The 57671-nt window shown below is 40.2% G+C and carries 45 protein-coding genes and 1 tRNA gene (2 of these 46 only partly in view); 16 read left to right on the forward strand and 30 right to left on the reverse strand.

The features are described from left to right. Positions 1 to 334 carry the 3' end of a TonB-dependent receptor gene (locus FCR2A7T_RS01330; protein WP_023569463.1) on the forward strand. 1871 nt of this gene lie to the left of the window's left edge, so only the last 334 of its 2205 coding nucleotides appear in the window; its start codon lies beyond the left edge, outside the window; it ends in the stop codon at positions 332 to 334. A 154-nt stretch (positions 335 to 488) separates the two neighbouring features. Further along, positions 489 to 2549, forward strand: a complete 2061-nt coding sequence (locus FCR2A7T_RS01335) for a prolyl oligopeptidase family serine peptidase (protein WP_394330441.1) — start codon at positions 489 to 491, stop codon at positions 2547 to 2549. Between the two features lie 72 nt (positions 2550 to 2621). Here FCR2A7T_RS01335 and FCR2A7T_RS01340 read toward each other — a convergent pair whose 3' ends face one another. From FCR2A7T_RS01340 to FCR2A7T_RS01385, 10 genes are all read right to left on the reverse strand, one after another. Then, positions 2622 to 3422 carry a TIGR00266 family protein gene (locus tag FCR2A7T_RS01340; RefSeq protein WP_023569465.1) on the reverse strand — a complete coding sequence of 267 codons (801 nt, stop codon included), beginning with the start codon at positions 3420 to 3422 and terminating at the stop codon, positions 2622 to 2624. Between the two features lie 117 nt (positions 3423 to 3539). Continuing rightward, complete coding sequence (locus tag FCR2A7T_RS01345; protein ID WP_023569466.1) at positions 3540 to 3860, reverse strand: hypothetical protein; 321 nt, start codon at positions 3858 to 3860, stop codon at positions 3540 to 3542. Between the two features lie 26 nt (positions 3861 to 3886). After that, on the reverse strand, positions 3887 to 6130 hold the full coding sequence (locus FCR2A7T_RS01350; protein ID WP_023569467.1) for a T9SS type A sorting domain-containing protein: 2244 nt from the start codon (positions 6128 to 6130) through the stop codon (positions 3887 to 3889). Positions 6131 to 6230: 100 nt separating this feature from the next. Further along, positions 6231 to 6983, reverse strand: a complete 753-nt coding sequence (locus FCR2A7T_RS01355; RefSeq protein ID WP_023569469.1) for a LytR/AlgR family response regulator transcription factor — start codon at positions 6981 to 6983, stop codon at positions 6231 to 6233. Positions 6984 to 7070: 87 nt separating this feature from the next. After that, entirely contained in the window at positions 7071 to 10043 is a 2973-nt protein-coding gene (locus FCR2A7T_RS01360) for a sensor histidine kinase (RefSeq protein ID WP_023569470.1), read from the reverse strand. Positions 10044 to 10159: 116 nt separating this feature from the next. Next, positions 10160 to 10975: an SDR family NAD(P)-dependent oxidoreductase gene (locus FCR2A7T_RS01365; RefSeq protein ID WP_023569471.1), complete on the reverse strand. Its 816-nt coding sequence runs from the start codon at positions 10973 to 10975 to the stop codon at positions 10160 to 10162. 1 nt (position 10976) lies between these two features. Next, a complete protein-coding gene (gene mtgA / locus FCR2A7T_RS01370) occupies positions 10977 to 11735 on the reverse strand; it encodes a monofunctional biosynthetic peptidoglycan transglycosylase (RefSeq protein ID WP_023569472.1) in 759 nt (252 codons plus the stop codon). Then, the gene (locus FCR2A7T_RS01375; RefSeq protein WP_023569473.1) at positions 11736 to 12848 is read right to left on the reverse strand and encodes an NAD(P)/FAD-dependent oxidoreductase; all 1113 of its coding nucleotides are present in this window, start codon (positions 12846 to 12848) and stop codon (positions 11736 to 11738) included. 5 nt (positions 12849 to 12853) lie between these two features. Then, positions 12854 to 13540: a DedA family protein gene (locus FCR2A7T_RS01380; RefSeq protein WP_023569474.1), complete on the reverse strand. Its 687-nt coding sequence runs from the start codon at positions 13538 to 13540 to the stop codon at positions 12854 to 12856. 19 nt (positions 13541 to 13559) lie between these two features. Then, positions 13560 to 14795 (reverse strand): dicarboxylate/amino acid:cation symporter, encoded by a 1236-nt coding sequence (locus tag FCR2A7T_RS01385; protein WP_023569475.1) that lies wholly within the window; start codon positions 14793 to 14795, stop codon positions 13560 to 13562. A 340-nt stretch (positions 14796 to 15135) separates the two neighbouring features. On the opposite strand from FCR2A7T_RS01385, the gene FCR2A7T_RS01390 reads away from it, so the two are divergent. From FCR2A7T_RS01390 to FCR2A7T_RS01400, 3 genes are all read left to right on the forward strand, one after another. After that, positions 15136 to 19074 (forward strand): reprolysin-like metallopeptidase, encoded by a 3939-nt coding sequence (locus tag FCR2A7T_RS01390; RefSeq protein WP_023569476.1) that lies wholly within the window; start codon positions 15136 to 15138, stop codon positions 19072 to 19074. Positions 19075 to 19201: 127 nt separating this feature from the next. After that, positions 19202 to 21103: a S9 family peptidase gene (locus FCR2A7T_RS01395; RefSeq protein WP_023569477.1), complete on the forward strand. Its 1902-nt coding sequence runs from the start codon at positions 19202 to 19204 to the stop codon at positions 21101 to 21103. 183 nt (positions 21104 to 21286) lie between these two features. Next, positions 21287 to 22441: a C1 family peptidase gene (locus FCR2A7T_RS01400; RefSeq protein WP_051369488.1), complete on the forward strand. Its 1155-nt coding sequence runs from the start codon at positions 21287 to 21289 to the stop codon at positions 22439 to 22441. Between the two features lie 162 nt (positions 22442 to 22603). Here FCR2A7T_RS01400 and accC read toward each other — a convergent pair whose 3' ends face one another. From accC to pdxA, 6 genes are all read right to left on the reverse strand, one after another. Next, positions 22604 to 23950, reverse strand: coding sequence for an acetyl-CoA carboxylase biotin carboxylase subunit (gene accC / locus FCR2A7T_RS01405; protein WP_023569479.1), 1347 nt, complete (start codon positions 23948 to 23950; stop codon positions 22604 to 22606). 117 nt (positions 23951 to 24067) lie between these two features. Then, positions 24068 to 24550 carry an acetyl-CoA carboxylase biotin carboxyl carrier protein gene (gene accB / locus FCR2A7T_RS01410; protein WP_023569480.1) on the reverse strand — a complete coding sequence of 161 codons (483 nt, stop codon included), beginning with the start codon at positions 24548 to 24550 and terminating at the stop codon, positions 24068 to 24070. Positions 24551 to 24576: 26 nt separating this feature from the next. Then, entirely contained in the window at positions 24577 to 25575 is a 999-nt protein-coding gene (locus FCR2A7T_RS01415) for a beta-ketoacyl-ACP synthase III (protein WP_023569481.1), read from the reverse strand. 163 nt (positions 25576 to 25738) lie between these two features. Further along, positions 25739 to 25933 carry a 50S ribosomal protein L32 gene (rpmF, locus tag FCR2A7T_RS14935; RefSeq protein WP_081709356.1) on the reverse strand — a complete coding sequence of 65 codons (195 nt, stop codon included), beginning with the start codon at positions 25931 to 25933 and terminating at the stop codon, positions 25739 to 25741. Between the two features lie 9 nt (positions 25934 to 25942). Continuing rightward, positions 25943 to 26476, reverse strand: coding sequence for a YceD family protein (locus FCR2A7T_RS01420; protein WP_023569482.1), 534 nt, complete (start codon positions 26474 to 26476; stop codon positions 25943 to 25945). 70 nt (positions 26477 to 26546) lie between these two features. After that, entirely contained in the window at positions 26547 to 27596 is a 1050-nt protein-coding gene (gene pdxA / locus FCR2A7T_RS01425) for a 4-hydroxythreonine-4-phosphate dehydrogenase PdxA (protein ID WP_023569483.1), read from the reverse strand. A gap of 57 nt (positions 27597 to 27653) precedes the next feature. On the opposite strand from pdxA, the gene FCR2A7T_RS01430 reads away from it, so the two are divergent. Beyond that, a complete protein-coding gene (locus FCR2A7T_RS01430) occupies positions 27654 to 28244 on the forward strand; it encodes a riboflavin synthase (RefSeq protein ID WP_023569484.1) in 591 nt (196 codons plus the stop codon). Between the two features lie 27 nt (positions 28245 to 28271). Here the strand turns inward: FCR2A7T_RS01430 and FCR2A7T_RS01435 are convergent, their stop codons facing one another. The 3 genes from FCR2A7T_RS01435 to mce form a co-directional block, all read right to left on the reverse strand. Then, the gene (locus FCR2A7T_RS01435) at positions 28272 to 28481 is read right to left on the reverse strand and encodes a hypothetical protein (protein ID WP_131473132.1); all 210 of its coding nucleotides are present in this window, start codon (positions 28479 to 28481) and stop codon (positions 28272 to 28274) included. A gap of 274 nt (positions 28482 to 28755) precedes the next feature. After that, positions 28756 to 28829: transfer RNA gene (locus FCR2A7T_RS01440), tRNA-Ile, on the reverse strand. A 46-nt stretch (positions 28830 to 28875) separates the two neighbouring features. Continuing rightward, the gene (gene mce / locus FCR2A7T_RS01445) at positions 28876 to 29280 is read right to left on the reverse strand and encodes a methylmalonyl-CoA epimerase (RefSeq protein ID WP_023569486.1); all 405 of its coding nucleotides are present in this window, start codon (positions 29278 to 29280) and stop codon (positions 28876 to 28878) included. Between the two features lie 247 nt (positions 29281 to 29527). Between mce and rbfA the strand changes: the two genes are divergently transcribed. The 3 genes from rbfA (at position 29528) to FCR2A7T_RS01460 (ending at position 32702) form a co-directional block, all read left to right on the forward strand. Beyond that, the gene (rbfA, locus tag FCR2A7T_RS01450) at positions 29528 to 29920 is read left to right on the forward strand and encodes a 30S ribosome-binding factor RbfA (RefSeq protein WP_023569487.1); all 393 of its coding nucleotides are present in this window, start codon (positions 29528 to 29530) and stop codon (positions 29918 to 29920) included. Between the two features lies 1 nt (position 29921). Further along, positions 29922 to 31121 carry an ABC transporter permease gene (locus tag FCR2A7T_RS01455; protein WP_023569488.1) on the forward strand — a complete coding sequence of 400 codons (1200 nt, stop codon included), beginning with the start codon at positions 29922 to 29924 and terminating at the stop codon, positions 31119 to 31121. A 153-nt stretch (positions 31122 to 31274) separates the two neighbouring features. Then, positions 31275 to 32702 carry an MATE family efflux transporter gene (locus FCR2A7T_RS01460; RefSeq protein ID WP_023569489.1) on the forward strand — a complete coding sequence of 476 codons (1428 nt, stop codon included), beginning with the start codon at positions 31275 to 31277 and terminating at the stop codon, positions 32700 to 32702. A gap of 138 nt (positions 32703 to 32840) precedes the next feature. On the opposite strand, the gene dusB is transcribed toward FCR2A7T_RS01460, so the two are convergent. Next, a complete protein-coding gene (dusB, locus tag FCR2A7T_RS01465) occupies positions 32841 to 33833 on the reverse strand; it encodes a tRNA dihydrouridine synthase DusB (RefSeq protein ID WP_023569490.1) in 993 nt (330 codons plus the stop codon). 267 nt (positions 33834 to 34100) lie between these two features. On the opposite strand from dusB, the gene lepA reads away from it, so the two are divergent. The 3 genes from lepA (at position 34101) to thiL (ending at position 41365) form a co-directional block, all read left to right on the forward strand. After that, positions 34101 to 35897 (forward strand): translation elongation factor 4, encoded by a 1797-nt coding sequence (gene lepA, locus FCR2A7T_RS01470; protein WP_023569491.1) that lies wholly within the window; start codon positions 34101 to 34103, stop codon positions 35895 to 35897. 151 nt (positions 35898 to 36048) lie between these two features. Continuing rightward, complete coding sequence (locus FCR2A7T_RS01475; protein ID WP_035116824.1) at positions 36049 to 40224, forward strand: T9SS type B sorting domain-containing protein; 4176 nt, start codon at positions 36049 to 36051, stop codon at positions 40222 to 40224. Positions 40225 to 40312: 88 nt separating this feature from the next. Next, positions 40313 to 41365, forward strand: coding sequence for a thiamine-phosphate kinase (thiL, locus tag FCR2A7T_RS01480; protein ID WP_023569493.1), 1053 nt, complete (start codon positions 40313 to 40315; stop codon positions 41363 to 41365). A 334-nt stretch (positions 41366 to 41699) separates the two neighbouring features. On the opposite strand, the gene FCR2A7T_RS01490 is transcribed toward thiL, so the two are convergent. The 3 genes from FCR2A7T_RS01490 to FCR2A7T_RS01500 form a co-directional block, all read right to left on the reverse strand. Further along, positions 41700 to 42389, reverse strand: coding sequence for a hypothetical protein (locus tag FCR2A7T_RS01490; RefSeq protein WP_023569495.1), 690 nt, complete (start codon positions 42387 to 42389; stop codon positions 41700 to 41702). Between the two features lie 210 nt (positions 42390 to 42599). Beyond that, a complete protein-coding gene (locus FCR2A7T_RS01495; RefSeq protein WP_023569496.1) occupies positions 42600 to 44141 on the reverse strand; it encodes a glycine--tRNA ligase in 1542 nt (513 codons plus the stop codon). Positions 44142 to 44207: 66 nt separating this feature from the next. Continuing rightward, positions 44208 to 44879: a hypothetical protein gene (locus FCR2A7T_RS01500; protein WP_023569497.1), complete on the reverse strand. Its 672-nt coding sequence runs from the start codon at positions 44877 to 44879 to the stop codon at positions 44208 to 44210. Positions 44880 to 44947: 68 nt separating this feature from the next. Between FCR2A7T_RS01500 and FCR2A7T_RS01505 the strand changes: the two genes are divergently transcribed. Then, positions 44948 to 45631, forward strand: a complete 684-nt coding sequence (locus FCR2A7T_RS01505; RefSeq protein WP_023569498.1) for a ComF family protein — start codon at positions 44948 to 44950, stop codon at positions 45629 to 45631. Positions 45632 to 45698: 67 nt separating this feature from the next. Continuing rightward, entirely contained in the window at positions 45699 to 47300 is a 1602-nt protein-coding gene (locus tag FCR2A7T_RS01510) for an Ig-like domain-containing protein (RefSeq protein WP_023569499.1), read from the forward strand. On the opposite strand, the gene FCR2A7T_RS01515 is transcribed toward FCR2A7T_RS01510, so the two are convergent. The 5 genes from FCR2A7T_RS01515 to FCR2A7T_RS01535 all read right to left on the reverse strand — a co-directional run bounded on the left by FCR2A7T_RS01515 (position 47284) and on the right by FCR2A7T_RS01535 (position 52821). Then, complete coding sequence (locus tag FCR2A7T_RS01515; RefSeq protein WP_023569500.1) at positions 47284 to 48051, reverse strand: nitrilase family protein; 768 nt, start codon at positions 48049 to 48051, stop codon at positions 47284 to 47286. The two genes, FCR2A7T_RS01510 and FCR2A7T_RS01515, sit on opposite strands and share 17 nt — an antisense overlap. 85 nt (positions 48052 to 48136) lie before the next feature. After that, positions 48137 to 48898 (reverse strand): succinate dehydrogenase/fumarate reductase iron-sulfur subunit, encoded by a 762-nt coding sequence (locus tag FCR2A7T_RS01520; RefSeq protein ID WP_023569501.1) that lies wholly within the window; start codon positions 48896 to 48898, stop codon positions 48137 to 48139. Positions 48899 to 48905: 7 nt separating this feature from the next. Next, positions 48906 to 50915 carry a fumarate reductase/succinate dehydrogenase flavoprotein subunit gene (locus FCR2A7T_RS01525; protein ID WP_023569502.1) on the reverse strand — a complete coding sequence of 670 codons (2010 nt, stop codon included), beginning with the start codon at positions 50913 to 50915 and terminating at the stop codon, positions 48906 to 48908. Positions 50916 to 50930: 15 nt separating this feature from the next. Then, positions 50931 to 51788: a succinate dehydrogenase cytochrome b subunit gene (locus tag FCR2A7T_RS01530; RefSeq protein ID WP_023569503.1), complete on the reverse strand. Its 858-nt coding sequence runs from the start codon at positions 51786 to 51788 to the stop codon at positions 50931 to 50933. Between the two features lie 154 nt (positions 51789 to 51942). Continuing rightward, positions 51943 to 52821 carry a hypothetical protein gene (locus tag FCR2A7T_RS01535; protein WP_023569504.1) on the reverse strand — a complete coding sequence of 293 codons (879 nt, stop codon included), beginning with the start codon at positions 52819 to 52821 and terminating at the stop codon, positions 51943 to 51945. A gap of 179 nt (positions 52822 to 53000) precedes the next feature. On the opposite strand from FCR2A7T_RS01535, the gene FCR2A7T_RS01540 reads away from it, so the two are divergent. Further along, complete coding sequence (locus FCR2A7T_RS01540) at positions 53001 to 54293, forward strand: aminopeptidase P family protein (RefSeq protein WP_023569505.1); 1293 nt, start codon at positions 53001 to 53003, stop codon at positions 54291 to 54293. 102 nt (positions 54294 to 54395) lie between these two features. Further along, positions 54396 to 55178 (forward strand): alpha/beta fold hydrolase, encoded by a 783-nt coding sequence (locus tag FCR2A7T_RS01545; RefSeq protein WP_023569506.1) that lies wholly within the window; start codon positions 54396 to 54398, stop codon positions 55176 to 55178. Here FCR2A7T_RS01545 and FCR2A7T_RS01550 read toward each other — a convergent pair. Continuing rightward, entirely contained in the window at positions 55175 to 55843 is a 669-nt protein-coding gene (locus FCR2A7T_RS01550) for an ATP-binding cassette domain-containing protein (protein WP_023569507.1), read from the reverse strand. The genes FCR2A7T_RS01545 and FCR2A7T_RS01550 overlap by 4 nt on opposite strands. 370 nt (positions 55844 to 56213) lie before the next feature. Beyond that, positions 56214 to 57671, reverse strand: the 3' portion of a protein-coding gene (locus tag FCR2A7T_RS01560; protein WP_023569508.1) for a PD-(D/E)XK nuclease family protein. It continues 1305 nt past the right edge of the window; only the last 1458 of its 2763 coding nucleotides appear in the window; its start codon lies beyond the right edge, outside the window; it ends in the stop codon at positions 56214 to 56216.

The following is a 57671-nucleotide window of genomic DNA, read 5'->3' on the forward strand; positions in this document are numbered from 1 at the left end:
TTTACCGCTGATTCCGGCCAACAAATTTTCAAATACGATTCGTACGGAATTCGATATCCGACAATGGTTTAAAAAAGGATATGCTTTGGTGAATTTGGACCATATTCTGAAGCAGAACAACAACAGTGTTTTCGAAACCAAATCAAACGATTACACCTTGTTGAATTTAGGCTTTGGCGGAAACATCAACATTGGAAAAACCAAATTCGATTTGTCGTTAAACGCCAATAATCTTTTGAATAAAACCTACATCCCGCATTTGTCCCGATTAAAAGTGGATGGTATTCCGAATATCGGGCGCAACATTATTTTGGGTCTGAATTTCAATTTTTAACACCGAAAAGCTATCCTAACCGATAGCTTTTTTTAACATTTTAAAATTTCAGAATACTTATATTTGAGAAATCAAAAAACAACACATGAGAAAAATCGTAACCTCAACTGCTGTAATCTGTAGTTTAACCCTAAATGCGCAAGCTCCTAAAAATATGGGCGAGATCAAATATCCCGAGACCAAAAAAATCGAACACACCGATACGTATTTCGGTACAAAAGTGAATGACCCTTATCGCTGGCTTGAAGACGATCGTTCTGCCGAAACCGGTGCCTGGGTAAAAGCTCAAAACGAAGTAACTTACGGTTATCTTAAACAGATTCCGTATCGTGATGCAATAAAAGCCCGCATGGAAAAATTGTGGAATTACGAAAAAATCAGTGCGCCATTTAAAGAAGGAAATTATACTTATTATTATAAAAACAACGGTTTGCAGAATCAGTCGGTTTTGTACCGAAAAGATGCTTCCGGTAAAGAAGAAATCTTCTTGGATCCGAATACGTTTTCCAAAGACGGTACGACTTCCCTGGGCGGATTGGATTTTTCCAAAGACGGTTCCAAAGTGGCCTATGCGATTTCGGAAGGCGGAAGCGATTGGCGAAAAGTCATCATCATGGATGCAATTACCAAAAAAGTGATTGAAGACACGATTGTCGATGTGAAATTCAGCGGTGTTTCCTGGAAAGGCAATGAAGGTTTTTATTATTCGAGTTACGACAAACCGAAAGGAAGCGAATTGTCGGCTAAAACCGATCAGCACAAATTGTACTACCATAAATTGGGTACGGCTCAGAAAGACGATAAAGTCATCTTCGGCTTAGACCAAAAAAGACGTTATGTGGGCGGAAGCGTAACCGAAGACGACAAATTCTTAATCATCACCGCGGCCAATTCAACCTACGGCAACGAGTTGTACATCAAAGATTTATCTAAAGAAAACAGTCCGATTATCACTATCGTTGACCATTTCAAAACTTCGAGTTACATTATTGAAAACGAAGGCACGAAATTATTCATCGTAACCGATTTCAATGCTCCGAACAAAAAAATTGTTACTGCAGATTTCAGTAATCCGAAACCCGAAAACTGGAAAGATTTCATAGCAGAAACCGAAAACGTTTTATCGCCTTCTACCGGAAGCGGTTATTTCTTTGCTCACTATATGAAAGATGCCGTTTCGATGGTGAAACAATACGATTATAACGGAAAATTAGTCCGCGAAATCACCTTACCGGATGTCGGAACAGCGGGTGGTTTTGGCGGAAAAAAAGACGAAAAAACATTGTATTATTCATTTACCAATTACATCACTCCGGGAACCATTTATTCGTTTGAACCGAAAGCGGGAAGTTCTGCCGTTTATGAAAAACCGAAAGTGGACTTTAACGGAGAAGATTATGTTTCCAAACAAGTTTTCTACACTTCCAAAGACGGAACTAAAATCCCGATGATTATTACCCATAAAAAAGGATTGAAACTGGACGGTAAAAACCCAACTATGTTGTACGGCTACGGTGGATTCAACGTGAGTTTGACACCGACTTTCAGTATTTCGAATGTAATTTGGATGGAAAACGGTGGAATTTATGCCGTTCCGAACTTGCGCGGTGGTGGCGAATATGGTAAGAAATGGCACGATGCCGGTACGAAAATGCAGAAACAAAATGTGTTTGACGATTTTATCGCTGCCGCAGAATATTTAATAAAAGAAAAATACACCTCATCCGATTATTTAGCGGTAAAAGGCGGTTCGAATGGCGGATTGCTGGTGGGCGCCACGATGACCCAACGTCCTGATTTAATGAAAGTCGCTTTGCCGGCCGTGGGTGTTTTGGACATGCTGCGTTACCACACCTTCACAGCCGGAGCCGGTTGGGCGTATGATTACGGTACTTCCGAAGAATCCGCGGAAATGTTTAACTACATCAAAGGTTATTCTCCGGTACACAATGTAAAAAAAGGGGTAAACTATCCGGCAACAATGGTTACTACCGGAGATCATGACGACCGCGTGGTACCGGCACACAGTTTCAAATTTGCCGCCGAATTACAAGACAAACAAACCGGAAACAATCCAACGTTGATTCGTATTGACATTAATGCAGGCCATGGAGCAGGAAAATCCGTGGCAGCTACCATTCAGGAAAATGTGGATATGCAGGCGTTTACACTTTTTAATATGGGAATTAAAACACTTCCGAACTTTAAGAACTAAATTTGATTACTAAACACCATAAAAAAGAGGCTGCCTAAAATACAGACAGCCTCTTTTCAATTTTATAGTTAATTAGAATCGATTATCGCCATCCAACATTCGTCCTAAACCGCCTAACAAACTGCCTTCTTCTCTTCCGCTTCCGCCTGCTTGTGGTGCGGATGCAATGATACGGTCGGCCAAACGACTGAACGGCAACGACTGAATATAAACGATTCCAGGCCCGCGAAGTGTCGCATAGAACAATCCTTCTCCGCCAAAAACGGAATTCTTGATACCACCTATGAATTCGATATCGTAATCAACATCTTTTGTAAAACCTACAATACATCCGGTATCTACTTTCAACACTTCACCCGGCTGGAGTTCTTTACGGGCTAAAGTGCCTCCTGAGTGTACGAATGCCATTCCGTCGCCTTCAATTTTCTGCATGATGAAACCCTCGCCACCGAACAAGCCGCGACCTAATTTCTTCGAGAATTCGATTCCTACGGAAACCCCTTTCGCGGCACAAAGGAACGAATCCTTCTGACAAATGAATTTTCCTTGGTATTGTGTCAAGTCAATCGGAACAATTTTTCCCGGATAAGGTGAAGCAAACGACACTTTTCGTTTTCCGCCGTCTTGATTCATATACGCTGTCATGAATAAACTTTCACCGGTTAAAACGCGTTTCCCTGCGGATAATAATTTCCCGAAAAGTCCGGTTTGTTCCCCCGATCCGTCTCCGAAAATCGTTTCCATTTTGATACCGTTTTCCATCATCATAAAACTGCCGGCTTCGGCAATTACTACTTCCTGCGGATCCAATTCTATTTCTACATATTGCATTTCTTCACCATAAATATGGTAATCGATTTCGTGTGCCTGCATGATTGTTTTGTTTTTTGATTATGACAATTAGACGTAATGCGCTGAAAAATGTTACTGAAAAACAAAAAAACCGAAAACAAATTTGCTTTCGGTTTTTTTACAATATTTCATGGTATATTACTTCATTAACTCAGACAACTTTAAGGTTTTTCCACACATCTCGGCAGTAATTTTAAAAATCACCTCGCCTTTCTTTCCGCTGTCGGCCCAACGGACTTCTTTTCCCACATTACATCCTACGCTGGTTTTACCCCCTTTATTCAAAGAAACAAATCCGGTCCCAGTGTGAATAGAAATTTTATCTTTTGTATCGTTAATCAAGGAAAAACTATCGCTTACAACCACTTCTTTTTTTACAATGTTGCTAAGAGTATCGTCTGTAATGTTTGTGAAAGAGGAGAAAACCACCACGCTCAAAATCAATACTATTTTTTTCATTTTGTTTGTTTTTAAATCTAAAGATACTATTTTTTTACGATTCGTTTTGTTCCTGTTTTACCGTCGGTAGTTTCCACTGTAAGCAAATAAATTCCGTCAGGTAATGATGCAATATCCATTTGAGCATCCTTTGAATTTTTCACTTTTGTTCCCAACAAGGTGTATACTTCCACTTTTTCAATCGGACTCGTGGTTGCGACAGTAATTATTCCGCTTGACGGATTCGGATATACCGTAAAATTTTGTAACGATTGAAAATGCGCAGTACTCAATGTAGCACTATATTCATATGCCCCCATATCCACTGTAGTGTTTACAATTCGGTTGTTTCCGGCCAAATCCACTAAAACCGTTCCGGGAACATACGTATTGTTTCCCGCATTGATGGCTGGTGACGATGCCTGTAAAGTATAATCCGGATTGAACAACGGATTCGAATTGATTCCGCTAATTTGCCCGCCTTCCGAAATCGTATTGGTTAAAAGTGAACCACCGGTTCCTGTTGGATTAATAGGCGTTGTCGAACCATTACCGTAAATGATTGAATTCCGTATATACGAATTTGAACCGTTATCCGTACGCAACACATTACCATTTACACCGGTATTGTTGCTGAAAGTACAGTTAATTACGTTGGCATTGATCCCCAAAGCTGTTCCACTGTTGGCAAAACTTGCACTGAAATACAGACACGAAGGTCCGGTACCGCTAACATTGTTGTGGAATAATGAATTCGTAATCGTTGCAGTACCATACCAGCTGTAGCCACTGGCGCCGTTAACCAAAAATTGCGCATTGGTTCCGGAATAGTTGTTTCGGATGATACAGTTTTCGAAAATGCCGTTATAGCTTAAATTCGACACACTGTTGGCAAAATACGCCGCAAACACTCCTGTATCCGATCCGGAATTCTTTTCCAGAATACAATTTTGTAATTTTATGGAAGTGTTATCATTTGCCATATACGGATTCAGATAAATTGCACCCCCACGGGTATGATAATACTGTGTGGCACCTGCGCCCCCGGTTTGTGTGCCGCCGTTTGCATTTCCGCCGCTTATGGTAAAACCGTCAAGATAAACATCTCTGACATTTCCCACCAGCGAAACCACATGATAGGAATTATCCTGACGCGAACTTTCTGCAGCCGTTATCACCGAAGTGTCATTTCCGGACAAATCCCCACTCAAAACCGTTGGGTTTGCCGTTGGATTTCTTTGTTCTCTCAGGGTTTCGGTTCCGTTAAATCCGCCGTATATCTTTAAATTGGATTTCATTAAAAAGCTGGAAGTTCGGGCAGTTCCGTTGGGCTTATACATTCCGCCGGCCACCCAAATCTCATTTATGGAAACCACTGCAGCGTCCAAAGCCGTTTGCAAATTCGTATAGGCGTTGTTCCAAGATGTGCCGTTATTGCTTCCCGTGGCATTGGCGTTAACATAAATTGGCGTTAACGGTTTGTCTTCTACAAACAACTGTTCGATTTCAGCCGGTAGTAAACTGGTTTCATACCAATGGATCTGATCGATACCATCTGTATACATTCCGGTATTGGCAACATTCGTACTTTTGGCAATATACAGTGGCTGGGTGGCATTCATCGCTCTGCGGCGCAACACTTGGGAAACCGTAAAATACCCGACCAACGTTTTCGTATCGGTAGTAACCAATACATTGTCAATATACATATCATAGACCGTTGTTCCTGTACTGTGATAATAAGCACCGTCAAAATAAAGCGATTCTGTTGTCTTGGCCTGACAATACACATGGTGCCAATTATTATCAACGACGGTATTGGGTGAAATCAATTCGGCTACTTGTCCTAAGGTGTAGGTTGAATTTACGCTGACATTGCTTTGTGCGTTGAACACCATTTTGCCGTTCTGCAAGGCTACCGACCAACCGCAAGGGTTTGTTTGCACAAATTGGTCGAAAATGTATTTTTTTTCTGCGGTATTCGTACTTGTCTTTACCCAAAAGCTGATTCCGAAAGAATTTACATATTGCGCATTGGTTCCACCGGCAGAAAACCAATCGCCGTTTAACGCAATGGCTTTATTGGCTTCATTGTTTCGGTCGGTTTGGATGGTTCTAGATGCTCCTGTCGCAACAAGTGTTGGTGTACCCGAATTTAAAAGCGGGTTCACATCGCTGGTTAATGCACCATTGGTAAACTTGTAATCTTTGATTAATCCTGTAGTAGGAATCTGTGCCGTAACTTTCAGGAAAGAGAAAAACGCAAGTAAAACAAGTAATTTTGGCTTCATAGTTAGTCTGATTTAATATTTGAAGCAAATGTCAATCAGACGAACTATTTATTTAACAATTTTTTTCTGAATCGACTTTATTTTTTTCTGAAACCGATTTTTAAAACAAATCCTGAATCATTTCTAGAAATTCGTCTTTTTTGTCTTTGGCAATCGGTATGGTTTTGTTGTTTTCCATGACGATGTGGAAACCGTCTTTTTTTGACAGTTCCTTCATATACTTCAAATTGAGCAAATAGGAACGATGCGGTTTGTAAAAAATCGGTTTGTCTTCCAACTGATCCACAAAATGCTTGAGTGGTTTACAGATGAGTTGCGTTTCGCTGTTTTTCATGTACACTTTGGTATACATGCCATCGGCTTCGAACAGTACGATATCATCGTGCGAAACAAACAGGATTCCTTTCGGCACTTCTAATATCATTTTATTGAGCGACAATTGCTGGAACACTTTTTTTAAATTGTCCAACTTGTCGGTTATGCTGTTTTTATCAATATTTTTTTGGGCTTTGACTATGGCATTTTTCAGTTCGGTTACGTCGATAGGCTTTAAAATATAATCCACCGCCGAAAGTTTGAAGGCCTGAACCGCATATTCATTATAGGCTGTAATGAAAATGATCTGAAAACTGATTTCGTTCGGTTCAAAAAACTCGGCTATCTGCAAGCCGGAATATTTGGGCATTTCGATATCCAGAAAAACTATATCCGGCTTGTGTTCTTTGATTAAAGCCACACCCGATTCCAAATCGGAAGCTTCATATTGCTCCGAAATATCGGGACATTGTTCTGCGATAAGCGTACTGATTAAGCGTCTCGCCTTATTTTCATCGTCTATGATTATTACTTTCATTGCCTTTGATTTAGTACAAATGTCATTATTAAATCGGAATACTTCCCGTTTTCTTTCCGAAACAAAGCGCTTCTTTTCCAAAAACGATCAAAACGGAATAAAAATAGCGACCCGTGTTCCTTGAGCTTTGTTGTTTTCGTCGTACAAATCCTCTATCGTTACCGTTGTTTTCCGAATTCTTGTTTTGTTGATTAACTCGATTCGTTTCGCATTGGCGCTGGTAGCAAACGATTTGTGCAAATAGGCCCGTTTACTGTTCAAGGCCGCCGAAGCTTCTCTTCCGATACCGTTATCGGTGATGGCACAAAGCAATCCGTCTTTTTTATCGTTTAAGGTAAAAGAAATCGTCAGTATTCTGTTGTCTTTTTTATGCAGTAATCCGTGTTTCAGCGCATTTTCAATATACGGCTGAAGAAACAAGGAAGGAATTTTTACCGAAAACGTATCGAGATTTTCATCCACTGAAATCGTATACTCCAAAGCGTCTTCAAATCGGTCTTTTTCCAGTTCCAGATACAAACGCAAAGCCTTTAATTCTTCTTCCAAGGGCACTTCACTTTCACGACTGTGCTCCAGATAAATCCGGATTAGTCTTGAAAATTTGACCAAATAAGCGCTGGCCGTGTCCTTTTCGTTGGTTACGATGTACTCCTGAATTGAGTTTAACGCGTTGAAAATAAAATGCGGATTCATTTGTGACCGCAGATTCTCGAGCTGTGAAAACACCAGTTCCTTATCGATTTCCGCTTTTTCCAAGGCGATTTGTTTTTCCTTTTCGGCACGTTTCAAACGCACTCGGAAGTACATCCAAAAAACAGAAACAAACAACAAAGAGACCAAAACATAAAACCACCACTTTTGCCAGAACGGCGCATTGACGGAAAGTTTCATACTGATGGGTGTCGAAGCGATTCCGTTGTGATTCACCGCTTTAACTTCAAACACAAAATTCCCGGAAGGTAAACTCGAGTAGCGTACAAAATCGATGCCTTTTTCCAACGACAGCCATTTGTCGTTCAGTCCGAGGAGACGGTAGTGGTAAACGATGCTTTCGGACGATTGGAATCCGTTTGCATTGAAACCGATTTTTATGGCATTCTTATCATAATCCAATGTATATTCCGATTGCAATACCGTGTCTTTTTCCTGAATACTGACACCTGTAAAATAAAGGATTGGCTGCACTGTTCTTTTAAAGCTATTCTCTTTATCAAGCACAAAAAGCCCTTTGTTGGAGGACAGAAATACCTGATTGGAAGCAATCTCAATATCGGAAATCGCATAACTTTCCAAACCTTCATTTTTGGTTAGATTTTTAAATCTCCCCGAAAGAACATCCAAGACCTGAACCCCCTGATCCGTAACTAACCACAGTTGGTTACCATCACTTTTCAATTTCCCGGTCTGATTGGACAACAAACCGTTAACAGTGGTATAATTGCAGATCACCTTTTGATTTTTAATCCCTAAAATCCCGTCTTTAAAAGTTGAAACCCATAGTGTTCCATCTTGCGTTTCTTCCATATCGATTGCAAAAATGGGCTGGTTTTTATGGCGAATTACCGTCTGGTTCCCCAACGAATCAAACCGTATCAATTCGTCTACAAACCCAACATAATTGGATTTTTCCACTTTACTGTACAAACAGGTATAGGCTCTTTTCATTCGCAGATCCGTCACACTGAAACTTACCTTATCCGATATGAAACGTGGTTTTTGAAACGACAGCTCCTTACTGGAGATCCTGAAATCCGAAAACGGGTTTATCAGCAATGTAGCCCGATCGTAACTGGCATTCAGCAATGCGTTATCGTTAGCGATTGCCATGCCTTTGGAAGCCGTAAAATAAGGTGTTGTCGTAAGTGTATTATTGTTTAAATTCCACAAATACGATTGTGATTCCTGACTTATAAAAACTGCCCGATACGCTTCATTATACACGATTTGTGAAACTTTAGCCGAAGAAAGCAATGGAAAAGAAGTCGTTTGCAGCGTTTCCTTATTCAAAACACCGATTTCGCCTTCGGTTGTTCCAAAAACAAGATGCGTTTTGTCTACCGACTCCATAGCGGTAATCTGACCGGAATTTTTCTGTAAACCGACTTTCTTTACATAAATATTGGGCATTACAAAAACACCATTGCGAAGGGAAGTAAGCCAGAAATTATTGTTTTTGTCCTTGATAATTTTTGTGATGTATTCTGAAGACAGATAGGTGGCTTTATAATGAAGTTCTTTTCCGTTCCAGGAACAAACAATTACACCCTGATTGGTACAAAACCAAAGCAGATTGTCCTTATACAGCACCCGAACAATCGTTTTATCAACCAATTGCTGCGGTATTCCAATGCTCTTAAAGGGTGCCGATGGGCTTGCTTTTACAAAAAAATGCTGTCGGTTTTCAAAATAGGAAGAAAAAAACAAGGCCGAATCCAATTTGCAAAAAGCATTATTTTTCGTTTCAACCATCTTTTTCTCGAAAGTAAAAACGTCTTCAATGGTACCTTTTTCCGAGATTTTTTTGATTTGATTGGACAATACAAAATACAGCTGCTTTTCATAAAAAAAAGGATAACCGTAATAGGGTAATTTTGAAATCCTGTCTTTAATGATGTCTCGTTTTCTGGTGGTGAGATTGATTTTGAAAACCCCTTTTTCGGAAAAAGCAATAAGATGTTGGTTGTGTATCACGAATTCGGGCAGCTGTCCTTTGAGCTCGTCTTTTAAATCGGTAAACAGGTGCATTTTCCCTTTTTCGATATAAAAAAACTGACCCGAAATGGTATTGCACCAAATGTTACCTTTGAAATCTTCAAATAATCCGAAAACCGAAAGCCCTCTTTTTTCCGAATGCGTATAATTCAGAAACGTTTTACCGTCATAGCGGTAGAGTCCTTTATCGGCTGCCAACCAAATAAAGCCGTTACGGTCTTCCAATACATCATAAAATTCGATATCGGGTAAGCCGTCTTTTTCCGTGAGCTGGATAGTTACGGGTTGTTGCGCGTGCAGGAATGTGACGCATAAAAAAAGGAATATATAGACTACTTTCTTTTTCAAAAACGCATTTAAAAAAATAAAAATAGTGGAATGAAATTAAAATAGACCTTTTTTCTTTTTAAAAGTATCGTTTTTGTTGCTGAATTGACGGTTACGACCATACTTTCCCGAACAATTTACCCTAAAACAGATTTTCGGATTACTCGGTTGAATAATTTATAGCCTAATTTTGAACGCAACAATCGCATTGCATTTGCATCAAATCCGATGGTGTAACGGGTAAAACTTTTGTTCGGATTGTTGGCGATACTGAATAAGGTTTTGGTTATCTCGGGTGTCAGGTTGGTGTTTTTCTTTGTTTTCTTATGCAGAATATCTGTAATCTTTTCCATCATTCTGTTGTAAGAAGGGATTTCTGATGGATCGGATTTGGTTACATGACTCTGAAAAGCCGTTGGAGCATTACCAAACTGAACGGTACTCACACTGATATTAAAATCAATCAACTCATACGACATGCATTCCGAGAAGCTTTCCACCGCTTTTTTAGTGGAATGGTAAAAACTGCCCAAAGGCAAATTCACCAACCCGGCAATCGAAGAAATATTGATAAACTGGCCGTACCCCTGCGTTCTGAAAACGGGGATAAACGCCCTGCAAATTTTTACCACGCCCAACCAATTCACATCAACGATATGCTTGATTTTATCGTCCTCGGAAAGTTCTACAAAACTGCGGTATCCGATTCCTGCATTGTTGATAATTGCATCGATGGTGGTGTGATTTTTGAGAATTTCTGTTTTGGCTGCTTCAATGCTTTCGGTAGAGGTTACATCCAACAGATAACTGCTCACATTGGGAAGTGCCACGACTTCTTTTCCGTGATCTAAACAAGTCATCGTAGCTATTACATGCCAACCGTTTTGGGAAAAATATCTGGCCGTTTCTTTTCCTATTCCGCTGGAAGCTCCAGTTATCAATACCGTTTTCATCTTATTCCGATTTATCGTAATTAATTTTTCCCACATGTCGCATTATTCGAACGATTTTATCTTTTCTTCTGTTGGTATACGACGATGAATTGGACGCTTTAAATTTTCTTGGATTAGGCAAAATAGCCGCAATTCCGGCCGCTTCATATTTGGATAAGTCTTTGGCGTCTTTTCGGTACCAATGTTCACTCGCGGCTTGTGCCCCGTAAACGCCATCGCCCATTTCGATACTGTTCAGATACACTTCCATGATGCGTTCTTTGCCCCAAATCAGTTCAATCAAAACAGTAAAGTAAGCTTCCAGTCCTTTGCGCAGGTAACTTCTGCCCTGCCACAGGAAAACATTTTTGGCGGTTTGCTGTGAAATGGTACTGCCTCCTTTTAATTTTTTTCCTTTCTGATTGCTTTCATAAGCATTGGCTAAGGCTTTAAAATCGAAACCGTTGTGTTTAAGAAAATTACCATCCTCGCTGGCAATCACCGCTTTTTGAAGATTCGTCGAAATATCTTCCAACGGCACCCAATCGTGGCTGCAAGTCATTTCTTTTCCGGCTTCCTGTTGTTCCAAAGCACGGGTAATCATTAAAGGCGTAAACGGTACGGGTACAAATTTGAAAATAATCACCGACAATATGGACAAACCGAATAACCACAAAAACAGCTTCAGGAAAAACACGACGATTCTTCGTCTTAGGCTACGTTTTTCGGTTTTTGATTTTGGTTTGGCCGGTTGTTTTTTTACTGGTTTCTTTGTTGCCATTTATACTAAATCTGCTAATTCCTGTCCTACCAAACTCCCTATGGCAACGCCCATTCCACCCAGGCGGACGCCGCAATATACATTAGCGGACAATTGTTCAACGATTGGTTTTTTGTGGGAACCCAAGCCCATAATGCCACTCCAGCGGTGGGCAATTTTATAATCCGTATTGGGCAAAATCACTTCAGAAAGCAATTGCTCCAAGCGGTGTTGTATTTTTTCGGTCAGGCCGAATTCTGAAGTGGTTTCGCCTTCAAAATCGAGGTTTCTTCCACCACCAAATAAAATCCGGTCGCCAATATTTCTAAAATAATAATAGCCACCATCAATATGAAACGTTCCTTTGATATCGAGATTCGGAATCGGTTCGGTTATCAAAACCTGTGCTCGAGCCGGACGTACCGCTCCCTCGGTAATGTTACCAGCGAAACCGTTAGTGGCAAAAAGCACTTTTTTGGAAGTGAAGGTGAAATTCCGCGTATGAATCTGAACCCCATTATCAGAATCGTGAAAATCGGTTACCGTTTGTTGGTTTAAAATCAGGATATCATTTACGATGGCTTGTTTTAATAAGGCCTGCATCATGTTTCCGGTATCGATTTGTCCTTCAAATGGATTAAAAATCAAATACTCGTGAATGCCTTTGAAGTCAAAACGATCCATTTCTTTTGCAAAAACATCCGTTCTGAAAAGCGGTTTCAGAATATCATTTACGAAAGGCAGTTTCTGCAAACATTCGGCATACGTACTTTCATCTTCTTTGAGAAAAATTTCATAACCGCCGTATGGTTTAAAATCAATTGTAGCATCGCCCAACCGTTTGCGCAACAACTGCAAACCATTCCAACGTTTTTGAATGAGTTGGATGACTTCCTCCTCACTGTAATTTTTAAGGTCTTCAATAATTTCGGAAAGGCTTCCGAAGCAGGCAAAACCGGCGTTTTTGGTACTGGCACCTTCGGGTAAAATTCCTTTTTCCAGCACCAGAATCTTACTTTCCGGGAAACGCTCACGAAGGCGCAGTGCGGTATGCAATCCCACAATTCCGCTGCCAACAATGGTATAATCAACGTTGGTAAACCAATTTTTCAGTTCCCAAAAGCTAACATTCATACGGTTTATTTTCTTGCTTTCAATTTATTTTTAATCGAGTTAATAACCAAAGGCGCTGTAGAAATCAAAATAATTCCAATTACAATTAGTTCGATGTTTTTCTTCAGATCAATGATATTACGCTCTAACAAATAAGTATAAAGATAATGTCCTGCGAAAATCAGGATGAACGACCATAGGAAAGAACTCAAAATGTTGAAAAACATAAACTTCTTCTTTTCCATTTGGACAATACCGGCTACAATTGGCGCAAAAGTTCTGATAATCGGCAGGAATCGGGCAAAAATAATGGCTCTTCCTCCGTGTTTTTCAAAAAACAAACGCGATTGGATTAAATATTTTTTCTTGAACCAGAAATTATCTTCTTTGGAGTACAAGTAATGTCCGCTTTTGGCTCCAAACCAATATCCGACAATATTTCCAATGATTCCTGAAATAGCCACAAGAGTCGCTAAAACAGCAACATTAGTAAACTCATTTTCAATAACTACAAGTTCGCGCATTAAGGTTTCACTGTAAATACCGGAAAGAAACAAAAGACTGTCTCCGGGCAAGAAGAAACCGGCAAACAAACCTGTTTCGGCAAAAACGATAAACAATACGATGTAGATTCCGATATGGTGACCGGCGATTTCAAGATTGATGTAAAATTCGGGATTTAGTAACTGTGTCCAGTGAAAATCTTCTTTCATTTGGATATTTCTTTAAAATTTAAATTTCTCTTTTTGTTTCCCATTTATCGACTGCGCTGGTGGCCAAAGCATTCCCAAGCACATTGGTCATACTTCTTGCCATATCACAAAAATGGTCGATTGGTAAAATCAGGGCGATACCTTCCGGCGGGATACCGAACATCGCACAAGTAGCCACTACTACAATTAAGGACGCTCTAGGCACACCGGCAACCCCTTTACTGGTAAGCATTAGCACCAACAACATCGTTAACTGTTTGTCTAACGGCATATCGATTCCGTATACCTGAGCGATAAAAATACTGGCGAAAGTCATGTACATCATGCTTCCGTCTAGATTGAACGAATACCCCAAAGGCAATGTAAACGATACGATGCGGGGCTGACAACCGAAACGCTCCAATTCTTCCACCATTTTTGGAAAAACGGCTTCACTACTGGTTGTTGAAAACGCTATCAATAAAGGGCTTTTGATTCTTTTCAGTAACGTCCAAAGGCGGTTTCCTAAAATCAAATACCCAACGAAAAGCAATAAAATCCAAAGCAAGATAATTCCGATGGCAAAAGCCAAAAGATAATTGGCGTACAGACTGAAGATTTCAAATCCGTAATTCGCAACGGCAGCCGCTACAGCTCCAAAAACACCAAGCGGAGCCAACCACATGATATAGGTTACCATTTTCAGAACCACATGGGAAATTTTATCGAACAACTTTATAACTGATTTCCCTTCCTTTCCTAAAGTGGACAAGGCAATTCCGAAAAGGATTGAGAAGATAACGATTTGAAGGATTTCATTGGTGGCAAAAGCTTCAAAAATACTTTTCGGAACCACGTGTTTTACAAATTCTTCCAGCGAAAATGATTGGGTTTTTTCCAATAATTCAGAAGCTGATGACGTATCCTCCATTTTAATGTTGGTTCCTTTTCCGGGTGCTAATGTATTGACCAGAACCATTCCCAACAATAAAGAAATCAATGATGCGGTAATGAACCACCCCATTGCTTTGGCTCCTACACGCCCCACCATTTTCATGTCGCCCATTTTGGCAATACCCACCACCAATGTTGTGAACACTAACGGTGCGATAATCATTTGAACCATTCTGATAAAAAAAGTCCCCAACAGTTTTATGTTCTTAGCGAAAGCTTCTTTTATCTCCGGAAACTGATAGTGAATGACTCCTCCCAGAATCACCCCAAGCAGCAATGCGACAATAATCGCTATAAAGAGTTTATTGTTGTTATTTTTCACTTCAAAATCAATTTTAGTCCGTGAAAATAGTCATATTTTTTGAAACGACCTTTTCTTTATGGAATAAAAACAGGATTCCATTCTAAAACTTTAAAAAACAAAGATTTACGAAATCTGTAATTTTCACTTTACAAAAACCTCATGAAATACATAATTCGCAATAAAAAAACTTTTTGTAGTATTTTATATCAAGAAAATACTGTAGTTAATTCATTTATTCTGTTTTTATTTTGCGTTAAATGCATTGTTTGTTATATTTTTTTAACTATTTAATAAAAATGTTAAATATATTTGCGATGAAAACCAAAAAAACCACAAATCAATAAACAACCAAAAAATTATGAAGTACAGATTACTTTCGATTGCTTTACTGGCATTTACGAGTTTCTCTTTCGCTCAGAACGGAACTTCGTTTTGGAAGGCTTCTTCAAAAAAAAGTAACGCCGTTACTACACAAAGAGGAGCTACTCTGCCTACTAAAAATCTCTTCGATTTAGATATCGAGAGCTTAAAAAATGCTTTGGCTAATTCTCCCAAAAGAGGCGTTAATTCAGGGAAATCCAATGTTATCGTTTCCTTTCCCAACGCTGAAGGTCAATTAGAGCGTTTCCGCATTTTGGAAGCTTCCAACATGGAACCCGGTTTAGCAGCACGTTATCCTGAAATCAAATCTTATGTAGGCCAAGGAGTTGACAATCCAACGGCTATCATCTATTTCAGTGTCTCTCCGTTAGGACTTCAGACCATGCAATTAAACGCAGACCAATCGGCTGTTTTTATTGAACCGCTTACGCAAGATTTAAAAACATATAGCGTTTACAGAAAAGCAGACAAACTGCAATCGTTTTCACATTTTGACTGTAAAGTAATGGACAACGCGGCATCAACGCTTACCAATACGGAGTTGACTGCCCGCCCAAATGCAGACGACGGAACCTTGAGAACTTTCCGTTTGGCAATGTCCGTAACTGGAGAATATACCGCTTATTTTGGCGGAACAAAAGCATTGGCATTGGCCGCAATCAACAACACCATGACACGCGTTAACGGGGTTTTCGAAAAAGACTTCAATGTGCGCATGAACCTGATTGCAAACAACGATGCCGTGATTTATACCTCAGCGTCCACTGATCCGTATTCTGCCGCTGCAACCGGTACAGGAGGCGCATGGAATTCCGAATTGCAGTCAACGTTAACTTCCGTAATCGGAGAAGCCAATTACGATGTGGGACACCTTTTCGGAGCATCCGGAGGCGGTGGTAACGCAGGATGTATCGGATGTATCTGTGTAAACGGACAAAAAGGAAGCGGTTACACTTCGCCTTCCGACGGAATTCCTTCTGGAGATAACTTTGACATCGACTATGTGGCTCACGAATTAGGCCATCAATTTGGCGCGAATCATACTTTTTCCCATAGCAACGAAGGAACAGGTGTTAACGTAGAACCGGGTAGTGGCTCGACGATTATGGGCTACGCTGGAATTACCAGCCAGGACATTCAGGCACATTCTGATGCTTTTTTCCATGCGGCTAGTATTCAACAGGTAACCAACAATATTAAAACTAAAACCTGTCAGACCAGTACCGCAACCGGAAATGCAATTCCGACCGCTTCAGCCGGTTTAGATTATACCATTCCAAAAAGTACTCCGTTTATGTTAACAGGATCCGGCACGGATGCTAACGGGGATGCCCTTACCTATGTTTGGGAACAAATGGACAGCTCTTCTTCTACACAAACAGGAGCAAGTTCTGCCGCCAGTGCTACAAAAACATCGGGACCTACTTTCAGATCTTATGCCCCAACCACTTCCACAACACGATATTTCCCTAAAATGTCATCAGTTTTAACAGGCGCAACGACAACTGCCGGATCGGAAATTACTGTTGAAGCCGTTCCATCGGTAGCCAGAACCATGAATTTCAGATTTACTGTTCGTGACAACCGAGCAGGTGGTTCCGCCAATAACAGTGACGACATGATTGTTACCGTTAACGGAACTGCCGGACCATTCACGGTAAGCGCACCAAATACAGCAGTTTCCTGGGCTGGCGGATCCACACAAACGGTAACCTGGAATGTAGCCGGAACCACTGCCAACGGTGTAAACTGTGCCAATGTTGACATTTTAATTTCAACCAACGGAGGTACAACCTGGTCTACTTTATTAGCGGCAACGCCAAATGACGGAACTCAGACTATTACGGTCCCAAATACTGCCGGAACACAAAATAGAATTATGGTAAAAGGAAGTAATCATATTTTCTTTGATGTATCGAATACTAATTTCACCATTACTGCAGGAACCGCTGACACCACAGCTCCATCGGCACCAACAAGCTTAACAGCCTCAGGAACTACAACTACCACTACGAATTTATCATGGACTGCTGCCACGGATAATGTAGGCGTAACCGGATATGACGTATACAGAGGCACGACGCTTTTAGGAACTGTAGCTACCACTACTTATAATGTAACGGGATTAACTGCTGCGACGGCTTATACGTTCTCTGTTAAAGCAAAAGACGCGGCCGGAAATGTTTCTGCAGCAAGCAACACGGTTAATGTAACTACTTTAGCAGTTTCAGATACAACAGCACCATCGGCTCCAACAAGTTTAACAGCTTCCGGAACCACACAAACTACCACCAATTTATCTTGGACTGCCGCTACAGACAACGTTGCCGTAACAGGTTATGATGTTTATCAAGGAGCAACATTATTAGGTACTGTAGCAACTACAACTTATAATGTAACCGGTTTAACCGCTACAACAGCTTATACGTTCTCTGTTAAAGCAAAAGACGCGGCCGGAAATGTTTCTGCGGCAAGCAACACGGTTAACGTGACAACATTAGCAGCAACTGCTGCTTACTGTACTGCACAAGGAAACAGCGTGGCCGACGAACAAATCGGAAGAGTACAAATCGGAACCATCAACAACGCTTCTACCGGAGGAACCGGATATACCGATTTCACTTCAATTTCAACAAACCTTACCAAAGGAGCAACAGCAACGATTACGGTAACACCGACATGGACTTCAACGGCTTATGCTGAAGGATATGCGGTTTGGATTGACTATAACGGGGATAAAGATTTTGATGATGCCGGAGAATTGGTATGGAGCAACGCCGCTGTTTCCACTACGCCGGTTTCAGGCACATTCACCGTTTCTGCTACTGCTACAGCAACTTCAACAAGAATGCGTGTTTCGATGCGTTACAATACAATACCTGCTGCCTGTGGAGCCTTTGATTACGGACAAGTGGAAGACTATACTGTTAATTTAGTAGCGGGAACAGCAGACACTACTGCTCCTACTGCTCCAACAAGTCTAACCGCTTCAGGTACAACACAAACAACTACAAACCTATCTTGGACAGCAGCTACAGATAACGTAGGTGTAACCGGATACGATGTTTACAGAGGAACTACTCTATTAGGAACAGTAACTGCTACCACTTATACTGCAACCGGTTTAACCGCTGCTACTGCTTATACTTTCTCTGTAAAAGCAAAAGATGCGGCCGGAAATGTTTCTGCAGCAAGCAACACGGTTAATGTAACTACTTTAGCAGCAACAATTACTTACTGTACATCACAAGGAAACAGTACTGCAGATGAAAAAATCGGAAAAGTTGTTTTTGGAACCATCAGCAATACTTCAACAGGTACTGCCGGATACGAAAACTTCACTGCATTATCGACAAACGCAGCCCGCGGTTCTTCAAACACGATCACTATCACGCCGTCATGGACATCAACGGTTTACTCAGAAGGCTATGCCGTTTGGATCGATTACAACCAAAACGGTGTTTTCACTGATGCTGGGGAATTAGTATGGAGCAACGCTGCTTCAACCACCACCCCTGTAAGCGGAACATTCACCATTCCTGCAACTGCAACTTTAGGGGCTACAAGAATGAGAGTTTCCATGAAATACAATGGTGTTCCAACATCTTGTGAAGCATTCTCTTACGGTCAGGTGGAAGATTATACGGTAAACATCACTTCTGCAGCGAAAGAATTGGAACCAACCAACACCCTTTCTGCAGTTAAATTGTACCCGAACCCTGCAACTAACGTGATTAACGCAACGGAAGTTTCAGAAAACGCAACTTTCACTGTATACAATTTATTAGGTCAGTCGGTACTGAAAGGTAAATTCAACAACGGTGCCATCGACATTACAAACATTGGATCCGGAAACTATATTTTGGAAATTTCCGACAACGATAATGTAACTACAAAACGTTTCATTAAGAAATAATAAAGTAGTAATTCAACTTATAAAAGGTCTTCTGTAACGGAAGACCTTTTTTGTTAAATCCGTTTTCAGAATCTACGCTATCGATAAATTCATTACTTTTAGGCTTTCTTTCAAAAAAAAAATTACAATGAAAAAACTCCTTATTTTAACACTTGGAATGATGGGATTAACCGCAACGGCACAGGATGTCATGACTCCGGAATTGCTTTGGAAACTCGGCCGTGTTACACCGCTTGGCATTTCTAAAGACGGAAAAAATATCGTCTACAAAGTTTCTACCCCTTCTGTGGAAGAAAACAAATCAAATGCAAAATATTATACAATTCCGGTGAACGGAGGAACAGCAACAGAAGTAACCGACACCAAAGATTTAGTGGCCGACAAAAACAGTTCTTCCGACGGTAAGTACAAACTGCTGCACAAAGAAGTCAAAGTTGAAAAAATATTAGGAAAAGACCTTTATCCCGAACTTAAAAAAGCCGATGCACAAGTTTACGACGGTTTGGATTACCGTCATTGGGATACCTGGAACGACGGAACACACAACCATGTTTTCTTTTCAGAGAACAACGACAAAGCCATTCCGGTGGATATCATGAAGGGAGAAGCGTTCGATACGCCGCAAAAACCGCATGGTGGGGACGAAGATTACATTTGGTCACCCGACGGCAAAAGCATCATTTATGTATGCAAAAAGAAATCGGGAACGGCTTATGCCATCAGTACCAATACCGATTTGTACGAATACAATATCGAAACCAAAACCACCAGAAATTTAACCGAAACCAATTTAGGATACGACACCCATCCTTCGTTTTCACCAAAAGGAGATTTAACGTGGTTGCAAATGAAACGCGATGGTTATGAAGCCGATAAAAACGACATCATTGTTCGTTTCAAAGGCATGGACATCAATTTGACAGCCGCTTGGGACGGAACCGTAGAAAGTTTCAAATGGAGTGCCGATGCCAAGAAAGTATATTTCATAGCAGCCGTAGACGGAACCAAACAACTCTTTGAAGTGAATTTCCCGGGACTGACCAAAATTGCAGTTACGGTAAGACAAATTACCAACGGCGATTTCGATGTTACGGAAATTGTTGGTTTCACCGAAGGAAAAGTAATTCTGGCAAGAAACGACATGAATCATGCTTCGGAAATTTATTCTTATGAATTCAAGAAAAAAGCATGGAAACAAATTACCAATGTGAACACTGAGATTTACAGCAAATTAGCTTTAAGCAAAACCGAAAGACGTTACGTAACGACTACGGATGGTAAAAAAATGCTGGTTTGGGTAATCCTTCCTCCCAATTTCGATAAAACTAAAAAATATCCAGCCTTATTATACTGTCAGGGCGGACCACAAAGTGCCTTAACCCAATATTATTCGTTCCGTTGGAATTTCCAGACCATGGCAGCTCAAGGCTACATCGTTGTGGCGCCAAACCGTCGCGGAATGCCGGGTCACGGTGTGAAATGGAACGAAGACATCAGTAAGGATTGGGGCGGACAAGTAATGGACGATTACCTTTCAGCGATTGATGACGTTTCTAAAGAATCCTATGTAGACAAAAGCCGCCTGGGTGCTGTAGGCGCTAGTTATGGAGGTTATTCGGTATTTTACTTAGCCGGAATTCACAACAATCGTTTCAAAACATTCATTTCCCATTGCGGTGTTTTCAACCTGCAAAGTATGTACGGAACTACTGAAGAAGTATTCTTTAACAACTTCGATCACGGTGGAGCGTATTGGGAAAAAGACAATGCCGATGCTCAAAAAGCGTACACCAAATTTAACCCAATCAATATGGTAAACAACTGGAACACGCCAATTTTGATTATCCAGGGCGGAAAAGATTACCGTGTGCCTATCGGACAAGGACAGGAAGCTTTCCAAGCAGCACAGTTAAAAGGCATCAAAAGCCGTTTCTTACTTTTCCCGGAAGAAAACCACTGGGTGCTAAAACCACAAAATGCCCAGGTTTGGCAACGTGAATTTTTCAAATGGCTGAAAGAAACATTATAATCTCTTAAAAAAATCCCGTCTTGTTTTAAAACAGAAGACGGGATTTTTCCTTAATGAAAGTATAAATTGTTGTTAAAATGTCTTTTAAATTGTAACAATTTATACTTTTACCAACCTATAGTGAAACCAAAAATTAAAACTATGTTATCTATTCCTATTAAACCGTTTCTTGTGGCTTCGTCGATGATTGTCAGCATGGCATCCGCATTCGCACAAGACAACTTAGTGAATTCGCTAAAAATCAATGCCAGCGAAAAAAGTAAAGAACTTTATAAATTTACGGATGTTATAAACATCGAGAATACCTCTGTTAAAAACCAAGGTTCATCAGGAACGTGCTGGAGCTATTCGGCCAACTCCTTTTTAGAATCGGAAATGATCCGCATGGGTAAAAAACCGGTAGAACTTTCTCAAATTTTCTCTGCGCGCAATGCATATGTAGAAAAAGGAAGAAATTATGTTCGTATGCACGGTTCGGTTGCTTTAGGCGATGGTGGTGCCTTTCACGATGTAATCAATATGTATAAAAAATACGGAGCAGTTCCTCAATCGGTGTATACCGGTTTAAATTATGGCACCGATAAAAATAAATTTGCCGAAATGGCGGCGTTAACCGAAAGCTTGTTAAAAGCGGTGGTGAGCAATCCAAATGGCGAATTGACGCCAAACTGGGAAAAAGCGTATACGGCTGTAATTGATTCGTATTTGGGACAAACTCCAAAATCGTTCCAATACAACGGAAAAACCTACACTCCAGAAACATTTGCTAAAGAAGTAGTAGGTATCAATGCCGATGATTATGTTGAAATTTCTTCTTTACAGGAATATCCGTATTACACTAAATTCACTTTAATGGTACCGGACAACTGGTCTTTCGATCAGGTTTACAACGTAAAAATGAACGAATTAACAGAAACGATTGATCACGCATTGAAAAACGGATACAGTGTAGCTTGGGCTGGTGATGTTAGTGAAAAAAGTTTCTCTTGGAAAAACGGAGTGGCTTTTGTTCCTGAGAAAAGAGTGGAAGAAATGACGGCTGAAGAAAAAGCAGACATGTTCAACGGACCCAAAAAAGAAATGGTTGTTACCGAAGAAATGCGTCAGAAAGCTTTTGACAACTACACTACTACAGACGATCACGGAATGCACATTGTTGGAATTTCAAAAGACCAAAACGGTAAAGAATACTATATCGTGAAAAACTCTTGGGGAACTACAAACGACTACAAAGGCTATTTGTACATGAGCAAGGAGTTCGCTAAATACAAAGCAACGGCTATCATGTTACACAAAAAAGCAGTTCCTGCCCCTATCGCTAAGAAATTAGGTGTTTAAGAAATAATCTTCACACGGAGGAGCCGAAGGCGAACTGGTGAAGCAATCAAAATAAAACCCGACTCTTTTTGTGGAGTCGGGTTTTATTTTATCTAAAATTTGCCAAAAAAATTATATAAAAAAATCCCATCACGCTTGGCGGATGGGATTTTTTATTTTGAATTATTCAGGATCTTTCATTTTGAAGGTCTCCATAAACTTCGTGGTGTAGTTTCCGGCAACATAATCCGGTTCGTCCATCAACTGTCTGTGGAACGGAATCGTAGTTTTGATGCCTTCGATTACGAATTCATCCAGAGCGCGTTTCATTTTATTGATTGCTTCTTCTCTGGTTTGCGCAGTAGTAATCAACTTTGCAATCATGGAATCGTAATTTGACGGAATTGTATACCCTGCATAAACGTGAGTATCCAAACGTACTCCGTGTCCTCCCGGTGCATGTAAAACTGTAATTTTACCCGGAGACGGACGGAAATCGTTATAAGGATCTTCTGCATTGATACGACATTCGATGGAGTGTAACTGTGGCAAGTAGTTTTTACCTGAAATCGGAATTCCGGCCGCCACCATAATCTGCTCACGGATCAAGTCATAATCAATAACCTGTTCTGTAATCGGGTGCTCTACCTGAATACGGGTATTCATTTCCATGAAGTAGAAGTTTCGGTGTTTGTCCACTAAGAACTCTACCGTTCCAGCTCCTTCGTATTTGATGAATTCAGCCGCTTTTACAGCCGCTTCACCCATTTTCTCACGCAACTCATCCGTCATGAATGGAGAAGGCGTTTCTTCAGTTAATTTTTGGTGACGACGCTGTACGGAACAGTCTCTTTCCGAAAGGTGACAAGCTTTACCGTAAGAATCACCCACTACCTGAATTTCGATATGACGTGGTTCTTCGATAAGTTTTTCCATGTACATACCGTCATTTCCGAAAGCGGCTGCCGCTTCTTGGCGGGCACTTTCCCAAGCTTTCAGCAATTCTTCTTCCTTCCAAACGGCACGCATCCCTTTTCCTCCACCTCCAGCAGTTGCTTTAAGCATAACTGGATAGCCGAATTCTTTTGCTAATTTTTTTGTTTGTTCGAAAGACTCCAATAGCCCATCAGAACCTGGCACACAGGGTACTCCAGCCGCTTTCATGGTAGCTTTTGCAGAAGCTTTGTCACCCATTCTGTCAATCATTTCCGGAGAAGCACCAATAAATTTAATATTATGTTCCTGACAGATTTTAGAGAATTTAGCATTCTCAGAAAGGAATCCGTAACCCGGGTGAATTGCGTCTGCATTGGTAATCTCTGCAGCAGCAATAATATTGGACATCTTTAAATAGGAAAGATTACTTGGTGCTGGTCCGATACAAACTGCTTCGTCTGCAAACTTAACGTGCAAGCTCTCCGCATCTACAGTGGAATACACCGCAACCGTTTTGATTCCCATTTCTCTACAGGTTCTGATGATGCGCAATGCAATCTCTCCCCTGTTTGCGATTAATATTTTTTTAAACATCTTTTTCAATTAGATTATTAGACAATAAATTGAATTTAGAGTTTAGAATTTAGAATTTAGAACAGAATCACTTCTAATCTAAAACACTTCTAACTTCCGAATTCTAATTTCTAATTTTTAAGACGGATCTACTAAGAATAATGGTTGGTCGAATTCTACCGGAGAAGCATCATCCACTAAAATTTTAACGATTTTACCGGAAACTTCCGCTTCGATTTCGTTGAATAATTTCATTGCTTCAATTACACAAACTACGTCGCCTTTAGAAATTGTGCTTCCTACTTCCACAAACATCGGTTTGTCTGGAGACGGTTTTCTGTAGAAAGTACCAATCATCGGAGATTTAACAGTAATGTATTTTGAATTTTCGTCTGCTGCTGGAGCAACTGGTGCTGGAGCAACCGGTGCTGCAACTGGTGCAACTGGTGCTGCAACCTGAGGCATCGCCTGCATAGGCATTTGCTGAATATAAGTCGTTTCAGCTGCTCCGGCTTCAGTGGTTTTGATGGTGATTTTAAAATCATCCATTTCTAATTTTACTTCTGTAGCACCTGATTTTGCTACAAATTTGATTAGGTTTTGAATTTCTCTGATATCCATACTATTCTAAATTTGGTTTTGGTTTGTTATTGTTTGTTATACGCCCATTTTAAGTAGATGGCTCCCCATGTGAAACCACCGCCAAAGGCTGCAAAAATAATATTATCTCCTTTTTTCAACTGACTTTCAAAATCGCTTAACAACAAAGGTAAGGTCGCGGAAGTAGTGTTTCCGTATTTTTGAATGTTGATTAAAACTTTCTCATCATCCAATCCCATTCGGTTTGCTGTAGCATCAATGATACGCTTATTGGCCTGATGTGCTACCAACCAATTGATATCGTCTTTCGACAAATTGTTGCGTTCCATGATTTTTTCGCTCACATCAGCCATTCCGGAAACAGCATATTTGAATACGGTTTTCCCGTCCTGGAATACATAATGCTGTTTGTTTTTAACCGTTTCTTCCGAAGCGGGTAAAATAGATCCGCCTGCTTCGATTTTCAGGAATTCACGACCTACACCATCACTTCTTAAAAACTCATCCTGGAATCCTAAACCTTCCGCGTTAGGTTCAAACAATACGGCTCCGGCGCCATCTCCAAAGATGATGCACGTGGCTCGGTCGGTATAATCGATAATGGAAGACATTTTGTCGGCACCAATCAGCAGTACTTTTTTGTAACGTCCTGATTCAATATAGGCAGATGCGGTAGACATTCCGTAAAGGAAGCTGGAACATGCTGCATGTAAATCGTAAGCAAAAGCGTTAACCGCTCCGATTTGAGTGGCAACATACACTCCTGTAGATGCTACCGGCATATCTGGGGTTGCCGTAGCCATAATTACTAAATCGATATCTTTCGGATCGATCCCTGCTTTTTCAAACAGGTTTTGCGCTGCTCGTATCGCCATAAAAGAAGTCCCTTGCCCTTCTTCTTTTAGCATTCTTCTTTCTTTGATTCCGGTACGAGAGGTAATCCATTCGTCATTGGTATCGACCATGGTTTCCAATACTTGGTTTGATAAAACAAAGTCCGGAACGTAGGCGCCCACTGCTGTAATAGCGGCTGTTATTTTATTCATAAAAGTTGTATTTTTCTTCCTGAAAAAAAGATTTCAAAAAGTGGTGGAAATTACAAAAAAAATCCCAAACCTATATTCTTTTATTACTACTTAATTAGTTTCGAATAGGTTTTAACAAAAAAAACTCCCACACAGTGAGAGTTTTCTCTATTCATTTTTCGGATTAAGCTTCCGCTACTTGCTTGTCAATAACAACTTGACCTCTGTAATACATTTTACCTTCATGCCAGTAAGCTCTGTGATACAAATGTGCTTCTCCAGTTATTGGACATGTTGCAATTTGAGGAACTGACGCCTTGTAATGCGTTCTTCTCTTATCTCTTCTTGTTTTCGAGGTTTTTCTCTTAGGATGTGCCATCTTACTATATTATTTATCCGTTAATAGTTGTTTTAATTTATCCCAACGGGGATCATTATTTTCTTCTTCTTTATGTTGCTCTTTCGGAGCCAGTTCATTGAGCTTTTCAATAGCTTCGGTTTTCAAAGTCCCGTCTTTCACCCCAGGGTGAACGCGTTTTGAAGGCACCGAAAGCACTATCATCTCATAGATATACTGAGCCACATCTACCTGAAATTCACCGTGAGGCAAAATCAGCAACTCATCATTCTCATTATTAAAAGCATCTCCGAATTTCACAATCAGGTTCAGCTTTCCTTTTATTGGCAGATCAAATTCCTCACCGGTTAAATCACAAGGTACATTTACAGTCCCTTTGTGTTTAAAAGCAAGTTCGAGCATAGTGCTCTTCTTATCCAAAACCAACTCCACTTTGATATTGACATCATTGTATTCGTCAAATTCAAAGCCCTCAAAGAACTTTTTATCTATTTGATAATCAAACTGATGTTTCCCCAACTTTAACCCCACAAACGGGATTAAAAAATCTTTCTGAATATTCATACCAACAGTTTTGAGCGTGCAAAGATATAAAATTATTGTAAATTCAAACGAGTTGTAAACATTTTTTTGTTTATAACTGTTTTTGCTTTGTTTTCAAAGGGTTTTTTACCAACTCTTTGTATTCGTTTCGGTTATGAAACACATCCAGTGCTAAATAAACAGCCTCTTTAAACGAATTGTAATCCGCCAGTCCTTTTCCGGCGATTTCATATGCCGTACCGTGATCCGGAGATGTTCTAATCTTATCCAATCCTGCGGTATAATTCACACCTTTCCCGAACGACAGGGTCTTGAACGGAATCAATCCCTGATCGTGATAGGCCGCAATAACCGCATCGTATTTTTCATATTGTCCCGAACCGAAGAAACTGTCTGCGGAGTAAGGCCCGAAAACCATCATTCCTTCGTCAAATAATTTTTTCAGCGCCGGCTTAATTACCTCATCATCTTCTTTTCCGATAACGCCGTGATCACCACAATGCGGATTCAATCCTAAAACTGCAATTTTTGGCTTTGTGATTCCGAAATCCTGAAGCAATGTCTTGTTAATAGTTGTCAGCTTGGTTCGGATTAACGCCTCAGTTAAATGGGCCGAAACTTCATTGACCGGCACATGATCGGTTAACAATCCTACCCGCAAATTGTCCTGAACCATCAACATCAGGGCATCCCCTTCCAATTCCTGATTCAGGTAATCAGTATGCCCCGGAAAATGAAATTCTTCCGACTGTATGTTATACTTATTAATAGGAGCCGTCACCAAAACATCCACCAACCCTTCTTTCAACGCTTTCGTAGCCGCAACAAAAGACTTAACAGCATATTTTCCAACCGCCTCGTCATTTGTCCCGAATTCGATATTAACTCCTTCACGCCACACATTCAGCACATTGATTTTTCCAAAAACCAACTGATCCAGCTTATCAATACCGTGAAGGCTTGCCTCCAGATTCAGTGTTTTTTTAAGAAAGGAAAGAATTTTTACGTTCCCGAAAATAACCGGCGTGCAAAGTTCAAGCATACGTGTATCTTCGAAGGTTTTTAAAATTACTTCGCTTCCGATACCGTTCAAATCTCCTATGGAAATCCCTACAATTATATTTTCTGCTTTTTTAACCATGACGACTAGTTATTTATTCCTAATTTTGGATGTGCAAATTTAGCAAAATAAATAGTTATGTTTACAGGAATTATCGAAACTCTTGGAACTATTCAGGATATTCGGAAAGAAAATGACAATATTCACGTTACGGTAGGTTCTTCCATTACCGACGAACTGAAAATCGACCAGAGTGTTGCCCATAACGGCATCTGTCTTACGGTAGTAAAAATCGAAAACGACACCTATACCGTAACCGCAATAAAGGAAACCATTGAAAAGACCAACTTGGGTGACTGGAAAATTGGGGACACCGTGAATTTGGAACGCGCCATGAAGTTAGGCGATCGTTTGGACGGACACATTGTTCAGGGCCATGTGGACCAAACTGGTGTTTGTAAAAAAATAGAAGATGCCAACGGCAGTATTTATTTCACTTTCGAATACGACCGCAAATTAAACAACATCACTATTGAAAAAGGATCGATAACCGTGAACGGTGTAAGTCTCACGGTAGTTAATTCAAAAGAAAACGAATTCAGTGTAGCCATCATTCCTTACACTTTGGAACACACCAATTTCAAAAACTTTAAAATAGGAACAAAAATAAACCTTGAGTTTGACGTTGTGGGAAAATATGTGGCACGTTTACACGAACTGAGAAACTAACCTTTAACAATAAAAAAAAGCTTCAAATTAATTTGAAGCTTTTTTTGTGTTTATAGTTTTTATGTAATAACCGGCTAAACCTAACGCGCCTACAACAAGAAATACTATTCCGGCATCAACAGGAAGACCTGGCGGCGGAGTTGGTGGTGGTGGCGGTGGTGCTTCTTGCGAAAAAGCCACTGAAGCATTTAACAATACTACCGCACTCAACATTATTTTATGTAGGCTATTTTTCATGGGCGTAAAAATATGAAAATTAACTTCCCGACAAAAAAGAAATTTATTTTTTTATCAAAATTTAATATTCTGTTTATATTTTATCAGAACAACATTAACATTAGTCGGTGATTTAACCAGGTTAACACCGATACCTTATTTAACGAAAATAGAAAGATTTTTCTATAAAACAAATATGTTTTGAAAAAAATCTTAATTTTTTCTTAATTCAAAAAAACAAAATCTTAATAAACCTTAGTAAAAGACCTTGTTTTACCAAGGCCTTTTACCGTTGTGGTCCCACCTGGGCTCGAACCAGGGACCACCTGATTATGAGTCAGGTGCTCTAACCAACTGAGCTATAGGACCGGTTTAGAGGTTGCAATATTACTATTATTTTTTGTGCTGACAAAAATTAATTCGGGTTTTCTTGACACAGTTCTACCAAAACCCCATTCGTACCTTTCGGATGAAGAAACGCAACCAGCTTATTATCAGCACCTTTTTTAGGAATTTCGTTCAAAACCGTAAACCCTTCCGATTTTAATCTTTCTATCTCGGCAACGATATCTTCCACATCAAAAGCAATATGGTGGATACCTTCTCCTTTCTTCTCGATGAATTTCGCAATCGGGCTGTCCGGATTGGTAGCTTCCAGCAACTCAATTTTATTAGGACCGTTCATAAAAAAAGACGTTTTCACCCCTTCACTGGCCACTTCTTCCTGCTTGTAAGCCGGCGCTCCGAATAGTTTTTCAAAAACAAGATTGGACACTTCCAGATCTTTTACTGCAATTCCTATATGTTCTATTTTTCTCATTTTTTTTAATTTGACAACAAAGTTAACAAAATTTCAAAAGACTTTCTTTTATAGCCCTGATGGGAGCGGCATCCTTTTTTTGGTGACTGAGGTTCTCGAAGGCATCAAAAAAAGATAAAGCGGACAGCAGGAAAACGGACCGCAAAAAAGCACTGCCCATTCGCTCCAAAAAAGAAAACTTACCCCTAAACTTTGTCTCTTTACCACTTTGAAACGTTGTAACTTAAAAAAATCGTATTTTTGCACCATGGAAACAAACAGACAAAAAAAGATAGGAACGGTTTTGCAAAAGGATTTAGTGGATATTTTGCAGGGAGAAGTACGTAAAAACGGGATCAGCAATCTGATTATTTCTGTATCGAAAGTGAATGTAACTACAGATTTATCGGTAGCAAAAGTGTATTTAAGCATTTTTCCGGTAGACAAAGGTCCGGAACTTTTAGCAGCGATTCGTACCAACACCCCCTTAATAAAACACGATTTGGCACAACGCGTAAAACAACAATTGCGCCGTGTACCGAATCTGACTTTTTACATCGATGACAGTTTGGATTATATCGAAAAAATTGACACTGCCTTAAAAGGAGAAGAAAACCCGATTGAAAACCGCGACCTTTTAGACAAAAGAAAGAAATCATAAGTTGAATTTCCCGTTTTACATAGCGCGCCGCTATACGATAAGTTTCAGCAAAAGCACTGCCATTAATATCATTACCGGCATTGCTACCGTGGGCATTATTGTTAGTGCCATGGCGCTCTTTGTAGTCTTGTCCGTTTTTAGCGGATTGCGGGAATTCAGTCTTTCGTTTGCCAACGATACCGATCCGGATTTTAAAATCACAAATCCCGTTGGAAAATCATTAACCCTTTCGGCTGAACAGGAAAACCGCCTGAAACAGTCTAAAAATATTGCCCTATACAGCAAAACAATTGAAGAACGCGTGCTTTTTTCCTTCAACGGAAAACAGGAAGTCGCTTATTTAAAAGGAGTAGACAGTATTTTCAAAAAAACCAATCCGTTCGAAAAGAAAATCTATGCCGGCCAATGGCTTGCACCCAACACGTCACAAGTGGTAGTGGGCTATGGAATTGCCAACAAACTTTCAATGGGATTGTTTGATTTCAACAATCATCTGGAGGTTTTTGTACCGAAACCCGGAAAAGGCGCCATTGAAGATCCAAGCGAAGCCTTTAACGAAGCTTTTTTGACGCCAATAGGGATTTATGCGATTAACGACGATTTGGACCGGAAATACGTTTTTGCCGATTTGACCTTGGCGCAGGAATTGTTGCAATACAAACCCAATCAGGTTACGGCACTCGAAATGAAACTCAAACCGGACGCAACGGAAGAAGCAGCGATTACCGAGCTTGAAACTATTTTTGACTCTAAAGCCCAGATTAAAACACGAGCGCAACTCAACGACAGTTTATACAAAATGCTGAATACCGAAAACATTGCGGTATACCTCATCTTTACTTTAGTAATTATTGTAGCCCTTTTCAATTTGGTCGGCGCTTTAATTATGATGATTTTGGACAAGAAAGCCAACCTGAAAACACTTTTCAATTTGGGCGCGGAAATCCAACATCTGAGAAACATTTTTTTACTACAGGGCAGTTTGCTAACCTTCTTTGGGGGCATTATCGGATTATTGCTCGGAATTGCTTTTGTTATTTTGCAGCAACAATTTGCCCTGATTATGATTACCCCTTCTATGGCCTATCCGATTCAGCTTGAAGTTTTGAATGTACTGATTGTACTGGGCACCATCATCGCACTCGGGCTCATTGCTTCCTGGATTGCTTCGAGCCGTGTGAGCAAAAATTTACTCGATTAATTCGACTTCAGATTTTATTTTTATATTTGCTCTAAATATAACTGAACGCCCATGATTGTTTTTGTCTAGTCCTTTACTTATCCGGAGATAATTAGGACCCCACTTTTAACCGAGTTTTTCAACTCGGAAATACTCATTTAATCCTAATATATCATGACAGAAGCAACCACTTCAAAAAATACTTTTTCCCGAATTTTAACCACCCTAAAAACTGCTATCAAAGGCGACGAATCCTTTGATTACACCAGCGGAAGCATTAAAAAAGCCGTTATTCTTTTAGCCATCCCGATGGTACTGGAAATGATGATGGAATCCGTCTTCGCTTTGGTCGATTTGTACTTCGTAGGGCATTTGGAACACAGCAGTTTTGCAATTCAAACCGTAGGCTTAACGGAATCGGTAATTACCATCATCTATTCGTTAGCCATTGGAATCAGCATGGCCGCCACCGCTGTAGTGGCAAGACGCATTGGTGAAAAAGACCCGGTTGCAGCCGCCAAAGCCGGAATGCAGGCGATTATTATTGCTTTCGTAATTAACTCCATAATCAGTGTTTTCGGATTTATTTATGCCAAAGACATACTGTTGTTAATGGGCGCTTCACAGGAAGCGGCCGATTACGGGGTGAATTTCACCCGTATCATGATGGGCGGAAGTTTGTGCATCATGTTACTGTTCCTGATTAACGGAATTTTTCGTGGTGCCGGGAATGCCGCCATTGCTATGCGCAGTTTGTGGCTGGCCAACCTGTGTAATATTATTTTATGTCCGATTTTAATTAACGGCTTCGGACCGATTCCCGCTTTCGGATTGATTGGTGCCGCGATGGCCACCACTATCGGAAGAAGTATCGGTGTATTATATCAGGCTTACCATTTATTTAACGGAAGAGGGATTTTAAAAATCATCCCTTCTTATTTTATTCCCGATTTCGAACAGATAAAACACATAGCCAAAATTGCCGCACCGGGCGTTTTGCAATTCGTAATCGCTTCATGCAGTTGGATTTTCTTAGCGCAATTGGTAGCAACCACGGGAGGCGATCACGGTTCGGCAGGGTACCAGACCGCGTTGCGGATTATGATGTTTTTCATACTCCCCGCTTGGGGACTGAGTAATGCGGCCGCGACTCTGGTCGGACAAAATTTAGGCGCTAAACAGGTAGAACGCGCCGAGAAATCCGTTTTTACGACAGCCAAATACAATACCGTTTTCATGGCGACGATTATGGTGATTACCTTGTTGTTTGCCCGTTACATTGTTTCCTTTTTTACGAATGACACCATCGTTCAAAATATTGCCGTGGAAGCCTTACAAACCATGAGTTTAGGTTATATTTTCTACGGAATCGGAATGGTACTGATCAACACCTTTAACGGTGCCGGAGATACCTGGACCCCTACGGGGGTGAACTTTTTCGGATTTTGGCTGTTCCAGATTCCGCTGGCTTATGTTTTGGCAAAACATTTTAAAATGGGTCCAACCGGCGTTTTCATGGCCGTACCGATTGCTGAAACTGCCATTACTTTAGCGAGTATTGTACTCTACAAAAAAGGAAAATGGAAAAAAATACAAGTTTAGTTTACTTATTCTTTTGTCTTTCCGACGAAGAACAGAACTGTTTTGAATAAATACTAAAACAAAAGCCCGTCACTTTAAAATTAGGCGGGCTTTTTTATTTTCAAACCTATAAAGTTTTAAAAACCTTGCAGGATAAAATTAAACTATCTGATAATCCGAATACGCATCACGGATTTCATCAAAAATTTTCATTAATTCTTCTGCACTGTCGTTCGTCACCAATTTTTGTCGGTATTCCTTAAAATTGTGAATTCCTTTAAAATAGTTGGTATAATGACGACGCATTTCCACAATACCTACCCGTTCGCCTTTCCATTCCATCGACCAGGTCAGGTGGTTTTGTGCGGCTTGGATACGGGCTTCCATATCGGGTGGCGGTAACAATTCGCCGGTTTTAAAATAATGTTTAATTTCATCGAAAATCCATGGATAACCGATAGCAGCGCGACCGATCATCATACCGTCCAAACCGTATTTGTTTTTATATTCCAACGCTTTTTGAGGCGAATCGATATCTCCGTTACCGAAAATCGGCATGGTAATTCTCGGATTTTCTTTCACACGCTGAATGTGCGACCAATCCGAATGTCCTTTGTACATTTGGGCACGGGTGCGCGCGTGAATCGTTAAGGCTTGTACGCCAATATCCTGCAAACGCTCGGCTACTTCATCAATATTGATGGAATTTTCATCCCAACCCAGGCGGGTTTTCACCGTTACCGGAAGACTCGTCCCTTTGATTACGGCTTTGGTTAAGCGCACCATTAAATCGACATCTTTCAACACGCCGGCACCAGCGCCTTTGCAAACTACTTTTTTTACCGGACAACCGAAATTAATATCCACCAAATCCGGCTGCACCGTATCGACAATTTTAGCAGATAGTTCCATTGCTTCCTCGTCCCCTCCGAAAATCTGAATGCCGACAGGACGTTCGTAGTCGAAAATATCCAATTTCATTCGGCTTTTCATAGCATCACGGATCAGTCCTTCGCTGGAAATAAATTCCGAGTACATCAGGTCGGCACCGTGCTGCTTGCACAAACGACGAAACGGCGGGTCACTCACGTCTTCCATAGGCGCGAGCAGTAAAGGGAAATCAGGTAATTCTATGTTGCCAATCTTGACCATCTTCTTCATTTTGCCGCAAAATTACGAATTTTTATGAGTTTAGGTTAAGGTTTAACGTTTCTGGTGATTAATCTGCATTCTCCAATCAAAACTTTGACTATATTTGCCGATTAATTCACTACCTTTAAAGTAGTACAGTAGTATGCGTTAGGGATTGCAGCGGCATCCTTTTTTTGGTCATTGAGGCTCTCGAAATGACCAAAAAAAGATACAGCGAAAAGCCCGGCCTGAAAGGAAACGCCAAAATAATTTTGACAAAGAACGAAGATGAAGCATATTAGAAATTTTTGCATTATTGCACACATTGACCACGGGAAAAGTACGCTGGCCGACCGTTTATTGGCCGCTACCCAAACCGTAACCGCCCGCGAGGAAAAAGCCCAACTGTTGGACAACATGGACTTGGAGCGCGAACGTGGAATTACCATTAAAAGTCACGCCATTCAGATGGAATACACCTACAAAGGCGAACAATATATTCTGAATCTGATTGATACTCCGGGACACGTGGATTTCTCGTATGAGGTTTCCCGTTCGATTGCCGCTTGCGAAGGAGCATTATTGATTGTGGATGCTGCACAAAGTATTCAGGCACAAACAATTTCGAATTTATATTTGGCTTTGGAAAACGACCTGGAAATTATTCCGGTATTGAACAAAGTGGATTTGCCAAGCGCGAATCCGGAGGAAGTGAGTGACGATATTATCGATTTATTAGGCTGTAAGTTAGAGGACATTATTCACGCTTCAGGAAAAACCGGATTTGGTGTGGAGAACATCCTTGCAGCAATTATCGAACGCATTCCGGCTCCGAAAGGCGATCCGAACGAACCGTTACAAGCCTTGATTTTTGACTCGGTGTACAATCCGTTCCGAGGCATCGAAGTTATTTTCCGAGTGAAAAACGGGGAAATCCGTAAAGGCCAGAAAATTAAATTCATGGCAACGGGGAACGAATATTTTGCCGACGAAATCGGTACCCTAAAATTAAATCAGGTGCCGAAACAGGTTATTTCTGCAGGAGACGTGGGTTATTTGATCTCTGGAATTAAAGAAGCAAAAGAAGTAAAAGTGGGTGACACGTTAACCGACGCAAAAACCCCTACTACTAACATGATTACCGGTTTCGAAGATGTAAAACCAATGGTATTTGCCGGAATTTATCCGGTAGACACCGAAGATTACGAAGACTTGCGTGCCTCGATGGAGAAACTGCAGCTGAATGACGCTTCGTTGGTATTTACCGCGGAAAGTTCAGCAGCCTTAGGCTTTGGTTTCCGATGCGGATTCTTAGGAATGTTGCACATGGAAATTATCCAGGAGCGTTTGGAGCGTGAATTCGACATGACGGTAATCACTACGGTTCCCAACGTATCGTATTTGGCCTACACTAAAAAAGAACCGGAAGTGGCTCTTGTGGTGAACAACCCATCGGATTTACCCGAACCTTCCAAATTAGACCGTGTGGAAGAACCTTATATTAAAGCGACAATCATTACCAAAGCGGATTTTGTGGGGAACGTAATGAGTTTGTGTATTGAAAAACGCGGACTAATCACTAACCAAACCTATTTAACTACCGAGCGTGTGGAATTGAATTTCGACATGCCGTTGGCGGAAATCGTATTCGACTTCTATGATAGGTTGAAAACCGTTTCTAAAGGATATGCATCGTTTGACTACCATCCAATCGGGATGCGTACTTCAAAACTGGTAAAACTGGATGTATTATTAAATGCACAATCAGTGGATGCGCTTTCGGCCTTGATTCACGAAGACAATGCTTATAACATCGGTAAAAAAATGTGCGAGAAATTGCGTGAGTTAATCCCGAGACAACAATTTGACATTCCGATTCAGGCCGCGATTGGTGCGAAAATCATCGCTCGTGAAACCATCAAAGCCTTACGTAAAGACGTTACGGCAAAATGTTACGGAGGAGATATTTCCCGTAAACGTAAATTATTGGAAAAACAGAAAAAAGGTAAAAAACGTATGCGTCAAGTGGGGAATGTAGAAATACCTCAAGAAGCATTTATGGCGGTTTTGAAATTAAATGACTAATCGTTCCTTTTATGTTAAAGATTCAATCCTGACTGTATAATCAGTCAGGATTTTTTGTTTTTATTCCGATAAAACCTTATTATTGTTACAAACAGGCAAATCCTCCAAAAATATATTTGTAACTTTAGTAGGGCCTAAAAAGGAAGAATCAATGGAAAGAATTTTACACATAACCCTTTTGCTTTTTTGCATCGTTTCTCATTCGCAAACAATAACCGTTGATGATACTTCCCGAACACCTGCCCAATTGGTTAATTTATTATTGGGAAATTCCTGTGTGGAAGTTTCCAATATTTCTGTTTCGTCTACGCAATCGGTTGCCTATTTCAATCAAAACGGATCGGTATTTCCAATTAACGAAGGAATAATTATTCGCAATGGTCATGCCATTTTTTCACAGGGACTTTACAACAATACTAATTTAAGTACTCAGGTAAATGCTTCTACGGACGGGTATTTACAAACCTTAAGCAACAACAGCGGACAAACCGCCAACATAACCGATGTTGCCTTTCTGGAATTCGATTTCATTCCATTATCATCAACCTTCAGCTTCGATTTCCTTTTTGCTTCTAACGAATACGGGCAATATCAATGTGGTTTTAGCGATGTGTTTGCCTTTGTTTTAACCGATTTAGGCTCGGGTATTTCGAACAATTTAGCCGTTATTCCCGGAACCTCAACTCCCGTTACCGTAAAAGACATAAGAGATGCTGCCTATAACAATTCCTGCAGTTCAAACAATCCGAATTTTTTTGGTGTTTACAACGTAAACAATCCCGCAGCTTCAACGCTTAATATGCGTGGTCATACGGTGGTAATGAACGCCTCATCAGCCGTTACTCCGGGGAATCCGTACAAAATAAGACTCGTTATCGGAGACTATAACGATCCCGGTTATGACTCGGCTGTATTTTTAGCGGCCGGGAGTTTCACCACCACATTAGACTTGGGTCCCGACAGGATAATTTGCACCGGAGACTCTTATACGTTGGACACAAATCTCGACGCTACTTACAACTACCAATGGCTCTTTAACGGCGGACCGATTCCAGGCGCCAACAATCCAACGTATACCGTAACACAGTCCGGAACCTATACCGTAGAGATTACCAAAGGAACCTGTTTCATAACCGATACCGTCATTTTTAATGATCTGATGGTAACCAATCCGATTAACCTGCAAACGTGCAACACCGGAAGTCCGACTTATACTTTCGATTTAACACTTAACAACGAAGCTCAATTAGGCATCGACACTGCGGTATACGATATTTTCTACTATTTGTCTCCTGCCGATATCGCTTCCAATACTCCAATTCCATCCGGAACCTTAAATTCATTTAACAGTGCCGGAGGGCAAACCATTTACATCAAAATTTTCAATACCCAAACCGGTAATTTTTGTGATGCAGTTTACCAATTCGATTTAATTGTAACTAACGCTGTTACTACTGGAACAAATATATCCGCAAGCATCTGCGACAATCCAAACGGCCAATCCTTTAATTTATTGAATTTCAATTTACCGATTTTAAACGGCGCATCAGTTGCAAATTACACGATCAGCTATTACAATACACAATCCGATGCGCAGCTTGGCAGCAACAGTATCGGAAGCAGTGTTAACATCCCAACCGGAACCGTAAGCATGACGCTTTGGGCTCAAATGCAAGATGTCAGCAATCCCAATTGTTTTGCCGTTACCAGTGTATTGATTACTGTAAATCCGCTCCCGGTTGTTGATACTATTCCGGATCCGTTGGAATGCAGCAGCTTTACACTTCCGGTTATCGTCAACGGTACCTATTACACTGGTCCTAACGCCACTGGAACGCAATTAAATCCCGGTGACACCATAGACCTATCGGGTACCTATTATATTTTTGCAGGCCCGGACGCCAACGGCTGTACCAACGAATCTTCTTTTACCGCTACTTTTATCGATGAATACATTCCGGTTTTAGACCATTGCGGTACTTTTACAGTTCCCCAGCCTCCTTTTAACGTTGGTGCTTTTTATACTGATTTCGGCGGACCCACCGGAAGCGGTGTATTAATTCCCGAAGGAACCGTTTTTACAAATGCAACTCAGGCAACAATCAGTCAGAATCTATATTACTATGCTGAGATGAATTCATCAGTTTGCGTGGACCGATTGTTCACCATTAACATTCATCCTATCCCGCTGGCAGACGATCCTTCCGACATTACCACTTGTAATGCTTATACCCTACCGGCTTTAACAAATGGAAATTACTACGCACTCTCCGGAGGTCCTTCCGCAGCGGGACAAATCCCATTCAGTGCCGGTGACCAGATTACTAGCTCACAAACGGTTTACGTGTTTAATTCAAATCCGAATTGTTCAATAGAAAACTCATTTACTGTGAACATTGTTGATACTTCGGTGTTCACGCCTGTATCAGCTTGTGGCAGTTACACATTACCAGCCATTAGTTTTGGCGGTTACTATGACGCTCCGATGGGTGGAGGAAACCCTATTGACCCAAATATCCCTATTACTACTTCACAAATTGTATACTTTTTTGCCAATACCTCTACGTTACCAAATTGTACTGCAAATTTAAATTACAACATTACCATCAATGCGCTTCCTATAGTTGATTCAATTACAAGCGGAACCTATTGCGGTGAATTCGTTTTGCCTGTACTAACCAACGGTACTTATTTTACTTTACCCGGAGGACCAACAGCCATTGGACAAACGCCACTATCCGCCGGAAACATCATTGATCTGACGGGAACGCATTTGAACCCTGGAACGTATTATATTTACAATGGTCCCAATGCCAACAATTGCACCAATGAATCTTCTTTTACGATTTCTTTAAATCCGTTTCCTCCGGCAGACGGTGTTTTAGATCGTGTTGAATGTTCGCCTTATTCTTTAAGTTCGCCAATTAACGGAACTATTTATACTGCTCCCGGAGGTCCGTCCGGAGGCGGAAGCGCTGTTTCTTCCTCCGATGTTTTCAATACGACAATGACGTTTTACCTTTACAATATTGACAACACCACTGGATGTGCCATAGAAAAACCTTTTACGGTTACCTATAGCGGACTCAATTTACCCGACTATCCTGATGTAAACGTATGCGAATTTGAAAATTTCACATTACCAACACTAAACCATGTTCCGCCAACACCTTTTAATTATACCATTGGGTATTTTTACAATCCTAACGGTACTAATCCGGTTGCTCCGGGAACAGTATTTAACACTCCGAATACCCAAACAACCGTATACGTCTTTGCCACAAATGGGGATCGAATTACCTGCACTCAGGAAGACAGTTTCATAATCACTGTTTCCGAGACTCCGGTATTGCCCAATTACCCTACCGGTAACGAATATTGTGGAAGCTATACTTTACCGACATTTCCCACCGTAAATTACAACATCAATTATTATTCACAATCCGGTGGAGTAGGCCTCATAACTCCAACCGCATACACTTATTCAACCCCGGGAACGTATACCGTTTATGTATACGCATCTGCAACTAACAATCCAAATTGCAATGACGAAACCCAGTTTACTTTTACCATACATCCATTATTAGATATTGATTTTCCGGATGGAATTATATGTGTGGATCCAACAACAAACGAAACCATACGTCCTTATACCATAAACACCGGTTTGAATCCAGCTATCTATACTGTCGACTGGTATTTAGGTGCTACATTGATGGGAACCGGACCAAATTATACGGCTACACAAGAAGGCACATACGATGTTCGGTTTACAAAACTTATCCCGGACGTAGGAACGAATTGTAATTTTAAAGACACCCAAGTAGTTGTTTCGAAATCGAGTGCTGCTTTGGCTACTTTAACACTAAGTGGTGCTTTTGAAAATCAAATCGATATTATTGTAACTATTAATGGTGGGTATGGCAATTATTTATTCCAATTGGATGACGGACCATTTCAGTCCGGAAATATTTTCTACAATGTAGCTTCCGGCGAACACTTTATCACGATTAAAGACAACAAAGGCGGATGTAACGATTTGGTTTTACGGGCTGATGTTCTTCATTACCCTAATTTCTTCACTCCCAATGGAGATAACCATAACGACTATTGGAACATTTGGGATTTAAAAAACCAACCGGATGCGCAAATCAATATTTACGACCGGTATGGCAAGCTGCTGAAACAAATCAGTCCGGCAGGTAACGGATGGGACGGAACCTATAATGGCCAACCCCTTCCCTCTACTGACTATTGGTTTCAGGTATTTTATAAGTTAAACAATCAGTCAAGGGAATTCAGAGCCCATTTCAGCATGAAACGATAAACCAAAACCCAATCATCATATGGTCGGGTTTTTCTTTTAAATAATCCTTTGCAACTTTGTACCTTTGCAATTCAGCAACTTTAAAAAAATGATTGAAGATAAAAACCAACAACGAACCAGCATTGCGCAATTAGGTGAATTCGGTTTGATAGACCATTTGACCAAACAGTTTGAAATCGTACAGCCTTCCACGATAAAAGGCATTGGCGATGATGCGGCTGTTATGGATTTCAAAGACAAGAAAGTTGTCGTTTCCACTGATTTACTAATCGAAGGCGTTCATTTCGATTTGGCTTACATGCCCTTAAAACATTTGGGTTATAAAGCTGTGGCGGCTAATGTTTCCGACATCTGTGCGATGAATGCGAAACCCACACAAATTACGGTTTCCATTGCGGTTTCCAATCGTTTTCCGTTGGAAGCATTGGAAGAATTGTTTGCCGGAATTGCAATCGCTGCTAAAACTTACGAAGTGGATGTGATTGGTGGCGATACCACTTCTTCTCAAAAAGGACTGATTATTTCGATTACGGCTATCGGAGAAGCGAATGAAGATGAAATTGTGTACCGAAGTGGTGCCAGCGAAACCGATTTATTAGTGGTTTCCGGTGATATTGGAGCAGCTTATATGGGATTACAGGTTTTGGAACGTGAAAAACAGGTATTCTTGGTCAATCCGAACAACCAACCCGATTTAGACAATTACACTTATCTGATAGAACGCCAGTTAAAACCGGAAGCGCGTGTGGATGTGCGTGAACTTTTGGAAAAACTGGAAATCAAACCAACTTCCATGATTGACATTTCTGACGGATTATCTTCCGAAATTATGCATTTGTGCAAACAGTCGGAAGTAGGCTGTAATCTGTACGAAGATAAATTACCATTGGATCCGCAGTTTATCAATGTGTGTGAGGAGTTCAATATCGACAGTACTACGGTAGCCATTAACGGCGGGGAAGATTACGAATTGTTGTTCACCATTAAAATGGAAGATTTTGACAAGATTAAAGGGAACCCGAATTTCTCCATCATTGGCCATATGACGCAACAAAGCGAAGGTATTCATTTGGTTACCCGCGCCAATACAAGAATCGAATTGAAAGCAAGAGGCTGGGATGCCATGAGCGAAGACGTTTAAAAACCACATCTCCTGCATAAAGAAAAACGGGTGACAATAATTTAAAAATTACCATCACCCGTCTTTTATTCAGTTGTTATTTTTTATCATTTAAAAAAATAAATATCAAGAAACATCGACACTATAAGCAAAGTAACCAAAAGTATGAAAAAGAACGTTTTCCTTTTATAATTGGACCCCTGACGTTCCTTATTTATAACAAATTTATCCAATAACGCAATAACAAGTAATAGAGATAAAACTATAATTTTTAATACTTTATTTTCTATAAAAAACAAACAAAGTAAAGTCACTGCAAATAGTAGCAAATTGAATCTTTTTCCCATCTTGTAAATTAAATTGAGCTCAAACAACTTTTATAATCACTCTTAGCAGATTTAGCACATTGTCTGTAAGCTACATAAGCTCCTGCAAGCCCAAGAGTTCCAAGCAATCCACCCGTTGTTAGAGTAACGATTCCACCAGCAATAGCTGCGCCGGCTCCACATAAATAAATATCTTCCTGATAATCCGCAAAACATTCTTGAGCAGGTGTTTTGTATAAAACAGAAGTATTTCTATCTTTTAAAATCTCATGTATTTTTTTCTCCAACTGAATTTTACCTTCCTCACTTGTTAATTTCTCATTTTCAATATACGTTTCGAAATACTCTCTAATATAATTCTCTTCATAGAAATAATCTTCCGCCTTCTCATAACCTATTGTCTGATAAAACTGCTCAAAATCCTCAGAGGTTAAATTTTTCATTTCGCTATTAGCAAACCCTACTAAAAACACATCTTCATTAGAGCCTTCTTCGTAGTTATCAATTTTAGCTGTTATTTTATCATGTCGCTCAATAATCAAATTCGCTAAACCATCCAAGGTAACATCTTCAATTCTAGAGGAAATTATATTATTGTGGGTATCATGACCACTATTTACCACAGAATTATCATCGTTTGAAGAACAAGATAACAGAATAGAAGTGAAAAATATCAGATTAAAAAAATGCGCAATTACTTTGCTATTATTTTTATTCATTTTTGTAAAATTTTAATTGTTAAATGTTTTTTGGTTAACCGCTGGCAAAGATTAAAAAAAAAAAAAAAACTTATCAAATAGAAAGTTAAAAAATATTGCTTTTTTCTTACAAATACCTGAAAATCAACATCTATAAAATTCTTACAAAAAGAAAATCCCAAACTCCTTTAATTGGAATTTGGGATTTTTATACTAGATACTTAAAGATACTTACATTTTCATCAACCAGTTTCTCATGGAAACCTCGCTGTTGATAATGCTTCTTAATTCTTCAATTTTAACTCGATCCTGTTGCATGGAATCACGGTGACGAATCGTAACCGTTTGGTCTTCCAACGTTTGGTGATCTACCGTAATACAGAAAGGCGTTCCTAATGCATCTTGTCTTCTGTAACGACGACCCACCGCATCTTTTTCGTCATACGCCACATTGAAATCCCATTTCAGGTCTTCGATGATTTGTCGGGCAACTTCAGGTAAACCGTCTTTTTTCACCAATGGTAAAACGGCTGCTTTTGTAGGCGCCAATACGGAAGGTAATTGCAATACCGTTCTTGTGGAACCGTCTTCCAACGTTTCTTCTTTCAAAGAATTGGAGAAAACCGCCAGGAACATACGATCCAAACCTACGGAAGTTTCCACCACATATGGGGTGTAATTCTGGTTCAATTCGGTATCGAAATACTGCATTTTTTTACCTGAGAATTGTTCGTGTGCTTTCAAATCGAAATCGGTACGCGAATGAATTCCTTCCAATTCTTTAAATCCGAACGGGAAGTTGAATTCGATATCCGCAGCAGCATTGGCATAATGTGCTAACTTCTCATGGTCGTGAAAACGGTAATTTTCCTTTCCTAAACCAAGCGATAAATGCCAATTCAAACGGGTATTTTTCCAGTACTCGTAGTATTTCATTTCTTCGCCCGGACGAACGAAAAACTGCATTTCCATCTGTTCGAATTCACGCATACGGAAGATAAACTGACGCGCTACGATTTCATTACGGAAGGCTTTCCCTGTTTGCGCAATTCCGAACGGAATCTTCATACGACCGGTTTTTTGAACGTTCAGGAAGTTTACGAAAATCCCCTGAGCCGTTTCCGGACGCAAATACAAGTCCATTGCTGAATCGGCGGAAGCCCCCAATTTGGTTCCGAACATTAAATTGAACTGACGTACTTCGGTCCAGTTTTTAGAACCCGTTTCCGGATCGGCTATTTCCAGTTCCTCAATTAACGCTTTTACATCGGCCAGATTTTCCGTTTCCAACGAACGCGCCATACGCTCCAGAATTTCTTTTTTCTTCCCAAGATATTCCATTACACGCGCATTGGTGGTAACGAATTCCTGTTCGTTAAAAGCTTCCCCAAAACGGGCTCTGGCTTTCTCGATTTCTTTTTGCGCTTTTTGGTTTAATTTTTCGGCATAATCCTCGATTAAAACATCCGCACGGTATCTTTTTTTGGAATCTTTGTTGTCAATTAGCGGATCGTTAAACGCATCTACATGTCCGGAAGCTTTCCAGGTAGTCGGGTGCATAAAAATTGCCGAGTCAAGACCCACAATGTTTTCATGCATCTGTACCATGGATTTCCACCAATAGTCACGGATGTTCTTCTTTAGTTCCACTCCGTTTTGAGCATAGTCGTAAACAGCGCTCAATCCATCATAAATTTCGCTCGACTGGAAAATAAATCCATATTCTTTTGCGTGCGAAACCACATTTTTAAATAAGTCTTCTTGTTTTGCCATAGTGACGCAAAAGTATAAAAATAGGATGGGAAAAAATAGCCTGAAAACTATCTTTTTGGAAGATTTTTAATTGACTCTGAAATTAGCAGAACCGATAACATCTCCTTTATGAATGAGATTAATTTTGTAATCCCCCACGATTAACTGATGCTGGTGAAGGTTAATGAAAAAACAGGCATCGGTATCCAATCGATCGTAATGTACTTCCTTGGCTAATTTGGTTTCCAGTTTTCCTTTCAGAGCCAACAAACGGTTTTTTGGATTAACAATCTGAATATACAATTGCTTATCCCCCGGCTCAATATCCTTATTGGCTTCCAAAGTAAAAAGCACCCGAACCTGATCAATTTTTGACGACACATTGGTTTCCACCACATCGTTTGAGATGATACGAACCCCACGGGCACTCATATTAATTGCTTTAAGTTTTTTTAAAACGGTTTTTTTTATTCCCGAATGAACCGCAAGATGTTTCGGCTTCTTATGGGAAGTCGTTTCTAAGGGGGTTGGAGTGATTATCGTTTCGGTTTTTTCTTCCCGGAAGGCTTTCAACGAATCGTATCGTTTCAGTATTTCAGAAATCTGATTCTGATGTATGGAATTCTCCAAAGAAATTTTATCTTTGAGCTGTTTATTTTGTTCAGAAAAATCATACAACTTAAAAGAAACAATGATTAATCCGACAACAAGAAAACCGACTCCTGAAGTAGTCAAGTGTAATAATTTGGAATGTGGCATTTTACTTTAAAAAATATTATACCACAAAGTACTGCTCCCATTATAAAACGCCTAAAAAAATCGATGAAATGATAAAAAACCTGATTAACTTACTCTTTCCGAAACTCTGTCTGGGTTGTGAAAGTCTTCTACGGAACAACGAACCGGTAATCTGCGCGGCTTGCCGGCACGATTTGCCTTTCACGAACCACTTGACGGTAAAAGACAACGAAACATTCAAGAAATTTTACGGACGTTTACCGGTACATCATGCCTCCTCAATTGTATATTTTCACAAAAAAGGCCTTGTTCAGGAGCTTATACACAAATTAAAATACAAAGGGGCACAGGAAATCGGGACCTATTTTGGTCAGTTGTACGGATCTGAACTGACCACACTTCAGTCGGCTGAAACATTCGACACCATTATTCCGGTTCCGCTGCATGCGAAAAAACACCATGAAAGAGGCTACAATCAGGTGACTTCTTTTGGACAGGCTTTATCCGAACTTATAGGCATACCGCTGAACGAAAATCTTTTAATCCGAAATCGGTATTCCAACACCCAAACTCAAAAAAACCTGTTGGGCAGAACGGAAATCAATACCAATCTTTTCGACGTAACTTTTTCGGAAAAAGACCACAACAAACATTTTTTGCTCATTGATGATGTCATTACCAGCGGTTCCACTCTCGAAGCCTGCGGCAAAGCCCTTCTTAAAATTCCGGGTGCGAAATTGAGTATTGTAACCATTGCTTTTGCGCATTCATAATTTTAAGTAAAACATTTCGTTTCCACTAAATATAATTGTTATTTTGTACTGTTAAATGAAATTCAGGATGTTAAAATCAAGACTACTACTTTTTATCGTTTTCTTCTCAATCTTAGTGACGGGTTGCGCCAAAAGAGGTACCATTACCGGAGGCACAAAAGACACTATTCCACCCGTTATTGTTAACAGTCTGCCTAAGAATTTCAGCACCGATTTTAAAGGCGATTTCATCAAAATCAATTTTAACGAATACATTAAGGTAAAAGACATCAACAAACAACTAATCATTTCGCCTCCCATGAAAAACGCACCCATAATTGTTCCTATGGGTAACGCCAGTAAATTCATCACCATCAAATTATTGGATACTTTAAAAGCAAACACTACTTACAGTTTTAACTTCGGTCAAAGTATTGTCGACAACAATGAGGGAAATCCGTATTCGCAGTTTAAATATGTAATGTCAACCGGAAGCTATATTGATTCTCTAAAATTGGGCGGTGTAATCAAAGATGCCTATTCCAAAAAACCGGACAATTTTGTAACCGTAATGCTCTATGAAGCAGAAACATTTACCGATTCTACTATTTATAAAAAACCGCCACACTACGTTACCAATACCCTAGACAGTTTGAAAACCTATACGCTGGAAAATCTAAAACCGGGAAAATACCATCTGATTGCTTTAAAGGACCAAAACAACAATTACCGTTTTAATCCGAAAGACGATAAAATCGGGTTTATGAAATTTCCCATTACCATTCCTACCGATACGCTTTACAAACTGGAGCTTTTTAAAGAAAAACCGGTTTTTAAAGCCCAAAAACCATCTCAGGCAAGCACCAACAGACTTCTTTTAGGCTTTGAAGGCAATCCGAAAAACACCAAGATAACGGTAAACAATGGCAAGGAAAATATAGACACCCGTTTTACCCGTTTCACCGGAAAAGATTCTTTACAGATTTGGATTCCGAAAATAAAAACGGATTCGCTTCAGATAACCGTTACAAACGACAGATACTCGAAAACATTCACTTCCCGACTTAAAGAAATGAAAACGACTGATACCCTTGCCATAAGCGCCAAACAAAAGGGAATACTGAATTTTCGCGAGACATTTACTTTGAACACCTCATTACCCCTTTCGAAAATTGATAATTCGAAAATTTCCATTATCAAAAAAGATTCCTCATCCATTGCTTTTACTCCAAAATATAAGGAAATGGAAGGAGAAATTGAATTGGATTTCAAGAAAGAGGAAAACGAAAAATACAACATCACATTATTGCCGGGTGCCTTAACCGATTTTTACGGAAAAACAAACGACACCCTTATTTTTTCAGTTCCCACTAAAAACTTCACAGATTATGGAAACCTGAAACTTACCTTAGAAAATGTAAACCGTTTCCCGGTTATGGTGGAGCTCTTGGACAGCAAAGAAAATGTTGTTGCTTTCGCGTATTCCGAAAAGGAAACCGTTTTAAATTTTGAGGCTTTGGAACCCAATAAATACAGCCTTAGAGTGGTTTACGACGACAATAAAGACGGCGAATGGACTACCGGAAATTATCTGGAAAAACGACAGGCAGAGGAGATTATTTATTTCCCCAAAGAACTCGACATACGCGCTAATTGGGATGTCGACCAAGTTTTTACTCTCTCAAAGTAAAACCATCGCGATCGCGTAAAAAACCAAATTTATTGCGGTTGGCCAGCATGGTTTCTTTATCGAGCTGAACAGTAAAAATCCCTTCTTTTCCGGAAGGTTCGATCATATAATTTCCAAAAAAATCGAAAACCTGCGAATGTCCGGGATATTGGTTTTGGTTCTCGTCCTCACCAATTCGGTTAACCCCAACCACATACGACATATTTTCAATGGCGCGTGCTTTAAGCAAGGCATTCCAGGCGTTGATTCTGGGTTGTGGCCAATTGGCAACATAAATCAACACATCATAATCGTCGTTAAAACGGGAAAAAACCGGAAAGCGCAAGTCGTAACAAATCAGCAAACAGATATTCCATCCCAAATAGCGGATTATTTTTTTATCGGCACCTCTGGTGTACACCTTATCTTCCCCAGCCAATGAAAACCGGTGGCGTTTATCATAAAATTCGACTTCCCCGGTGGGAAACACAAAAAGAGACCTATTGTAATATTTTTCCTCCTCACGAATAACAACACTTCCGGTAATGGCAAAATTTCGGTCTTTTGCAATGGTTTTCATCCAGTGTACCGTTGGCCCTTCCATTGTTTCCGCTACATTATGAGGGTTCATTGTAAATCCGGACGTAAACATTTCCGGGAGAACCACCAACAAAGTATCTGAGGGAACTTCCTGGAGTTTTTCGGTAAAATAATTGCGATTGGCTTCTGGATTTTCCCAAGATAGCGGCGCCTGAATAATAGAAATCTGCATAGTGTAACTTTTCGTTAAAAATACTAAAAAACAAAAACGCATCCAACTACTGCCGGATGCGTTTTTATCTATTCACCTTAAAAGCTTATTTCAAACTCGCTTTTAAGAATTCTCTGTTCATACGAGCAATGTTCTCTAGAGAAATTCCTTTCGGACACTCAATTTCACAAGCTCCGGTATTGGTACAGTTTCCAAATCCTTCTTCGTCCATTTGGCGTACCATGTTCAGTACACGTTGTGTTGCTTCTACTTTCCCTTGCGGTAATAAAGCATACTGCGATACTTTCGCACCCACGAACAACATTGCCGAACCATTTTTACAAGTCGCCACACAAGCACCACATCCGATACAAGCTGCTGCTTCGAACGCTTTATCCGCATCGTGTTTTGGCACTGGAGTTGCGTTGGCATCAATGGTGTTTCCGGAAGTATTTACCGAAACGAAACCACCGGCTTGTTGGATTCTGTCGAACGCACTTCGGTCTACCACTAAATCTTTGATTACCGGGAACGCTTTACTTCTCCAAGGCTCTACAAAAATAGTATCGCCGTCTTTGAACATTCTCATGTGCAACTGACAAGTTGTAATTCCGGTATCCGGACCGTGCGCACGTCCGTTGATGTATAACGAACACATTCCGCAGATTCCCTCACGACAATCGTGATCGAACGCAATCGGTTCTTTCTTTTCGTTGATTAATTGTTCGTTCAATTGGTCTAACATTTCCAAGAACGAACTTGCAGTAGAAACATTATCCAATTTATAAGTTTCCATGCTTCCTTTGGATTTCGCATTTTTCTGACGCCAAATCTTAAGGTTTATATTGATATTTTTTGCTGAAGACATAATTCTGTTATTTGTAATTTCTAGCTGCAATTTTGATAAACTCGTATTTCAACTCTTCCTTATGAAGCTCTTCTTTGCTGATATCGTCGCCTTTGTATTCCCAGGCACCAACAAATTTGAAGTTTTCATCATCACGCAAAGTTTCACCTTCGGCATCCTGATACTCTTCACGGAAATGACCGCCACACGATTCTTTACGTTGCAAAGCATCCATTGCCATTAATTGACCCAATTCGATGAAATCCGCCACACGAAGTGCTTTTTCCAATTCAGGATTCAATTCGTCTGCACTTCCCGGAACGAAAACGTCTTTGTAGAATTCTTCTTTCAGTTGAGCGATTTCTTCAATTGCTTCACTCAAACCTTGTGCATTACGTCCCATTCCAACTTTGTTCCACATGATCAAACCTAATTTTTTATGGAAATGATCAACGGATTTAGTTCCGTTATTGTTAAGGAATTTGTTGATGGAATCTTTCACTCTGTTTTCCGCCTCTACGAATTCAGCAGAATCGGTAGAAATTTTACCCGTACGGATTTCGTCTGCCAAATAGTTGGAAACAGTGTAAGGCAACACGAAGTAACCATCAGCCAAACCTTGCATTAAAGCCGAAGCTCCAAGTCGGTTTGCACCGTGATCTGAGAAGTTAGCTTCACCAGCCACAAAACAACCCGGAATCGTCGACTGTAGGTTATAATCTACCCATACACCTCCCATAGTATAGTGAACGGCTGGATAAATTTTCATCGGAGTTTCGTATGGATTCTCGTCGGTGATTTTTTGGTACATGGTAAACAAGTTACCGTATTTTTCTTCCAACCATTGTTTTCCAAGCGCAGTAATTTCTTCAGCAGTAGGATTATGATTTCCTTTTGCATAGGCTGCTTGCCTTCCTTTGGTTTGAATTTCAGTAGAGAAATCAAGGTAAACTCCTTCGTTGGTATCGTTTGCTTCGATTCCGAAACCGGCATCACAACGCTCTTTTGCTGCTCTGGAAGCCACATCACGAGGCACTAAGTTACCAAATGCAGGATATCTTCTTTCCAAGTAATAATCTCTGTCTTCTTCTGCAATTTGCGTCGGTTTTAATTTACCGGCTCTAATCGCTTCCGCATCTTCTTTTTTCTTAGGTACCCAAATACGTCCTGAGTTACGCAACGATTCCGACATCAACGTTAATTTTGACTGATTCGTTCCGTGCACCGGAATACAAGTTGGGTGAATCTGCACATAACACGGATTAGCGAATAATGCTCCTTGTTTGTGTATTTTCCATCCGGCCGTTACGTTACTTCCCATTGCGTTGGTAGAAAGGAAATAAACGTTTCCGTATCCTCCGGTTGCAATGATTACCGCATGTGCTGAATGTCTTTCGATTTCTCCGGTAATTAAATTACGGGCAATGATTCCGCGTGCTTTACCGTCTACTTTTACCAAATCCAACATTTCGTGGCGGTTGTACATTTGTACACGTCCTAAACCAATTTGTCTTGACAAAGCAGAATACGCTCCTAACAACAATTGTTGTCCTGTCTGACCCGCCGCATAGAACGTACGTTGTACCTGAGTACCACCGAACGAACGGTTGTCTAACATTCCGCCGTAATCACGTGCAAAAGGAACTCCCTGAGCCACACATTGATCGATAATATTAGCCGACACTTCCGCTAGACGGTGAACGTTTGCTTCACGCGCACGGTAGTCTCCCCCTTTGATGGTATCGTAAAACAATCGGTACGTACTGTCACCGTCATTTTGATAATTTTTCGCCGCATTAATACCTCCTTGTGCCGCAATCGAGTGCGCACGACGTGGAGAATCTTGAAAACAGAACGCTTTAACATTATAACCCATTTCACCAAGAGAAGCGGCCGCCGAAGCACCTGCCAATCCTGTTCCTACAACAATAACATCAATTTTTGGTCTGTTATTTGGAGCAACCAGTTTTAAATGGTTTTTATGATTAGTCCATTTCTCGGAAATGGAACCTTCTGGTATTTTAGAATCTAACTTCATATATTTTGATGTTGATTATTTAAAAAAGTGGATATAAACCGGAATAACAGCAAACAATAACGGTACTATGATTGCGAATAATTTTCCGAAAGTCTTAATAGCTGGGGTAAATTTATTATTCACTCCCAACGATTGGAATGCACTTTGGAATCCGTGTAATAAATGGAATGCCAAAACAGCCATTGCCAACACATACAAAATTGTTGCAATTAATCCTGTTTTTGCATCCTGGAAGAATGCAAATGTTATTTTGTGTAAATCTTTATACAATTCTCCAATTTTAACATTAGCCTGAATATTATAAACATCCGTTCCGTTTTTAATCGTTATTTGTTTCGGCATCATTGGATTAGGCGCTTCGCCTTCAAGCTGAATCTGATCTACCTGATAAAACTCACCAACTTTTCTCCCAACAAACAATTCTTGTTTTTGACCCTGAACTTCAACAGTTTGTTTCATTAACGGCATGTTCTTATCAAAATGCATTACCGCCCAGAAATTTACCATATGCGTAACAATAAAAACCAAAATCAAAGTTCCCAAAACCGCCATGTTTCTGGATGAAAAACTACTGTTTGCTCCAGGATTGGTTTTCGCGTAACCGATTGGCCTTGCTTTTACGTTTTGATACGTTAGCATGAACCCGTCAAAAGCGTGAAATAAAATAGAGAAGTACGTTAAATAAGATAATAATTTTACCGCCGGATTGGAAGTCATGAAAACCGCATACTGATTGAACTGTAATGCATCGCCAAAAATCAACTGAAGATTCCCGGCCAAGTGACCTGCCAAAAACAAGCATAAAAATAAACCCGTAAGAGCCATCCAGTATTTTTTTACGATAGACGACTTTAAAAGTGCAGATTTTGCCATAGTATTTGTTTAGTGTAATAGTTTTTAAAAAAGTGAAACAAAAATAAAGCTATTTCAACTTACAGACAAGCCTTTGCCGCTTATTTATAATGAATATAAAATGCCGTTGTTCCCTAATAAAAAACCACTCTTTTAGAGTGGTTTTTTTATATTTCTATTGAAAACTGGGAATCAGTCCTCTCAACCCCATATCGACGACATTTTCTCCAGCAGCTGGTTCGTATTTACCATCTGCATTTACTTCGTGCCATTCAAAACTGTTATTTACAGACAACGACAAAGTCACCACAACATCCTGTGTTTCTGTTCCTGTAATTACCAGATTGCTGGAAAACTGACCTGTCACCACGCAGGATCCGGCCGGAATTGGCGAAGTAGCCGCTAAAGGATTCGGAACCGTTGTGGCTCCGGCGGGTGTCTGCCCTGAAGTGGAATAATTATAACCGCTCAAACCAAACGCCCAATATCCCTGACTCCTGTTTCCGTTCACCGGAAAAGTATACGAACCTACAGTATGGGTTGTTATATAATTATTAAACCCCACAAAACTGGCCAACGTTCCGACATATTCCGTTCCGGCACTTAAAACATTGATTTTATAATTTTGATAAGACAACGAACAGCGCACCCACTCGTAACTTCCCGCAGCAATATTTCGCAACGGAATGGAAAGAAATACCTCTCCTTCCCCTACAATTTTCGCTTTGCTGAAATCAATCGCATTTGTTCCTCCGGCTGTTGTTTCTGGAGCATGATATAAAACTGTCCCCGCCCCCAAAGCAGTGTTCGCAGTGGGCGCAAATTCAAGATAATGCGAACTTATCGAATTAAAAACCGGAGACTGTGCGGCATTACCAGACGGAACCGAAGAAGGTTGCCCCAAATTATTCAGCCGAACCTGGGTGGGATCAAATTTAAACTTCACAATCAACTGGGGTTCGTGTGGCGCTACCACTGCCGTATCATCCTGATCGGTGCAGGAAAAAAACACTGTTGAAAGTAAAAGTAACGGCAAAAAAGTCTTGATGTACATAATGATTAATTTTTAAATCAAACAATTCATTTTTTGGAGTAACAACCATTTAAGGAACGATAATCGGACACAATATATTGCAATATTTTAAAATCCCACAAAAAACTTAAACCGAATAAACACTTTTGCCCTGAAAGTTCCTAAATTTGAATTCTTATTATTCTATAAACCATTTCATCATGAAATACCATCAGATAGACCGTGATTTGTTCATCAAAAACCGAAGCAAATTTACGGCGCAAATGAAACCAAAAAGTGTTGCGGTTTTCAATTCCAACGACATCTACCCGGTTTCAGCCGACAGCACACTACCGTTCGCGCAACACCGCGATATTTTCTATTTATCCGGAGTCGATCAGGAAGAAAGCATCTTATTGCTTTTCCCGGACGCTCCTTACGAAAACCTCAAAGAAATTTTATTCCTAAAAGAAACCAACGAACACATTGCCGTTTGGGAAGGCGAAAAACTAACCAAAGAGCGTGCCTTTGAAGTATCGGGAATTCGTACGGTAATCTGGTTGCAGGATTTTCATAAAACGCTAAAGGAAATCATGGCTTATGCCGAAACGATGTACATCAATACCAACGAGCATTACCGCGCCACAATTGAAACCGAAACCCGAGAAGCCCGTTTCATCAAATGGTGGAAAGAAAACTATCCGGCCCATAAAGTCGAAAAATCGAATCCTATTTTACAACGCATTCGTTCCATAAAAGAAAGCGAAGAACTTGATTTGATTCAAAACGCGTGTACCATTACCGAAAAAGGATTCCGTCGCGTGTTATCGTTTGTAAAACCCAACGTAACCGAATACGAAATCGAAGCCGAATTTGCGCACGAATTCCTAAGAAACCGTTCCAAAGGTTTTGCCTACACTCCGATTATCGCCTCGGGAAACAACGCCAATGTTTTACACTATATTGAAAACAACCAACAATGTAAAGCCGGCGATTTATTGCTTTTGGACGTGGGTGCCGAATACGCCAATTATTCGAGCGACATGACCCGTACCATTCCGGTTTCCGGTCGTTTTTCCGACAGACAAAAAGAAGTATATAATGCCGTTTTACGTGTGAAGAACGAAGCTACAAAAATGCTGGTTCCCGGAAATTTCTGGAAACAATATCATGTGGAAGTGGGCAAAATCATGACTTCCGAGTTGTTAGGTTTGGGACTGATTGACAAAGCCGATGTACAGAACGAAAATCCGGACTGGCCGGCCTACAAAAAATACTTCATGCACGGTACTTCGCACCACATGGGATTAGATACCCACGATTACGGATTATTGTACGAACCGATGCAGGCCAATATGGTATTTACCGTGGAACCGGGCATTTATATTCCTGCCGAAGGTTTCGGAATTCGTTTGGAAGATGATGTAGTGATTCAGGAAAAAGGCGAACCGTTCAACCTGATGCGTAACATCCCGATTGAAGTGGAGGAAATTGAGAGTTTGATGAATGCTTAGTTTTAAGAAAAGAATATCCCTAAAAAACGGTTTGCGAAAGTGAGCCGTTTCTTTTTTTGAATTCATTTATTAAAGTTATTTTTGTCTCATAAAATTTCGCTTTTGAAAACCATTCTCCATAAAAACACCAAAATCGCTTATTCCGAAACCGGAAAAGGTACCGCTGTGGTATTGCTTCACGGATTTCTGGAAAACGCCACCATGTGGGATTTTTATGTGCCGGAATTTTCAAAAAAATACCGCGTCATCACCATCGATCTGTTGGGGCACGGACAAACCGAATGCATGGGCTACCTTCACACCATGGAAGACATGGCCGATGCCGTTCATGCCGTGTTGCACGAATTGCGCATTCGAAAAGCCATTTTTGTGGGACATTCCATGGGAGGTTATGTTGCATTGGCGTTCGCCGAATTGTATCCCGACAACGTAAAAGGAATTGTGCTTTTAAATTCCACTTCGAGAGCCGACAGCGAGGAACGAAAATTAAATCGCGACCGGGCGATTGTGTGTGTAAAAAAAGACTATTCTGCTTTTATCCGGATGTCGATTGCGAATTTATTCAGTGAAGACAATCGCGAAAAACTGAGCGAAGAAATTGAAAACGTAAAACTGGAAGCACTAAAAACACCGCTTCAAGGTATCGTTGCCGCATTGGAAGGTATGAAAACCCGAAATGACCGCGAAGTATTACTGCATTTTGCTCCCTATCCTATTATGCTGATTTTAGGCGAAAAGGATCCGGTACTGAATTTCGATGAAAACAAAGAACAAATCGAAGGCACGGACGTTAAATTCATCTCCTTTCCCGACGGCCACATGAGTCATATTGAGAACAAAAACAAATTGGGCAAACTATTATTGGATTTTTTCAAGACAGTTTAAAGCATTCCTTCTTTTAAATAACCTCGCTCAATCAATTCGTTTGTATCTTTTAAATGATGGGTTTTACCCGCTACCATCAGGATCAATTTAGTGGAAACTTCAATTACGTTTCGGTAATTGTGATCGGTAATGATAATGCCTTTGGATTTTGCATTTTCCCTTATTAACGCATTTATATTTTCCACCATAACCGGCGCCAATCCGTTATAAGGTTCGTCCAAAAGAACAAATTTCGAATCATTGAATAAGATAAGTTTTATCTCCAGATAGCGCAATTCCCCTCCGGACAGATGGCTGATTTTTTTATTCAACATCGATTGAATCATCGAATCATCACAAAAGACATTGCGTTTCTCTTTCGAAATCGACAACTGAATGGTTTTGGCAACCGAAAAATGTTTCGGAATAAAATTATCCTGAGGCAGATAACCGATTTCTTTTAATAATTCGGAAGTCTTCACTTGTAGTTTTCCGTCAATGCGGACGAACTTATAATCGGCAGGAACCATTCCGAAAATAATTTTAAGCAGGGTTGATTTTCCGGAGCCGTTTCGTCCCAAAAGTCCAATAATGTCACCCGTTTCACATTTAAGATACACATCGGAAACCACCAATTTATGATTGAAAAATTTCTGAACACTGTCGGCTTCTAAAACATGTTTCATAAGCACAAATGAATTAGACGAACTGACAATGACAAGAGACCACAAAAAAGAAAATTAAAAAACGTACTGGATAACCATAACTGCATTTTCGAAAGTCCGTTATTATAGTAAAACAAATATGCTTCTTTATTGTGTACTTCTTTTACGGCAAGACTCGTTACAAATCCAAAGGTTACAAAAAGACTTGAAAAAACCTCAATTCCTCCAATACCTCCAACAAGCATTAAAACCGTTGGAAGCAATGAAATCACAAAATTGACAAGCAACGTGGATTTATAAAATTCGAATATGTTGTGTAGTTTCCTGATGACTTCTTTTTCGTAAAGAACCTAAATTAAAAGAAAACAGCTACACAAATAATTGTTAAAAATTACTCCAGCTTTTCTTCGAAAGGCACTTCGGGATTTAACATCTCATTAATCAGAGTGATCACTTCCGTTTTAAAAGCTTCCAAAACTTCCGCATTTATCTCACTATCCACATTTTTATCTTCTTTGATTCCGAAAGGTAAAAATCCGGCGCGCATATTTTTAAAGGAGATGATTCCGGCTTCCATTTCCATTCCGTCGCACTTTTGTTCATACATAAAAGCATAACACAACAACTGTATGATTTTGTCGTTTTTGATATCCAATGTTAATCCGTTCCAGTCTTTCAGCTGAACACTTCGGAGTTCCACCTTTCCGGTTTTGTAATCGATGATGCGTATTTTACCGTTGCGTTGTTCGATTCGGTCGACATTTCCGGCTATTTTCACCGGATACGGCAAGCGATCATCTTCCAAAGTACGCTCCAGCGAAATTTCCAATGCGAGAACTGTTACCGCATCACCGCTTTCAATTAATTTCTTTTCTTCGTTTAAGAAATTGAAAACGTTGCGTTTCGCGACTTCAAAAGCCAGAAGGTTTTTCCCTTTTTTGATTTCACCTTCCTTATACACTTCCCGGAATTGCTTTTCGACTTCAGAATTGGTCTTTTCCAACATCTCATTAATGGTTGCAACCGATAAGAATTGATGTAAAAACGGCTTATACAATTCTTCCAACGCTCCGTGAATGATTGTTCCCAGTGTATTTAACGCAATGTTTTCCTCCACTTCTTCCACTTCCGAAATACGCAATACGCGCTGATTGTAAAACTGTATCGGATTCCGGATATAACTCGTTAATCCTGAAGGCGAAAACCCTTTTCCAGTAGCAATTTCTTTTAATCGTTCCATTACTTTTTCAGATTTGGGTACGATAATCGACTCGTATGCTTTATCCGGTAAATACGCATTATAAATCTGATGAATAATATTATGTTTCGGCTGCTTTTCAATTTCCAATTGCGTGATGAAACGGCTTTTTTCGCCGGCATCCAAGCCTTCACTTTCGGTATTGTACAACAAATAAATGTTTTTCGCACGGAGCAGCAAATGGTAAAAATGATAACAGTAAATCGCGTCTTTTTCTTTGTAGGTTGGCAGTCCCAGTTCGCGTTTCACATCATACGGAATAAACGAATTCATCGATTTTCCTGCCGGGAAGACCCCTTCATTCATCGACGTGATGATTACGTTTTCAAAATCGAGCACGCGACTTTCCAATACACCCATAACCTGCAATCCGGAAAGCGGTTCGCCTTCAAACGACACTTCGGCCAAATCGACAATCTGCTTGTAAATGGTATGCAACATGGTTACCGAATCAATTCGGTTGTATTTTTCCTGATAATTGATCAGTTTGTTAATCGTTTTAAAAATGGAATACAGAAACGCTTTGGCGACTTTATCTTCCTCGGATTCGTTCCCTAAAAACGATTTGATAGCAAGAATAATTTTTAACAG

The sequence above is a fragment of the Flavobacterium cauense R2A-7 genome, from assembly GCF_000498475.1.
GTDB lineage: Bacteria > Bacteroidota > Bacteroidia > Flavobacteriales > Flavobacteriaceae > Flavobacterium > Flavobacterium cauense.

What these genes read in the sequence shown, in the direction of transcription:
- FCR2A7T_RS01335 (WP_394330441.1), top strand. Translation starts at nt 489, where the DNA reads ATGGGCGAGATCAAATATCCCGAGACCAAAAAAATCGAACACACCGAT.
- FCR2A7T_RS01340 (WP_023569465.1), bottom strand. Translation starts at nt 3,422, where the DNA reads ATGCAGGCACACGAAATCGATTACCATATTTATGGTGAAGAAATGCAA.
- FCR2A7T_RS01345 (WP_023569466.1), bottom strand. Translation starts at nt 3,860, where the DNA reads ATGAAAAAAATAGTATTGATTTTGAGCGTGGTGGTTTTCTCCTCTTTC.
- FCR2A7T_RS01350 (WP_023569467.1), bottom strand. Translation starts at nt 6,130, where the DNA reads ATGAAGCCAAAATTACTTGTTTTACTTGCGTTTTTCTCTTTCCTGAAA.
- FCR2A7T_RS01355 (WP_023569469.1), bottom strand. Translation starts at nt 6,983, where the DNA reads ATGAAAGTAATAATCATAGACGATGAAAATAAGGCGAGACGCTTAATC.
- FCR2A7T_RS01365 (WP_023569471.1), bottom strand. Translation starts at nt 10,975, where the DNA reads ATGAAAACGGTATTGATAACTGGAGCTTCCAGCGGAATAGGAAAAGAA.
- mtgA (WP_023569472.1), bottom strand. Translation starts at nt 11,735, where the DNA reads ATGGCAACAAAGAAACCAGTAAAAAAACAACCGGCCAAACCAAAATCA.
- FCR2A7T_RS01375 (WP_023569473.1), bottom strand. Translation starts at nt 12,848, where the DNA reads ATGAATGTTAGCTTTTGGGAACTGAAAAATTGGTTTACCAACGTTGAT.
- FCR2A7T_RS01380 (WP_023569474.1), bottom strand. Translation starts at nt 13,540, where the DNA reads ATGAAAGAAGATTTTCACTGGACACAGTTACTAAATCCCGAATTTTAC.
- FCR2A7T_RS01390 (WP_023569476.1), top strand. Translation starts at nt 15,136, where the DNA reads ATGAAGTACAGATTACTTTCGATTGCTTTACTGGCATTTACGAGTTTC.
- FCR2A7T_RS01395 (WP_023569477.1), top strand. Translation starts at nt 19,202, where the DNA reads ATGAAAAAACTCCTTATTTTAACACTTGGAATGATGGGATTAACCGCA.
- FCR2A7T_RS01400 (WP_051369488.1), top strand. Translation starts at nt 21,287, where the DNA reads ATGATTGTCAGCATGGCATCCGCATTCGCACAAGACAACTTAGTGAAT.
- accC (WP_023569479.1), bottom strand. Translation starts at nt 23,950, where the DNA reads ATGTTTAAAAAAATATTAATCGCAAACAGGGGAGAGATTGCATTGCGC.
- accB (WP_023569480.1), bottom strand. Translation starts at nt 24,550, where the DNA reads ATGGATATCAGAGAAATTCAAAACCTAATCAAATTTGTAGCAAAATCA.
- FCR2A7T_RS01415 (WP_023569481.1), bottom strand. Translation starts at nt 25,575, where the DNA reads ATGAATAAAATAACAGCCGCTATTACAGCAGTGGGCGCCTACGTTCCG.
- rpmF (WP_081709356.1), bottom strand. Translation starts at nt 25,933, where the DNA reads ATGGCACATCCTAAGAGAAAAACCTCGAAAACAAGAAGAGATAAGAGA.
- FCR2A7T_RS01420 (WP_023569482.1), bottom strand. Translation starts at nt 26,476, where the DNA reads ATGAATATTCAGAAAGATTTTTTAATCCCGTTTGTGGGGTTAAAGTTG.
- pdxA (WP_023569483.1), bottom strand. Translation starts at nt 27,596, where the DNA reads ATGGTTAAAAAAGCAGAAAATATAATTGTAGGGATTTCCATAGGAGAT.
- FCR2A7T_RS01430 (WP_023569484.1), top strand. Translation starts at nt 27,654, where the DNA reads ATGTTTACAGGAATTATCGAAACTCTTGGAACTATTCAGGATATTCGG.
- FCR2A7T_RS01435 (WP_131473132.1), bottom strand. Translation starts at nt 28,481, where the DNA reads ATGAAAAATAGCCTACATAAAATAATGTTGAGTGCGGTAGTATTGTTA.
- mce (WP_023569486.1), bottom strand. Translation starts at nt 29,280, where the DNA reads ATGAGAAAAATAGAACATATAGGAATTGCAGTAAAAGATCTGGAAGTG.
- rbfA (WP_023569487.1), top strand. Translation starts at nt 29,528, where the DNA reads ATGGAAACAAACAGACAAAAAAAGATAGGAACGGTTTTGCAAAAGGAT.
- FCR2A7T_RS01460 (WP_023569489.1), top strand. Translation starts at nt 31,275, where the DNA reads ATGACAGAAGCAACCACTTCAAAAAATACTTTTTCCCGAATTTTAACC.
- dusB (WP_023569490.1), bottom strand. Translation starts at nt 33,833, where the DNA reads ATGGTCAAGATTGGCAACATAGAATTACCTGATTTCCCTTTACTGCTC.
- lepA (WP_023569491.1), top strand. Translation starts at nt 34,101, where the DNA reads ATGAAGCATATTAGAAATTTTTGCATTATTGCACACATTGACCACGGG.
- FCR2A7T_RS01475 (WP_035116824.1), top strand. Translation starts at nt 36,049, where the DNA reads ATGGAAAGAATTTTACACATAACCCTTTTGCTTTTTTGCATCGTTTCT.
- thiL (WP_023569493.1), top strand. Translation starts at nt 40,313, where the DNA reads ATGATTGAAGATAAAAACCAACAACGAACCAGCATTGCGCAATTAGGT.
- FCR2A7T_RS01490 (WP_023569495.1), bottom strand. Translation starts at nt 42,389, where the DNA reads ATGAATAAAAATAATAGCAAAGTAATTGCGCATTTTTTTAATCTGATA.
- FCR2A7T_RS01495 (WP_023569496.1), bottom strand. Translation starts at nt 44,141, where the DNA reads ATGGCAAAACAAGAAGACTTATTTAAAAATGTGGTTTCGCACGCAAAA.
- FCR2A7T_RS01500 (WP_023569497.1), bottom strand. Translation starts at nt 44,879, where the DNA reads ATGCCACATTCCAAATTATTACACTTGACTACTTCAGGAGTCGGTTTT.
- FCR2A7T_RS01505 (WP_023569498.1), top strand. Translation starts at nt 44,948, where the DNA reads ATGATAAAAAACCTGATTAACTTACTCTTTCCGAAACTCTGTCTGGGT.
- FCR2A7T_RS01510 (WP_023569499.1), top strand. Translation starts at nt 45,699, where the DNA reads ATGTTAAAATCAAGACTACTACTTTTTATCGTTTTCTTCTCAATCTTA.
- FCR2A7T_RS01515 (WP_023569500.1), bottom strand. Translation starts at nt 48,051, where the DNA reads ATGCAGATTTCTATTATTCAGGCGCCGCTATCTTGGGAAAATCCAGAA.
- FCR2A7T_RS01520 (WP_023569501.1), bottom strand. Translation starts at nt 48,898, where the DNA reads ATGTCTTCAGCAAAAAATATCAATATAAACCTTAAGATTTGGCGTCAG.
- FCR2A7T_RS01525 (WP_023569502.1), bottom strand. Translation starts at nt 50,915, where the DNA reads ATGAAGTTAGATTCTAAAATACCAGAAGGTTCCATTTCCGAGAAATGG.
- FCR2A7T_RS01530 (WP_023569503.1), bottom strand. Translation starts at nt 51,788, where the DNA reads ATGGCAAAATCTGCACTTTTAAAGTCGTCTATCGTAAAAAAATACTGG.
- FCR2A7T_RS01535 (WP_023569504.1), bottom strand. Translation starts at nt 52,821, where the DNA reads ATGTACATCAAGACTTTTTTGCCGTTACTTTTACTTTCAACAGTGTTT.
- FCR2A7T_RS01540 (WP_023569505.1), top strand. Translation starts at nt 53,001, where the DNA reads ATGAAATACCATCAGATAGACCGTGATTTGTTCATCAAAAACCGAAGC.
- FCR2A7T_RS01550 (WP_023569507.1), bottom strand. Translation starts at nt 55,843, where the DNA reads ATGAAACATGTTTTAGAAGCCGACAGTGTTCAGAAATTTTTCAATCAT.